Origin of the sequence: Bacteroides sp. MSK.20.12, assembly GCF_019052435.1 — a bacterium.
Classification (GTDB): domain Bacteria; phylum Bacteroidota; class Bacteroidia; order Bacteroidales; family Bacteroidaceae; genus Bacteroides; species Bacteroides xylanisolvens.
The window spans coordinates 1-48,429 of sequence record NZ_JAHQVH010000048.1; the positions used below are offsets into that span (position 1 = coordinate 1).

Sequence of the window (48,429 nt, forward strand, 5' to 3'; positions counted from 1 at the left end):
ACTCGTTTCCACTCACAAAGATAGTCGCGGTCTTGCTTTTCATAGAGGAAATATACAAGATAAATTTCAGACTATCACACAAAGGACTAAATATGTATCCCATATTGATGCTTCACTTCTGCCATCACAAATGTACTTTCCAGTGATCCCAAACTATCAATTGTCCCCAACACATTCAGAATAAACTCCTGATAGTATTTCATGTTGGGAGCATGAATCTTCAACAGGTAATCATAACTTCCTGATATGTTATAACATTCGGTTACTTCAGGAATATCCTGTATGATCCGTGTAAACTCTGCCGCTATATCCCTATTCAGACGTCTAAGCTTCACACTGCAGAACACGACAAATCCCTGATTCAGTTTTTCCGCATCCAATACGGCAATATACTTTTTTATATAGCCTCCATTCTCCAACCGTTTAAGACGTTCAAAAACAGGAGTTGAAGAAAGACTCACCCGCGCGGCCAACTCTTTCGTTGTCAATCGGGCATTCTCTTGCAAAGTACGGAGTATTTGCAAATCTACTTTATCCAACTTATCAAAAGTATCCATAAGAAAAATATTCTTCTAAAAGGTGATTTTCAGGAACAACGCAGTTACATTATTCCATATAAAGGCACAAAAATAGCATTATTTTCTATATTTCATCTATATCTTGTTCGATATATCTACATCTCATAACTTTGCAAGAAAATAAAGAAAGAATATAAACTTAAAAAACATACGATTATGGCAACAAAGAAATTACACTTCGAGACTTTACAGATTCATGTAGGACAAGAACAAGCAGACCCGGCAACAGATGCCCGCGCAGTACCTATTTACCAGACCACCTCTTATGTATTTCACAACTCCGCCCATGCAGCCGCACGCTTCGGCCTGCAGGACCCGGGAAACATCTACGGCCGTCTGACCAACTCCACTCAAGGAGTCTTTGAACAACGCGTAGCCGCTCTTGAAGGAGGAGTAGCAGGGCTGGCAGTCGCTTCGGGTGCCGCTGCCATCACTTATGCTTTTGAGAATATCACTCGTGCAGGCGATCATATTGTAGCAGCCAAAACCATTTACGGAGGAAGTTATAACCTACTGGCACATACCTTGCCCAGCTATGGTATCACAACAACATTCGTTGACCCAAGCGATTTGTCGAACTTTGAAAAGGCTATTCAGGAAAATACAAAAGCCGTATTTATCGAAACCCTGGGAAATCCGAATTCAAATATCATTGATATAGAAGCAGTGGCAGAAATAGCCCATCGCCACAAAATACCTTTGATTATTGATAACACATTCGGAACTCCGTATTTAATCCGCCCCATCGAACACGGAGCAGATATCGTAGTACATTCCGCAACAAAGTTCATTGGCGGACACGGTTCCTCATTGGGAGGAGTCATTGTAGATTCAGGCAAATTCGACTGGGTAGCTTCCGGCAAATTCCCACAACTGACCGAACCCGATCCATGCTATCATGGCGTACGCTTCGTCGATGCAGCCGGTCCGGCTGCCTATGCAATCCGCATCCGTGCCATTTTGCTGCGCGACACAGGAGCTACCATCAGCCCATTCAACGCTTTTATCCTGCTGCAAGGCCTGGAAACTCTTTCCTTACGTGTAGAGCGTCATGTAGAAAATGCATTGAAGGTAGTGAATTTCTTAAACAATCATCCAAAAGTGAAGAAAGTGAATCACCCGTCATTATCCAACCATCCCGACCATGCACTGTATCAACGTTATTTCCCGAACGGTGCCGGTTCTATCTTTACTTTCGAGGTAAAAGGCGGACAAGAAGAGGCACACCGTTTCATCGACAGTCTGGAGATTTTCTCCCTGCTAGCCAATGTGGCTGACGTGAAATCATTGGTGATCCACCCGGCGAGCACTACCCATTCGCAGCTCAATGCACAGGAGCTAGCCGAACAGGAAATTTATCCGGGCACCGTACGTCTATCCATTGGAACAGAACATATCGATGACCTAATTGCTGATTTGGATCAGGCACTTGCCAAAATCTAACATTCAATCATTGAACTTTCCATGACTGCAAGATGTTATACCTATATAACATTAAAAACATTGCAGTCATGGAAAAATATTTAATACACAGCAACGAACTGCATCTGATAGACGCAGAGAAAATCCATCAAGCTGTAGAAAAGATGGTGGAATCACTCGATTTAGCCGCTGGCTCAACTACGAACTTCGATCTCTATCAGGTTGTGGAAAACTACTTTAAAGATCTTGAGAAAAGAAGGAAAATCAATCATGTACTGGGGATCAAAGAAGATAGATATGAACTAGCCGAAGATTTCGGCATTAAATAAAAGAAAGAAATTTATTCAATCACACCAGACAAGTTTATCCAAAAACGAGGGAGTTACACTCAATGTGAAACTCCCTCGTTTTTTTGGAATAATCAGCGTATAATGATTAATTTCCCTGATGTACTGTAAGTTGCGGGAAAGGGAAGTTGATACCTTTTTCATTGAAGGTTTCATAAATCGCTTTATTTATATCGAAATAAACACCCCAGTAATCTCCGCTATTTACCCATACACGTGCCACTACATTCACACTGCTGGCGTCCAGCGCATGAAGAGCCACAAAGGGAGCAGGTTCTTTCAGGATACGTTGATCAGCAGCAAGAATATCATAAACGATTTTCTGCACTTTCTCATAATCTTCTCCATAATCTACCCCAACAATCCATTCCACGCGACGAGTCACCTGATTACTATAGTTAGTTACCACTCCACTACTCATTGCACCATTCGGCACGTAAATCACTTTATTATCTGCAGTAGTCAAAATAGTATGAAAAATCTGTATTTCTTTCACTGTACCAGAAACTCCCTGACTTTCTATCCAATCTCCCACTTTATATGGCTTAAACAACAATACAATCAAACCTCCCGCAAAATTCTGTAAATTACCGGATAAAGCCATACCGACAGCAACACCGGCAGAAGCCAACAAAGCAGCAAACGAAGTTGTTTCAACTCCAAGAGCACCTACTACAGAAATGATTAACAGTACAGTCAACGTAATATTCACCAAGCTTTTTACAAAAGTCTTGATACTTATATCTACTTTTCTTTTATCCATCAAACGCCCGACAAACTTATTAAGCATAGAGATAAGGAAACGTCCGACGATAAAGACAATGACCGCAATCAGTATACGTTCTCCGGCACGAATACCAAAGTCTATCAGTTGTTGAGTAATCAACGAGAGTTTGTCCAATCCGTCAGCATTGGCAATCGCTTCTTTCATTAATTCATCTGCGGCCACTTGCACAGAATCCGCAGCTTGTGTTGCTTGTAATAATAGTAGCATAATTAAAATGTATATTAAATGAGTAAACAGTTATATTGCTATTTTAACAAAATACAAAGTTATATTGTTTTTAGTGAATCTAAAAGTTTTTTTTGCTTTCCTCCTGCAAAAGCAGTATTTTTGTAACCGATTCACTGGTAGGGGTGCCTTAACATGACGGGCTGAGAACATACCCATAGAATCTGATCCGGGTAATGCCGGCGTAGAGAACTAATTAGTAAGCAAGATGAAAAAAATTGTATGGATGGCCATCGCCTTATCGGGCGTAGGCATCACTGTTCATGCACAGACGAGTGTAAAGGATAGTATGAGAGTAGTAAACCTGCAAGAAGTGCAGGTAGTATCCACGCGTGCCACCGCCAAAACTCCCGTGGCATTCACCAATATAGGCAAAGCGGAATTGAAGAAGGTTAACTTCGGACAGGACATCCCTTATCTGTTAAGCATGACTCCTTCTACGCTGACTACATCGGATGCAGGAGCAGGTATCGGCTACACGACTCTTCGCGTGCGCGGAACCGACGGTACACGTATCAACATCACGGTAAACGGCATACCGATGAACGATGCTGAAAGCCATAATCTGTTCTGGGTAAATATGCCCGACTTTTCTTCCTCCGTAAAAGATATGCAAGTGCAACGAGGCGCAGGTACGTCTACCAATGGGGCAGGTGCCTTCGGAGCCAGCGTTAATATGCAGACTGAAGGTGCATCCATGAAGCCGTATGCCGAATTCAACGGTTCATACGGTTCATTCAACACGCACAAAGAAACGGTAAAAGTGGGAACCGGTTTGCTCAATAATCATTGGACGTTTGACGCCCGCCTTTCCAATATCGGTACAGACGGATACATAGACCGCGCTTCGGTAGACCTGAATTCTTACTACCTGCAAGGAGGCTACTTTGCAGAAAACACTTCTGTGAAGCTGATTGCATTTGCCGGGAAAGAAAAGACATATCACGCCTGGGGATACGCAACCAAAAAGGAAATGGAGGACTTCGGCAGACGCTACAACCCCTGTGGCGAGATGTACACCGATGCCAACGGCAACAAGCATTTTTATGACGACCAAACGGATAATTATCTGCAAAAGAATTATCAACTTCTCTTCAATCATACTTTCTCAACAGCCTGGAATCTGAATGTTGCCTTGCATTATACCAAAGGCGACGGCTATTACGAAGAGTACAAAGACGGAAGATCCCTTATAGAATATGGCCTGAAACCATTCACAATTGATGGAACCGAAATAACCAAAAGTGATTTAGTCCGTCAGAAGAAGATGGACAACAAATTCGGTGGCGGCGTTTTTTCTCTCAATTATACGGTCAACAGGCTGAATGCGTCTCTAGGAGGTGGTTTGAATCAATACCGGGGCAATAACTTCGGAAGAGTTCCCTGGGTGAAGAATTATGTGGGCACTCTATCTCCCGACCATGAATATTACCGCAATAAATCCCAAAAGACCGATGGCAATATTTATCTGAAAGCAAACTACGATCTTACTAGAGGATTAAGCGCGTATGCCGATCTTCAGTATCGACACATCGACTATACCATCGACGGCAACAATGATAAATATGACTGGAGCAAGAATGCCCTGCGTCCACTGGCAGTAGACAAGAAGTTTGATTTCTTTAACCCGAAAGTCGGATTAAACTGGAACATCACGTCCAACCATCGCGTTTATGCCTCTTTCTCGGTTGCTCAAAAGGAACCGACCAGAAACAATTATACGGATGGCGATCCGGATTCGTATCCCAAAGCAGAAAAATTACTCGACTATGAAGCGGGATATACTTTCGCCAACCAATGGCTGACAGCAGGTGCAAACTTCTACTACATGGATTATACCGACCAACTGGTTCTGACCGGAGCTTTAAATGACATCGGTGAAGCACTGACCGAAAACGTGCCGGACAGTTATCGTATGGGAGTCGAGCTAATACTGGGAATCAAACCGTGTAAATGGTTTCAATGGGATATAAACGCTACATGGAGCAAAAACCGCATCCAGGATTTTGTAGAAAGCCTGCCGGGCTACCATTATAATGAAGACGGCAGTTCTACTTCCCTCCCGACTGTTCAGATCAAGCATAAAGACACTCACATCGCTTTCTCACCCGACTTTCTATTTAATAACCGCTTCTCATTCATTTATAAGGGATTTGAAGCAGCTCTGCAATCGCAGTTCGTAAGCAAACAGTATATGACAAATGCGGAAGTAGAAGAATTGACTCTTGATAAATATTTTGTCAGTAACCTCAATCTGGCATACTCTTTCCGTCCCAAGAAAGTGTTGAAAGAAGTCACGGTAGGGTTCACTGTGTACAATCTGTTTAATGAAAAATATGAGAACAACGGCTGGGCATCGAGCGACTACACCGATACGGTGGAGAATCGGGGAAACTATGCCGGATATGCAGCGCAGGCAGGAACAAACGTTATGGGACATGTTTCTTTCCGCTTTTAATACCACAGGGCTATGGAATTGAATTTTCTGGAAATATTCGGTACGATTGTCGGGCTAGTCTACCTTTGGTTGGAGTACCGGGCAAGTATCTACCTTTGGATAGCAGGTATCGTGATGCCTGCCATCTATATCTTCGTATATTACAAAGCAGGACTGTATGCCGATTTCGGTATCAATATCTACTATCTGATAGCCGCCATCTACGGTTGGTTCTTTTGGATGTGGGGACACAGAAAGAAGAAAGGTCAACAGTCGGCAGATGCTTCAACCGGTGACAAACCCAAAGATCTTCCTATCGTGCATACTCCATGGAAATGTTACTTACCTCTTTTTCTGGTATTTATTGTTGCATTCATCGGCATTGCGTGGATACTAATCGAATATACGGACAGCAACGTGCCCTGGCTGGATAGTTTTACCACGGCATTGAGCATTGTCGGCATGTGGATGCTGGCGCGTAAATATGTCGAGCAATGGTTTGCCTGGATTCTTGTGGATATTGTCTGCTGCGGACTTTATATCTATAAAGACCTTTATTTTACTTCTGCTTTATACGGACTTTACTCCATTATAGCTATCTTTGGCTACTTTAAATGGAAAAAATTAATGAGCATACAATGATAAACGAACACTATACTCCCGAAGCCGTGGTACTTGCCAACGGTGAATATCCTACGCATACGCTTCCCCTGAAAATGCTGGAAGAAGCTAAATTCGTGATTTGCTGCGACGGAGCAGCAAACGAATACATCTTACGCGGACATACTCCCGATATTATTATTGGCGACGGAGACTCTCTTTCGCCGGAAAACAAAACACATTTCTCGGACATTATTCACCATATAGCCGATCAGGAAACAAACGACCAAACCAAGGCTGTCCATTTTCTACAAGAAAAAGGCTACCGGAAAATAGCCATCGTCGGTGCTACCGGAAAACGGGAAGACCACACATTAGGAAATATCAGTTTATTGCTGGACTATATGAAAAGCGGTATGGAAGTACGAACTGTTACGGATTACGGGGTATTTATTCCCGCAAATGGCACGCAGACTTTCGTTTCCCACGCCGGGCAACAAGTATCCATTATCAATTTCGGAGCGAAAGGATTGAAAGGGGAAGGATTGGTTTATCCGCTTAGCGACTTTACGAATTGGTGGCAAGGAACTCTTAATGAAGCTACAAGCAATCGTTTTACCATTCAATGCACGGGAGAGTATTTAGTGTTTCTAGCTTCTATGTAAACCGATATTAATTCTCAAACATTCTCATCACTATGAGAAAAAATTCTCACTGCGATGAGAAAAAATACTCATAGTAATGAGAACTTTTTCTCATTGCGGTGAGAATCTTTCTTTCATTTCAATAGACTGACAACGCTTCATAGACCACTGTGTTACAGTCTATTAAGACTGACTATAATGAAAGTAAATAGCTCTTGAAATCTACAAATTCTTTCGTCATTTGCAGACTTTTCTTTTCGCCTTTCATAAATTCCTGCAATTTGGCAGGTATCTCTACTGATTCACCGATAATGCTTTCCACTGTTTCAAGGAACTTGGCCGGATGAGCCGTTTCAAGAAATACACCCGTTTCGCCTTCTTTCAAGCCTTCTACCAATGCACGGTATCCACAAGCTCCGTGAGGATCGAGGAGATAATGATGTTCTTTCCAAGTTTCTTTCACCATTTCACGGATCTGTTCATCGGTATAAGTTGTTCCTGAAATTTCGGCAGAGATAGCAGCGTGCGAACCATTATACAAATCAAGTACACGGGCAAAGTTGCTAGGATCTCCCACGTCCATAGCGTTAGCAATTGTTGCAATAGACGGACGGGGATTGTATTTACCTGTTTGCAGATATTGATAGAAAATATCGTTGCGGTTGTTGGCAGCAATGAAACGCTTCACAGGCAATCCCATTTTCTTTCCGAATAATCCTGCGGTGATATTTCCGAAGTTTCCGCTAGGTACGCAGATGACGGCGTTATCTGCTTTTCCGGCACGCTTCAGTTGAGCATATGCATAGAAATAATAAAATGCTTGCGGCAGGAAACGGGCTACATTGATGGAATTGGCAGAAGTCAATGATAGATGTTCATTCAGTTCCTTATCCATGAAAGCAGCTTTTACCAATGCCTGGCAATCATCAAACGTTCCGTCCACTTCGAGCGCAGTGATGTTCTGTCCCAGTGTAGTGAATTGCTTTTCCTGTATTTCGCTGACTTTTCCTTTCGGATAGAGCACATATACATGAATACCGTCCACACCCAGAAAACCGTTAGCCACAGCACTTCCCGTATCACCGGAAGTGGCTACCAGTACATTTACATTCTTTTGTCCTTCCTTCTTAATGAAGTATCCCAGCAGACGCGCCATGAAACGACCGCCTACATCTTTGAAGGCTAGTGTCGGTCCGTGGAAAAGTTCGAGCGAGTAGATGTTATCCGCTACTTTCACCAAAGGTACATCAAAACTTAAGGTATCATATACAATCTGTTTCAGGGTGTCGGCAGGAATATCCTCACCGAAGAAAGCATCGGCTACACGATAAGCTATTTCCTGAAAAGACAACGTATCAATTGTATCGTAAAACTCTTGTGGAAGAGGCTTGATAGACATAGGCATAAACAACCCTTTATCGGCTGCAAGACCTTTTACAACTGCTTCCTGTAAAGAAGCCACCGGCGCTTGTTTATTCGTACTATAATATTTCATGGAATGATATTTTTAGTGCTCACCACAGATTATACAGATTTACACAGATATTTTCTCTATTATTACATAATACAAAAGTCTCTTATCACTTTAAATCTGTGCGAATCTGTGTAATCTGTGGTGAACATTATTTCATAAATTCTTTAATAAACTCGTCTTCTTTCAACACACCATAACTACCATTGCAGGCAGATACTTCGTCGTAAGTTTGCACCTCGTCCGGCTCAATTCCCGGATACCAGATAAGGAACGGGATAGGATCGGAAGTGTGCGTACGAAGTTCGCAGGGAGTAGGATGGTCAGGCAATACGGCTATTGCTACCGGTTCATCCCAATCTTTCACTGCTTCGTAGATAGGTCCTACGGCACGTTTATCCAGATTCTCGATAGTGAGAAGTTTCAAGTCGATGTCTCCTTCGTGTCCGGCCTCATCGCTGGCTTCGATATGAAGATAGACAAAGTCATCGGTTTTCAAGGCTTCCAATGCAGCAGCCACTTTATTTTCATAATTCGTATTATACAGGCCGGTTGCCCCTTCTACCACAATACGACGTAATCCGGCATAATAACCGATTCCATTTATCAGATCGACAGCCGAAATCACCGCACCTTTTTTCACTTGCGGGAAAGTTTCGGAAAAAGTAGTCATCTGCGGACGATAACCGGGGCTCCAGGGCCAAATACTATTGGCGGGGTCTTTGCCTTCAGCTATACGTTTCAGGTTCAACGGATGATTCTTCAACAGTTCCTGTGATTTTAGAATCAGGTCGTTAATCAGGTCTGCCGTTTCTTGTGCTTCCGGGGTCAATGGTTTCACCATCAATGGGCGGAAAGGTTTCAAAGGAACATCGTGCGGAGGAGTACAGTCCAATTCTTTATTTCCTCCCTTGATAACCAACAGATGACGGTACTGGACTCCTGTGTGGAACCGTACGCGGTCATTGCCTAGTTTCTCTTGCAGGTATTGAATCAATACATCCGCTTCTTCTGTAGATATGTGTCCGGAGGAGTGATTCTTCAGAATTTCTCCTTCCACACAAATCAAGTTACAACGCATTGCCATCTCGCCCGGTTTCAGATCCACGCCGATACTGGCAGCTTCCAGCGGTCCACGACCTTCGTACACTTTCGGAAGATTATATCCCAACACAGACATGTTGGCTACTTCACTACCCGGATGAAAACCTTCCGCCACAGTAATCAGGCGGCCGTTACGTCCCATTCGGGCTAACTGATCCATATATGGCGTCTTTGCATATTGCAGGAGCGTCTTGTCCCCTAATGACTTCACTGGCCAGTCGGCCATTCCGTCTCCCAATATAATGATATGCTTCATTTCTTTTGAAAATTAAGAATGAAGAATGATGAATGAAGAATTGGCTGCACCATTACGCTGCATAGTAATTCTTCATTCTTCATTTTTAGTTCTTCATTTAATTAAACGTTTGCGATGCTCATGATGTCGGCAAATACTCCGGCAGCCGTTACTCCGGCGCCGGCGCCGTATCCCTGAATCATCATCGGATATTCTTTATAGCGTTCTGTAGTAAGCAGGATAATGTTGTTGCTGCCTTCCAAGCCGTAGAACGGGTGGTTGGCGCCTACTTCCTGTAAGCCGACAGAGGCTTTTCCGTTCTCCAGTTTGGCAACGAAACGCCAGTGTTTATTTTCTTTCTCCAATACTTGGCGGCGGGCTTCAAAGTCTGCATCGAGACTTGGAACACGTTTCCAGAAATCTTCCAGAGAACCTTCGAAGAAGTCATTGGGGACAAAGAGGTTCTTTTCAACATCTTCCTGTTCCAGACGGTATCCGGCTTCACGTGCCAGAATCACCAGTTTACGGATGACGTCTTTTCCACTCAAGTCGATACGCGGGTCCGGTTCGGAGTAGCGTTCTTCCTGTGCCATTTTGATGGTACGGCTGAAAGGAATATCGGCGCTGATCTTATTAAAGATGTAGTTCAGTGTGCCTGAAAGCACTGCTTCAATCTTCAGAATCTTGTCGCCGCTATGAATCAGGTCGTTGATCGTATTAATAATCGGAAGACCTGCACCTACGTTTGTTTCGAACAGATATTTCACACCACGTTGGCGGGCAATCGTTTTCAGTTCGCGATAGTTTTCGTAAGCGGAAGAAGCAGCAATCTTGTTGGCTGCTACCACAGAGATATTGTGTTGCAAGAAATCTTTGTAAAGCGATGCGATATCGGCGCTGGCCGTACAGTCTACAAAGACGGAATTAAAGATGTTCATTCCGATAATCTCGTCGCGGATGGTTTGCAGACTACTGTCTTTACCCTTTTCCAACAGTTCCTGACGGAAATTAGAAAGGTCGAAACCTTCACGGCTGAACATTGCTTTGGCAGCATCAATGATACCTACCACATGGAGTTTCAATCCGTTTTCCATCATGAGTTTCTGCTGTTGGCAACGAATCTGTTCTACGAGGCTGCCGCCTACTGTACCGACACCGCAGATAAAGAGGTTCAGTACCTGATATTCGGAGAGGAAGAAAGAGTCGTGAATAACGTTCAGGGATTTACGCAGAGATTTGGAATCGACCACAAAAGAGATGTTTGTTTCCGAAGCTCCCTGTGCACAGGCAATTACGTTGATACCGTTGCGTCCCAGCGTACCGAAAAGTTTACCGGCGATACCCGGGGTATGTTTCATATTCTCGCCTACGATAGCAACAGTAGCTAAATCTCTTTCCGCAAGAATCGGAGAAATCTCGCCCATCTCTATTTCTTTCGCAAATTCCTCGTTCAGCACTTCACAAGCCAGGTCGGCATCGGCATTACGCACACCGATAGAAGTACTGTTTTCCGATGAAGCCTGCGACACGAGGAATACGCTGATTCCGTTCTTAGCCAATGCTTTAAAGATGCGGTAGTTTACACCGATCACCCCTACCATACCGAGTCCCTGAACAGTTATCAGGCTGGTGTCGTTGATGGAGGAAATACCTTTGATAGCCTTGCTCTGCGGGTTGGAAACTTCTTGTTTGATAACCGTTCCCACTCCGTCCGGATTGAAGGTATTCTTTATTATAATAGGAATATTCTTGTGACATACGGGATAGATAGTCGGCGGATAAACCACCTTTGCACCGAAGTTACAAAGTTCGGTCGCTTCTACATAACTCAATTCCGTAATGGTATAAGCAGTTGAAATGACACGCGGGTCAGCCGTCATAAACCCGTCTACATCCGTCCAGATTTCCAGACTTGCCGCATCCAGAGCCGCAGCAATAATGGCAGCTGTATAGTCCGATCCACCACGTCCGAGGTTCGTCACATCTCCTGTCGTTTTATCCGAAGAGATGAATCCCGGCACCAGTGACACTTTAGGGATAGACTGGAAAGCCTCTTTCACCAACTTATTAGTCAGGTCGGTATCCAGCGTATGTTTACTATGTTTTCTTTCGGTCTTGATAAAAGTGCGCGAATCGAACCATTTAGCTCCGTCAATCAGTTCGGTAACGATGATGGATGAAAGGCGTTCACCATAGCTGACGATTGTATCCGAAGTCTTCGCGGAAAGGTCTCTAATCAGATAAATTCCCTGAAAGATGTCCTTCAACTCGTTCAGCAATTCGCCAATCTGACGTTGCAACGACACTTGCTTTTCTCCGGCAGGAATCACCTCCTTAATCATCTCCACATGACGGTAAACGATTTCGCGGAACTCGCCCTCGTATGCTGAATCTCCTGCTGCCGCCATCTTTGATGTATTTATCAATTTGTCAGTGATGCCTCCCAATGCGGAAACAACTACAATTACCGGCTCACTTGCCGACTCTACAATTCTCTTTACGCTTAAAATGCTGTTCACGGAACCTACGGACGTCCCGCCGAATTTCATTACTTTCATGAAGATACTTATTTAAATGCAATGCCCTGCAGTTTACTTTTTACAGAACGATTGGTTGTTTACGAATAAAATTGAAATTGAATTTTGCCTGCTTATACAAGCGTGAATCACGTAGATACACAAAAACTATCCATTAACCCCTAAGGGTCATGGTACACATGGATGTGACTGTATGTGGATAGTACTTCATCATAGTCCTTGTTTCTACTCTTGTTTTTGATAAGTGTCGCAAAAGTAATAATAAAAACGTTCAATCTATCACTTTTTTCGGTTTTTTTCTGATAAAAAGAATCTTCCGTCTTCTATTCGTCCTGTCATTCGCCTTTACTTTTATGACATTTTGCTACTTATATATCAAATATATTATTATATTTGCGAAAACAATCGCACAAAATCAGCTTATGAATCCATTAAATACTTCCGTATTGCTAATATACACCGGTGGAACAATTGGCATGATCGAGAATGCCGCGACGGGTGCTCTGGAGAACTTTAACTTCGAGCAACTGCAAAAGTATATCCCCGAACTGCAAAAGTTCAACTTCCCGATTGACACCTATCAGTTTGATCCTCCAATGGATTCGTCGGACATGGAACCGGATATGTGGCGGAAGCTGGTACGCATCATTCATGAAAATTACGACCGCTACCACGGCTTCGTCATCCTGCACGGAACGGATACGATGGCTTACACTGCTTCCGCATTAAGTTTTATGCTCGAAGGGCTCGATAAACCTGTTATCCTCACAGGTTCACAACTTCCCATAGGTGTACTCCGCACGGACGGAAAGGAAAACCTGATGACCAGCATCGAGATTGCCGTCGCACAAAACAAGGAAGGGAGGGCGCTCGTACCGGAAGTGTGCATCTTCTTTGAAAATCATCTGATGCGGGGAAACCGCACGACCAAGATGAATGCGGAAAACTTCAACGCGTTCCGTTCTTTCAATTACCCGGTATTGGCGGAAGCCGGAATCCATATCAAATATAATAATGTGCAGATTCACGTAAATGGTGAAGAGCGGGAATTGAAGCCTCATTATCTGCTAGATACCAATGTTGTGGTACTGAAACTCTTCCCGGGCATCCAGGAAAATGTGATTGCCGCCATTCTGGGGATTGACGGATTGAAGGCTGTCGTGCTCGAAACATACGGTTCGGGAAATGCTCCCCGGAAGGAATGGTTTATACGCCGACTTTGTCAGGCCAGCGAACGTGGCATTGTGATTGTCAACGTGACGCAATGCAGCGCAGGAATGGTAGAGATGGAACGTTATGAAACGGGCTACCAGTTGTTGCAGGCAGGTGTTGTCTCCGGATATGACAGTACGACGGAATCTGCTGTGACGAAATTAATGTTCTTACTGGGACATGAATATACAGCGGACGAGGTGCGCGACCGGATGAACCGTTCGATGGCAGGAGAGATAACTCTGTAAATTCCCTGTTTGTTTTACGCATTGAACAGATTTTATCTGAATTTGTTTTGCGCGTTGAACAAATTATGCCTATTTTTGTATTCCATAGAAAACAAATAAAGATATGGATACACTAATCAGAAGATACAAAAGGTTATTAACAGCTACTTCCACGACCTATATCAGAAGCCTGATGAATACAATCAATTGGGATAACCGTCTGATTGCTATCCGAGGAGCTCGCGGAGTTGGGAAAACAACTTTAATGCTTCAATACTTAAAACTTCATTATGCCAATGATAGCCAAAGTGCCTTATATACAAGTTTAGATAGTCTGTATTTCACACAGCATTCTCTTAGCGAACTCGCCGAACAGTTTTACCTGAAAGGAGGTAAATGCCTGTTCTTGGATGAAGTGCACAAATATCCGTCATGGAGCAAGGAAATTAAAAATATATATGATGAGTTTCCTGAACTGAAAATAGTATTCACCGGGTCATCCTTACTCCAACTGCTGAATGCAGAGGCCGACTTGTCTCGTCGATGCATATCATATAATATGCAAGGGCTATCCTACCGTGAATATCTGAATTTATACCATCAGATTGACATCCGCCCTTACACGCTGGAAGAGATATTGGACAATAGTGATGGAATTTGTAATGAAGTGAATTCCCAATGCCGTCCCCTCGCCTATTTTGAAGACTATTTGAAACATGGATACTATCCTTTTTATTTGGAAGGAAATGCGGAATACTACACACGTATCGAAAATATAGCCAACCTGATACTCGAAATCGAACTTCCCCAGCAATGCGGAGTGGACATCAGTAACGTGCGAAAACTAAAAAGTCTGCTGGGAATCCTCTCCTCCGAAGTGCCTTTTATGGTGGACATCACTAAACTCTCTGCTATGGCAGAACTTTCACGTACTACTATTTTGGCCTATTTACAGTATCTGGACAGAGCTAAATTAATCCACCTTCTTTATTCGGATAATGACTCTATCAAAAAGTTACAAAAACCGGATAAGATTTATATGGAAAATACTAACCTGCTTTATGCATTGACCTTTAAAGATGTAAACAAAGGAACATTGAGAGAGGTGTTCATGGTAAACCAACTCGCCTATCAACATCGTGTGGAATATTGCACGCGTAGTGCAGACTATACGATAGACAGTAAATATACAATAGAAGTTGGCGGAAAAAGCAAAGACGGGAAACAGATAGCTAACACTAAACAGGCATTTATTGCCGCAGATGATATTGAATATTCGGCCGGAAATAAGATTCCACTCTGGGCATTCGGATTTTTATATTAAAGAAAGAGAATATGGCAAAAGAGAAAACCGTATATGTATGCAGTAATTGCGGACAGGATTCACCGAAATGGGTGGGTAAATGTCCGTCGTGTGGAGAATGGAATACGTATGTTGAGGAAATCGTACGGAAAGAACCTACCAACCGCCGTCCGGTGTCGGGCATTGAAACACAGAAACCCAAACCACTGGCACTTAGCGATATTGAAGCGGACGACGAGCCACGCATCAATATGCACGATGATGAATTGAATCGCGTATTGGGTGGCGGACTTGTGCCGGGTTCTCTTGTCCTGATAGGCGGTGAGCCGGGAATCGGTAAATCCACGCTCGTCATGCAGACCGTACTGCACATGCCGGAAAAGAAAATCCTTTATGTGTCCGGTGAAGAAAGTGCACGACAGCTTAAACTCCGTGCCGATCGTCTCTCTGATACTTCCAGCGATTGCCTGATTGTTTGTGAGACTTCGCTCGAACAAATTTATGTGCATATCAAGAATACGAATCCCGATTTAGTGATTATTGACTCTATACAGACTATTTCCACCGAGAGTATCGAATCATCTCCCGGAAGTATTGCGCAAGTCAGAGAGTGTTCGGCATCTATTCTTCGTTTCGCGAAAGAAACGCATACCCCTGTGTTGCTGATCGGTCATATTAATAAAGAAGGAAGTATTGCAGGACCTAAAGTGCTGGAACATATCGTAGATACCGTTCTTCAATTTGAAGGCGACCAGCATTATATGTATCGTATTCTGCGCAGCATCAAGAATCGTTTCGGCAGTACGGCAGAGTTAGGGATTTATGAAATGCGTCAGGATGGGTTGCGCCAGGTGAATAATCCTTCCGAGCTTTTGCTTAGTCAGGACCATGAGGGAATGAGTGGAGTAGCTATTGCTTCCGCTATCGAAGGAATCCGCCCGTTCTTGATCGAGACACAGGCTTTGGTCAGTTCTGCTGTTTATGGAAATCCTCAACGTTCGGCAACCGGTTTCGATTTAAGAAGAATGAATATGCTGCTGGCTGTTCTCGAAAAGCGTGTCGGATTCAAGTTGGCACAGAAAGATGTGTTCCTGAATATTGCCGGAGGACTGAAGGTGAATGACCCGGCTATCGACTTGCCGGTTATCAGTGCCATCCTTTCTTCCAATATGGACGCAGCCATTGAGCCGGAAGTTTGCATGGCGGGAGAAATCGGACTGTCGGGAGAGATACGTCCTGTAAATCGAATAGAGCAACGTATCGGTGAAGCCGAGAAATTGGGTTTTAAACGGTTCTTGTTGCCAAAATATAATTTGCAAGGGATTGACACTAAGAAATTGAAGATCGAGTTAGTTCCGGTGAGAAAGGTAGAAGAAGCATTCAGAGCTCTATTCGGATAGGGCACTGATAAATAGTCACTGATAAATAAATGATCCGCTTTATCAATTTTATAGTCAAAAATAATATCAACAATAACTAAATGATACAAGAATACCAACTCCGCATCCTTCCCGAAATCGCAGCAAACGAACAGAAACTAAAGGAATATCTTTCTAAAGAAAAAGGTTTGAACCTGCGTGACATCACTGCTACCCGGATCTTGAAACGGAGCATCGATGCACGGCAGCGGACTATCTTTGTCAATCTGAAGGTACGAGCTTATATCCGTGAAATGCCTAAGGATGACGAATACGAACATACTATATATAATAAGGTAGAAGGAAAGCCGCAAGTGATTGTCGTGGGCGCAGGTCCCGGCGGACTATTTGCAGCCCTGCGCCTCATCGAACTGGGGTTACGTCCCGTTGTTATCGAACGCGGAAAAGACGTACGCGAGCGGAAAAAAGATTTAGCACAAATCAGCAGGGAACACACAGTTGACCCGGAATCGAATTACAGTTTTGGCGAAGGGGGTGCAGGAGCTTATTCGGATGGAAAACTCTACACCCGGAGCAAAAAGAGAGGGAATATAGATAAGATATTGAATGTATTCTGCCAGCATGGGGCTTCTACGGCGATATTAGTAGATGCGCATCCGCATATCGGGACAGACAAGTTGCCACGTGTCATTGAAAATATGCGGAATACCATCATCGAGTGTGGCGGAGAAGTACATTTCCAAACACGAATGGAGGCACTGATTATCGAGAATGACGAAGTAAAGGGTATCGAAACAAATACAGGAAAGACTTTTCTCGGACCTGTGATACTGGCAACCGGACATTCGGCGAGAGATGTATATCGTTGGCTGGCTGCGAATCATGTGGCGATTGAAGCGAAAGGCATTGCAGTCGGTGTCCGTTTGGAGCATCCGGCAATGTTGATCGATCAGATACAATATCATAACAAGGAGGGACGAGGCAAGTATCTGCCTGCCGCAGAATATAGCTTCGTCACACAGGTTGAAGGCAGAGGAGTGTATAGCTTCTGTATGTGCCCCGGCGGTTTCATTGTTCCTGCTGCCAGCGGACCGGAGCAAGTGGTAGTGAACGGAATGTCTCCTTCTAATCGTGGCTCGCGATGGAGTAATTCGGGCATGGTGGTGGAAGTGCAACCGGAAGATTTAATAAATGGAGAGTGGAGAGTGGAGAATGAAGAGTTAGCTGCGCAACGAAATGAACAGCTGCTGGCTCTTAACCCATCTCTAAATAACTCTCAACTCTCAACTCTCAACTCTCAACTTCTTCCCCTTTACTTTCAGGAAGAACAGGAACGCCAATGCTGGTTACAAGGAGGCAGAAGGCAGACAGCACCGGCACAGCGTATGCAGGACTTCACCCGCAAAAAATTGAGTTACGACTTACCCGAATCTTCTTACAGCCCGGGATTGATTTCTTCTCCGCTTCATTTCTGGATGCCGGAGTTTATCAGCAAAAGATTATCTCTCGGTTTCCAGCAATTCGGACGTTACAGTCATGGCTTCCTCACTAATGAAGCGGTGATGATCGGCGTAGAGACACGTACTTCTTCGCCTGTCCGCATCGTACGCGATAAAGAGACATTGCAACATACAACCGTTCGCGGATTATTCCCTTGTGGAGAAGGTGCAGGCTATGCCGGAGGGATTGTTTCTGCCGGAGTGGATGGAGAACGGTGTGCGGAAGCCGTAGCCAATTATTTCAATCGTTAACTAAAACTACATGAAAATGAATCATCAACCCGAAATAGCCATTGTAGAAGCAAACACCCTGACCAGTCTCGGCCTGAAAGGAATCCTGGAGGAAATGATTCCTATGGCAACCATACGTACCTTCCATCAATTCAGTGAACTGATGGACGATACGCCGGATATGTATGCCCATTATTTCATTTCCGCACAGATTTATGTGGAGCACAATGCTTTCTTTCTCCCCCGGAAACGAAAAACAATTGTATTGGCAAGCGACAGTCCGCAATTCCAACTGTCCGGCGTGCCTGTACTCAACATCCATGAATCCGAGGAAGAGTTGGTGAAAAACATATTGAAACTCCACCAACACGCCCACCACAACGGTTATCCGGTGAAAGACATGCCATCCATGCCTCCGACGCAGCCTCATCAGGAAATTCTATCTTCCCGTGAAATAGAAGTGCTCGTACTGATAACCAAAGGATTAATCAACAAAGAAATAGCAGATAAACTGAATATCAGCCTGACCACCGTTATCACTCACCGGAAAAATATCACAGAGAAATTAGGTATCAAGTCCGTCTCCGGACTGACTATTTATGCGGTAATGAACGGGTATATAGAAGCGGATCGAATCTGATTCACCACAGAGGATACAGAGGATAAAAAGGATAAAGAAGGTAAAGAGAAAAACTTTCCACACTTTTTCCCAAAAACACTCAAACAGTCTGTATCAGAGAATGAGTGAAGATGTTACCTTCACTATACCCTCTGTGTCCTCTGCGGTGAAAACTGTGGTGAAACAAATCCTAATAAATGAGGATTGACCATTGTCTATATTTGCCGTTACTTTGCAGCAGATAAATGAACAGCAGATGAAGAGAAAGAATTTTATGATTGCCCTTACGCTCCTGACGACAGGTACAGCATGGGCGGAAGATTTCCCGAAAGACTCACTAAAAATAGTAGACATCGAAGAAGTGGTAGTGATTGCCACTCCGAAAGAGAATCGTAAGTTGCGTGAATTACCGGTGGCAGCCACTGTTTTATCGCAAGATAATATGCGTGCCAATCAGGTGAACTCTGTGAAAAACCTGACAGGCATCGTCCCTAATCTGTTTATCCCCGATTATGGTTCCAAACTGACCACTTCCATTTATATCCGTGGAATCGGCTCACGTATCAACACTCCGTCCGTAGGACTTTACGTAGACAACATCCCTTATATCGACAAATCCGCTTTCGACTTCAACTATGCTGATATCGAACGTATTGATATTCTCCGCGGACCACAAGGCACTCTCTACGGGCGTAACACGATGGGAGGACTTATCAAAGTGCACACAAAATCGCCTTTCACTTATCAAGGTACTGATATCCGCATGGGAGCAGCGACCTACAATAATTATAATGTGTCACTCACCCACTATCACCGGACATCCGACCGCTTCGCTTTTTCTACCGGAGGTTTCTACGAACACACAGGTGGCTTCTTTGAAAATTCGGCAAGAAACAACGAAAAGGTAGACAAGAGCAATGCCGGTGGCGGACGTTTCCGTGGTATTTACCTGCCTAGTTCGAACCTGAAAATAGATATGGCCCTTAGCTATGAATATAGCGATCAGGGCGGATATCCGTATTACTATACCGGGATTACCCCCAGTGCGATAGCTAAAGCGAAAGAAAATGGTAAAGAAATGACAGAAGACCGGGCAGATTATATCGGTAAGATTTCATATAACGACCGCAGCAGTTACCGCCGTGGATTGCTCAACTCCGGTGTTAACATCGAATATCAAGCCAACAACTTTATATTAAGTGCCGTGACAGGTTATCAGAACCTGAACGACCGCATGTTTCTCGATCAGGATTTCACAGAAAGAGATATTTTCAATATTGAGCAAAAGCAACGTGCAAACACCATTTCCGAAGAGATTGTGTTGAAAGCCAAACCCGGAAAAAGATGGCAGTGGGCTACGGGAGCTTTCGGATTCTATCAATGGCTGCATACTACAGGTCCTGTTCTGTTTAAAGAAGAAGGAGTAAAGTCGGTCATTGAAAACAACGCCAATGCAGCTTTTGAAGAAGTATCTGCCAAACCCGGAGCTCCCACCATGGGAATGACTGTGCACAACCCGACCTTAAGCGTAGGAGGAACTTTCGACACCCCGACTCTTAGCGGTGCACTTTATCATCAGTCTACTTTCAACAACTTGTTCATAGAAGGACTGTCCGTTACAGCCGGCCTCCGGCTCGATTACGAGAAAATCAGTATGAAGTATAATTCTCTTAGCACTCCTATCGACTTTGGTTTTGATTTTCACATGGTAAAGGGTCCCATGCAAATCAACCTGTCCGATCAGAATATGAAAGCCCCGGCCTCTTTTGTAGGCAAGCTCTCTACTGATTATGTACAGCTTCTACCCAAATTTGCTATTCAATATGAATGGAAGAATCAAAATAACGTTTATGCCACCGTCACCCGGGGATATCGTTCGGGAGGATATAACATCCAAATGTTCTCTGACTTATCACAAACAGAATTGAAAAATTCGATGATGAATGCCATCAAAGAAAGTCCGACAATAGGGCAAGATGCCACCTGGGGAAAAACCATCATTAATATGATGAACCAAATGGTACCTACAAAAGAGATTGATGTAAAAGCGTCCACCACTTACAAACCCGAATATTCGTGGAACTACGAAGTAGGTAGTCACCTTACTCTATGGGAAGGAAGACTTTGGGCTGACGTCGCAGCATTCTATATGGATACCCGCGACCAACAACTCTCCCAATTTGCAGAAAGTGGTCTGGGACGTATCACGATCAATGCAGGAAAAAGCCGTAGCTATGGTGCAGAAGCAGCCCTTCGTGCCAGTGTGACAAAAGAACTTAGCCTGAATGTCAGTTACGGATATACGTATGCCACCTTTACGGATTATGTAATCACCGAAGAGCAAAAAGACGGCACTTTTAAAGTAACCGCAGATTATAATGGCAAATATGTTCCCTTTGTCCCCAAACATACCTTAAATATCGGAGGAGAATACGCCATCACCTGCAGTCCGCGCTCTATCTTCGACCGGATTGTATTCCAAGCTAATTATAACGCTGCCGGACGTATCTACTGGACTGAACAAAACGATGTCAGCCAATCTTTCTATGGCACACTCAACTGGAGAACGAATCTGGAAATCGGTGACGCAATGATTAGTTTCTGGGCACGCAACTTCTTGAATAAAGAATATGCCGCCTTCTATTTCGAAACAATGAACAAAGGTTTTATGCAAAAAGGACGCCCAATGCAATTTGGAGTAGATCTCCGCTGCCGGTTCTAATCATTTTCACTCATAGAGATATTATTTAGTCATTTTATTGTCAGCTAAAGATTTTATCCATATAAAACAATGATTATCAATCCATTGACACCTGACAATAAGTGCTGACAATAACCCAAAAACAGGCTGACAATAAAAGATTCGGACTTTTATTGTCAGCCTGTCTCTTATAGATTGATGGCATGGAATACGTGATAGAAGAACGTATGCCTCTATGAAGTATGCATTATAAAGTCGTTATACTTAATTAATCCAATAGGCATTGTTCTCTTAACCCTACGCTATCTTTACCTTTCCATGGCTGTGGTAGCTTCTCTTCACGGCCGTGGAGAGATCTCGTCACGGCTGTGAGAAGAAGTCACCACGGCCGTGGGAAGGTAAAGATAGCGGTACCTTCACACAACTATACCGGCATCTTAACGGAACTATACCGGTGTCCTGGCATTACTTTACCTACAGTTTCCTATTGGTTTGCTTATATCTAAGATTATCTTGTCTACATCTAATACACTTCAACTACACTCCACCACGATTAAGCAAGTTTCTCTGTTCCATCAGACACACGCGTCATTTGATAAGCGATACGCTCTGTACCGTTCTTTACATAAATGATACCACAACGTTGAAAGCCATACTTCGTCAATATATGCTGCATGACTTTATTGTCCCGATGAGTATCTACCCGGAGATTGGGCCAACGTTCGAAACACCAGTTCAAGCAGGTTTCCGATACCCCCTTCTGTTTTCCGTTCGTTGCCAGCCGATGAATCACTCCATAAGGTTCATTATTGAGCCATGTTCCTTCATAAATCTGTTGATAAGTAGGGTCGTCTCCCAAGATAAAACAAAAAGTCCCCAAAATTTCTCCCTGTTCATCTATGCAGACAAAGCTATGTCCATCTTCAATTTCCTGACGAATCAATACTTCAGAAGGATAACCGTCAATCCATTGAGTAGTATTTCCGGTTGCACGCATAAAGGCACGGGCATAGTCATAAATCTCCATCACTAAAGGGAGATCTTTTATTTCGGTAGATCTGATTTCCATCATTTGAAAAGTTATTCAAGAATAAAACAGATAATAAAATTACTCATTGATAGCTCCACAATGGGGGCATACACCTTTTTGCTTCAACTTTTCCCCACAACGCCCACAACGATACTTATACCCAATGTTCCGATGGACTTTCTTCGCAAAAACCAGCATAAAAAAGGCAAGGAACAGATAACCGATATAAATATGTGTCATCAGGATAAAGAAGAAATAGCAGAAAATACAGCAAGACATCAACCCCAGCAGATAAAAGATAGCTGCAGCGGGAGTCAACTGTCGGAACAAATCATCCAGCACCGCCAAAGCGACTATCAAAAACAGCCAAATACTCAACAAGAAGACAGAGAGAATAAAAGGAACTTTGAACGGCGACAAAGTAGGATTGAAATAAAAATGCTCCCACGTTTCCGGCACAAAGACCTGCATCGATTCGTAAATCGTTGCACTGAAGGCCATCAACAAACAGAGAAATAACGGATAAACACTATCTATATCATTAAAATAGACCATCTGCAACTGCTTTCGACGAAAAGCGCGAAACAGATATACACCGACGAATAAAGCGAAGATGATAATGAAATAAGAAGCATGCGTATCACTGAAAAGATGAATGGCCTGCGAAATACTATCAGTCGGCACAAATGACTTCTTGAGTTCTTTTTCACGTATCCAGCCCTGTTCATCCTGTGTGTGAGCCAGCTTCACCCAAACACTGTCTACACTATCGGCAGGGTGAACCGCAAACTCTGCCACCACTACCCTATCCCCTTTATTCAACTGAATAAAAGTATCTTTTATCGGAAGACATTCCAAAGAGATGGAATCATCGACTACTTCCAAGTTTGTATTCCATGTATAATGCCGTTCGTACAAGTAAGTCAACGAGTCTTTCGTCTTCTTCGACAGTTCTTCCGAATCCAAAGCCGGTGCTTTATAATAACAAGATGAGAGCAAAAGTAAACATAGTAGGAGGTTCATCACTGTTTTCATCACTATTTTCACCACAGAGGACGCAGAGGACACAGAGGATAAAAAGGATAAAGAGGGTAAAAAGGGGAAAGAAGGTAAAGAGAAAAACTTTCTACACTTTTTCCAAAAAACACTCAAACAGTCTGTATCAGAAGAATGAGTGAAGATGTTACCTCCACTATATCCTCTGTGTCCTCTGCGTCCTCTGTGGTGAAAACTGTGGTGAAAATTGTGAATAATGATTCTCATTGAGCCGCTTTTACTTTCATTTGACAATTCTTACAATCAAATTCCAGACGAAAACGTTTGCCGTCATTTGACACCAGGTAATAGGGTTCTTTATAAGGTGAACGTACCCGTTGATGGATGGGACACCATCCCATACTGTAACGCAAACAATGTTTGCAGAACATCAGTACCGCATCTTCCACCGCTTCTTTTTCGTAAGCCGCTGCTACCTGTTGAACCCCATGCTCCTGATAGAAAGAGGCTGCACGAGTATTCATGACATTTCCCAGATAGGTTAGCGTCGTTTGTGGAAAAGCATGATTGGTTGACTTCCATACCGACAATTCCTGACGGTAATTGATTCGACGGGCAGTTATTAACCGGTCGATTGCCTGCCGGCGGAAATCGGCTAATACCGAAGCCGGCAGAAACCAGTTGTCGGTAAAAGAGATTTCTATTTCTTTTGCTTCGAAAGGCGTATTCCCCAATTTGGACAGTTGCGTTTTCAGGTTGTCCGTCTGCGGAGTCCGGGCCGGCTCTTTTTCACGTGGAAGGGTGATTGTGACTCTATTATCATCTTCGTCAGTCAATGTCAAAGAGAAACCGGAATGATGGTCGGCAAGCAACATTCGCACTGCGATTTTCCTTTCGGCAGACTTACGGGAAAGCACTCGTTCAAATTCCTGGTCGAAATTACGATATAATGTGGTACGAGGCTTGATGCGAGGCATTTCCTGTGGATATAGTTTGTTGCTGTCCACCCGGTTGATGCGGAATCCCTGTAAACGTCCCTGTTCGTCGATATAACAAACACCGTCTCCATTGTTAAAGGATTTAAGTCCCGCAACCGTCAGATAATTGCCGCGAATCTCCTTCACAGTCCCCATCTCCTCGCCCAACGACTTGGGAGTGTCGAAAGAGAAAATCTCTTTGTCACGTCCATGCAGGAAATAATGTGTGAATCCACGGCTGAAACTCTTATCCAGTTGCGGCTTAAACTCGAAATTGCACGTACCCGAAGAAGCCCTTACATATTCCGGACGACGGGCAAAGATGGCATCCAGCTTTTGACGATAAGCGGCCGTTACATTCTTCACGTAAGAAACGTCTTTCAGCCGCCCTTCTATCTTGAACGAGGAAGCTCCGGCATCCAGCAATTGCTCCAGTTCGTCACTTTGATTCATATCTTTCAGGGAAAGCAGATGTTTGTCTTTGACAATCACTTTCCCGTCCGCGTCTACCAGACTAAAAGGTAACCGGCAGAATTGCGCACATTCTCCCCGGTTGGCACTACGACCGAAACAGGCTTGGCTGACATAGCACTGCCCGCTATAGCTGACACAAAGTGCCCCATGTACGAATACCTCTAAAGGCACTTCCGGACAATTTTCGTGTATCTTTTTTATTTCACGCAACGATAGTTCCCGCGCCAGGACTACTTGCCGGAAACCCGCCTTCCAAAGGAATTTTACTTTTTCCGGTGTACGGTTGTCCATTTGTGTACTGGCATGAAGCGGTATCGGAGGAAGATTCAACTTCGTGATCCCCATGTCCTGCACAATCAGCGCGTCTACGCCAATCCGATAAAGTGCATGAATCATCTCCTCCGTCTCTTTCAACTCTTCTTCTTTCAGAATCGTATTGACCGTGACATAAATACGTGCATGATACAAATGGGCATGTTGCACCAATGCTTCAATATCTTCCAATGAGTTCACAGCCGCCGCACGGGCACCGAACTTCGGAGCACCGATATATACTGCATCTGCCCCATGATTGATAGCTTCAATGCCACATTCCAGGTTTTTCGCCGGAGCGAGAAGTTCTATTTTACGCTGCTTTATCATTGAATATCGTTGATGTTGTAAGGTGTTTCCTGATAAACGAAGTAGTTCAGCCAATTGGAGAACAACAAATTAGCATGAGCACGCCAACGTACCAACGGGCCTTTTTCAGGATCATTGTCTATATAATAATTGCGGGGCATCTCTATCGGCAAGCCTTTATCGAGATCGCGACGGTATTCCGTGTCCAGTGTCAGCGGAGAATATTCGGAGTGTCCCGTGACAAAGAATTCACGACCGCCCCGTGCCATTGCCATATAGACACCGGCATCTTCCGATTCGGAAAGCAACGTCAATTCCGGAACTTTCAGAATGTCTTCCCTGCGTACTTCTGTATGACGGCTATGCGGCACATAGAAACAATCATCAAAACCACGGAAGATGGAGTGGAAAGGTTCCAATACCCGATGTTCAAAGATACCGAACATCTTCTCTTTCAACGGATATTTAGGAACTCCATAATGATGATACAATCCGGCCTGCGCAGCCCAGCATATATATAAGGTAGAAGTGACATGCGTACGTGCCCAATCAAAGATTTCCGTAATCTCATCCCAATAGGTCACCTCCTCGAAGTCCATCTGTTCTACAGGAGCTCCGGTGATAATCATACCATCATACTTCTCGTGACGCATCTGGTCGAAATCCGTATAGAACGTTTTCATGTGTTCTATCGGCGTATTCTTTGACGTGTGGCTCTTGATCTTCATAAATGAAATCTCCACCTGAAGAGGTGTATTGGAGAGTAAGCGCACCAAGTCTGTTTCCGTTGTAATTTTCAACGGCATCAGATTCAGAATCACAATCCGTAGCGGACGAATATCCTGTTGCGTAGCGCGGGAAGTGTCGATCACAAAAATATTCTCTTCCTTCAAAAGCTCTATCGCAGGTAGTTTATCGGGTAAATTTAAAGGCATAATCGCTATATATTAGTAATTTGAGTGCAAAAATACGAAAAATATAGCAGATTATAGGGAGGTAGCTTATTTAGAAGACGTACAAATTAAGTCAATTTAAACATAGAAGCATAACAACCAATCAATAAAAGCCTTATTTTTGCCGGAGAAATTAGTACTAATAATTTAAATCTTAGAAAAATGGCATACGTAATTAGTGACGATTGTATTGCTTGCGGAACTTGCATTGACGAGTGTCCGGTAGAAGCTATCTCTGAAGGTGATATCTATTCTATCAACCCAGATGTATGTACTGACTGTGGTACTTGTGCAGACGTTTGTCCGTCTGAAGCAATTCACCCGGCTGAATAATACAAGTTACAAAAAGAGTATAGGCTGCTTTCTATGGAAGGCAGCCTTTTTTATTGCTCTTTCTTCACCACAGATTACACAGATTAACACAGATTAATTCACAATCAAACGGATAGAAAAATACAAAGAAGTTCCTTAAACAAAAAATCACCCTTACTGCATACTGTAGTAAGGATGATTTTATTAATCTAATATTTTTCAAACAGACAATCTCTTTTCAATCTGTGTCAATCTGTGTAATCTGTGGTGAACTCTTATTTCAACTTAGCCAATGCTTCTTTGATACGACGGATAGCCTCTACGATATTTTCATCGCTTGTAGCATAACTCATACGGATACATTCAGGAGCACCGAAAGAGGCACCACCTACACAAGCCACGTGAGCTTCTTCAAGCAAGTACATTGCCAAATCATCCGAATCTGCAATCTTACGTTCGCCGTTACTCTTTCCAAAGAAAGCATCGCATTTCGGGAACAGATAGAAAGCACCTTGCGGAACGTTTACCTCAAATCCCGGAACTTCCTTAGCCAACTTCACAATCAGGTCACGACGGCGTTGGAATGCTTTCTGCATTTCTTTTACCGGTTCTTGTGTTCCTGTATATGCCACTTCAGCAGCTTTTTGAGAAACAGAACAAGGACCTGAAGTGTACTGACCTTGCAACTTGTTGCAAGCTTTTACAATCCATTCCGGACCGGCAATGAAACCGATTCTCCATCCTGTCATAGCGTAAGCCTTGGATACACCGTTTACAATCACTGTACGTTCCTTCATTTCTGGGAATTGAGCGATACTCTGATGTGCACCAATATAATTGATATGTTCATAAATCTCGTCAGCGATTACTATCACCTGCGGATGTTTAGCCAATACTGCTGACAATCCGGCCAATTCTTCTTTTGTATATACAGAACCTGTCGGATTAGACGGAGAACAAAGAATCAATGCTTTGGTCTTCGGAGTAATAGCTGCTTCCAGCTGTTCCGGAGTAATCTTGAAATCTTGTTCGATACCTGCCGAAACAATTACGGGAGTACCTTCTGCCATTTTCACCATTTCCGGGTAGCTTACCCAGTAAGGAGCCGGCACGATAACTTCGTCACCCGGATTTACCAATACAAGGATGGTATTACAAACAGATTGTTTGGCACCATTGGCACACGAAATTTGAGCGGCTGTATATTCCAGACCGTTTTCTTTTTTCAGTTTCTCAACAATAGCATTGCGCAAAGCCGGATAACCCGGTACCGGAGAGTAACGAGAAAAGTTATCATCTATGGCTTTTTTCGCAGCTTCTTTGATGTGGTCAGGAGTATTAAAATCCGGTTCTCCTACACTTAAGTTAATAACATCAACACCCTGTGCCTTGAGCTCGTTGCTCTTTTGCGACATGGCAAGCGTCGCCGATGGCGACAAGCTGTTCAAACGATCTGATAATTGATTCATTTTGTATCTATTTTATTGTTGTTGAGTGAAAATCGTTGCAAAATAAGCGATAATATTTGATATATGAAAACAAATTGGCAATTTACTTATTAAAATGTAAAGTATGCCCCATTCTTTCTTTCTTTGTTCTCAAGTATCGTTCATTATACGGATTAGGAACTGTTTCAACAGGTACATTTTCTACTATCTCCAATCCGTATGCTTCCAAACCAACACGTTTCACCGGATTATTTGTCAAAAGTCTCATTTTGTGTACTCCCAGTTCACGAAGGATTTGTGCGCCTACTCCGTAATCACGCTCATCGGCAAGGTGTCCCAAACAAATATTCGCGTCAACGGTATCCATACCGTCTTCCTGCAGCTTATATGCTTTCATCTTTTCCATCAGACCGATGCCACGTCCTTCCTGATTGAGGTAAACCACCACGCCTTTTCCTTCTTTTTCGATCATTTCCATCGCTTTATGCAGTTGCTCGCCACAGTCACAACGTTGTGAGCCAAGGATATCTCCAGTAGCACAAGAGGAATGGACACGTACCAAGATCGGTTCGTCTTCACTCCATGTTCCTTTAAATATAGCCATGTGCTCCAATCCGTTTGATTTCTGGCGGAAAGGAATCAGACGGAACTTTCCGTGTTCGGTAGGCATATTTACTTCTACTCCTTTTTCTACAATGGATTCCTGTTTCAGGCGATAAACGATCAGGTCATGGATAGAAATCAGTTTCAGCCCGTGTTCGTCTGCCATCTGACGGAGTTCGGGCAAACGTGCCATTGTTCCGTCTTCACTCATGATTTCCATCAAGGCACCTGCGGGGTAAAGTCCTGCCAGACGAGCCATATCAATCGTAGCTTCTGTATGTCCGGCACGGCGAAGTACTCCTTTTTCTTGCGCGTACAACGGATTGATGTGTCCGGGACGCCCGAAAGTAGCCGGTGTAGAAGTCGGATCGGCCAACGCCTGAATAGTAGCGGCACGGTCGGAAGCGGAAACACCTGTTGTACAGCCTTCCAGTTTGTCAATGGTAACCGTAAAAGGAGTTCCCAACACGGAAGTATTGTCACTTACCTGATGCGGTAAATCCAACTCCTTGCAACGAGACACTGTGACAGGTGCACAAAGTACGCCACGTGCATGTTTCAACATGAAATTTACTTTTTCGGGAGTTATCTTTTCAGCTGCAATAATCAAGTCGCCTTCGTTTTCGCGGTCTTCATCATCCACTACTATGACAAACTTGCCTTCTTTGAAGTCGGCAATCGCATCTTCTATTCTATCCATTTTAATAGTCTCTTTCATAACACTTATTTATTGATTTTCTGTATGATGAATTGAATTTGTTCATTGTTCTTTATAATCCGTTCCATATCCTTAGCCAGACGAACGCGGAACGCCCAGATGCGGAAATAGAAAAATAAACCGATAGGGAAAATGACTCCGGCTACCAGATTCAACCAATATATATGGAACGGGCGCACATGAGCAGAAACGGAAATAACCGGATAATTGTTTAATGCACCGATCAAAGTGGCAGATTTCGTATTGGACATTTCTTCAACCAACGCTTCCAGCTTTTCATTGATTGCCATCACCTCGTTATCATCCTCACTCGCCATCCACAACTTAAAGTAATTCGGTGCTTTTTCCAATCGTTTCCTGGCGGCATACGCTTTACACTCTGCCGAAAGTTGTTCCAAATCACCCGTCAGACGTACGTAATCAGGATCATGAATAATCACTTCTTTCTTAAATATATGGCGCACACTACGAATTCCCACAATCTTTTTAAACCAGTTGATATAGGCATCTGCATTAAGCACCACAGAGTCTTTATTCGATTTATAAGTAAGGAAGATTCCTAACGGGGCAAGGACTGCGCTACTTGTCCACATCCCCATCCAAACAATCCACTTACCGTCGCGGGCCATTTTATATCCTGTATTATCAATGATATAATAAATGATAAACACCAACACTGATACGATGACCGGCATTCCCAGACCTCCTTTACGGATAATACCGCCCAACGGAGCTCCGATAAAGAAGAACAGCAGACAAGAAAGTGAAATCGTTATCTTCTTATGCCATTCCGTCTTATGTTTTCGAATACTATAATCATTGTTCTCCATCGTGAATTTCTTGAACCCAAGATCGTTAGCCACGTTCTCCGCACGACTGACAGCAGAAGAAATCACCTTCTGTTTCTGCGTTAAAGAGGCTACTTCGTAAAGGCTGTCTACATTATATTCATGAATATCCGCCTTTTCTATTTTGACCGTATCTTCTTTTGTCAATCCATAAGAAGGACGGAAATTTCCTTCTGCCACTTCCCTGTAATACTGTCGTCCGATACTATCTCCCACAACCGTCATCGAGTCAATGGAACTCTGCAACTGCGCCATGTCCTTAGCACTGGACTGCTTACCCATAATCTCACCATCAACCATATTGAAATCGGAATTAAACTCAATAATGGTATGTTTTTCCCTGAATTCCTCGCGTCGATAAGGTACATTCTCCGATTTCATACTTTGAGCTTTCAGATTCTCAAATAAATCTCCGCTATACAAATGCAGCCAAAGATGCTGTTTATCCGCGGTCATCTCCAAACGCCCGGAATCAGCATATATAATACGTGCTTTCTCAAAGCCATCTTTCATACTATAAATCAGCACATCATATAGCATACCGGTCTTCCGGTTCTTCTTAGCTACCTTTAAATTATAGTCCTTGATTTCAGAATAGAATACTCCTTCCGGAATGTCCAACTCCGGAGATTTTTGTTTCATCGAAAGGATCAGGGTTCCCAATTTAGCCTGGGCGATAGGACCTACTACATTTTGGAAATAGAATGAGACACCGACAAGTCCGCAAACGAAGAAAGCAAGCGGACGCATGATTTTAAGGAGAGAAATACCTGCGGCTTTCATCGCAAGCAATTCATAACGCTCGCCAAAGTTACCGAAAGTAATCAAAGAAGCCAGTAGCACTGCCAATGGCAACGATACCGGCACTAATGTTAACGCGGAATAAAAGAAGAATTGAGCCATTACGCTCATCTCCAATCCCTTTCCGACCAATTCGTCTACATATCTCCACAGGAACTGCATCATGAATATGAACAGACAGATGAAGAATGTACCAATAAAGAGCATCAAAAAACTCTTTACGATGAATATATCTAATTTCTTTATGCGTAGCATCTTAATAGGTTCGTGCAATTAGGATGCAAAATTAGCACAAAAAAAGGAGCATCGAAAATTTTTAGTTGAAAGTTAACTAAAAACCACAAGTTCTTCTTAATTTAGCTACTTGTGACTCCCACAATTCTTTCATATCATCCACTTCATCCGGCTCTGCGAAATCAGTAATTTCCAGCACATAATCACTAGTCAGCTCATTATAAGTCATCTTGATTTCAAAATAATCGCGTTCGTTTTCATCATCCTGCCAACGGAAGCGGATAAAAGAGAAAGAGCGAATGGCAATAATCTCTGCTTTCCTCTGTTCTGTCTTCCCCCAATGAAACTCTACTATTTTATCGTCAGAAATAACTTTGTCGGCAAACCAGTCCTCCAACCCGGTCGGTGTACTAATAGCTCCCCAAAGAATATTTTTAGACGTTGCATTCAACAAATACTCCAAATGAATCTTTTCCTTTTTCATAGCAATTTCGAATTGTTTTTACGTGTGCCAAGATAAATACTTTTTTCTAAATACATCGCATAAATCAGACACTTTATTTAATTATTCTTTCATTATCGGACCTCAAACTCCCTGTTTATAGGGAAAATCAAAACCCTTCTTAAAGAAAAAACACAAAAAAGTTATGAATTGTTTTGGAGATTATAAAAAATCATCTATCTTTGCACCCGCAATCGAGAAACGATGGCGGGATAGCTCAGCTGGTTAGAGCGCATGATTCATAATCATGAGGTCCCCGGTTCAATCCCGGGTCCCGCTACTTGATAAGAATAAGGCATTTGGGAGGCTTCCACTTCTGGGTGCCTTTTTCTTTTTTAGCTCCGGTTTGCGCTATGGTTTGCGCCAGCGTCAAATTCAATGTAACATGGTTCAACAAATTTTATCTCTACAAAGATACTATTTTACTTTCAAATTTTAATTGAAAAGATTAATAATACAATTGCACGACATTGCTATTCTATAAAAAACAGCAAATGAATTTCTTCAAATAGTGATAACCATGTTAGTTACCACCATACCAAAGAGATATTAATTCAAAATGTCAAAGTTACATTTATAGGATAATTACCAATCATCATTACTTGTTTGCAATGGCTTCTTTAGAACTGTATCAATTTTGTCTACAAGGATTTTATAACATGATAGTGAATAAACAAAAGCTCGTGATGAGGTCACTTTAGGATGTTGTCTGTTTTCTGTAAATGGAAAGCAATCAGAAAGTGCCCATATTTGGGTATCTTTAGTAACGCCATTACCTGTTACACCAAAACCACCACCAAACATTATGACATATCCACTATCGTCATTTATCTTCAATACCTCATAGTTCTGTAAAGTATATGTCATTCGAATACGTTCTTCTTTAAAATCAAATTTAATAAGTGGTCGAATACTTACTCTATATGAGTTATCTCCCATAGTCCGTTTTGCAATATTAGGCAGATAACAACGTGCCATGATTGTTCCTTCTTCCTCATTTGAAACCTGTATAGCTGACTTTGCATCAGAAGACATAGATATGACCCAATCTATAATTTTGCGATATAATTGAGATTTGGACTGACCTTTATACTCTTTTATAACCGATAATGATAGTTCACCCAATTCATTCAGCTTATATTCATTAGATAGCTCCTTAGCCTTAGCTGACCAAGACATATCCCCTATATTAGTATATTCTTCTAATTCTTGTTTAGTTACAATTTGGGCATTAATTGTATTACAGACTAATCCTAATAACATTATAAAAATAATCTTTTTCATGTTGACTTGAAGCTTACTATTAGTATGATGTATTTTTGTGTTCAAATGTACAAAAAACAAATTAATTAATCAGATTTTATTATATATATTTTCTAACAAGCCTTGTTGTAAAAGATGTGTTGTAATTATTGATAGAACAATAAAAAAAACAGCAAATGAATTTCTTCAAATGCTGTTTTACTCAATATTTACAAATAATTCATTTGTTTAATTATTAATACGGTATCTAATATAATGAATGCCACAACATCTTGTATATCCCAAACACAAGGTCCTTTTAGTATTATCTCGCATGCCTTATCAAACATAGTAATTATAATAGCTATGAGCATTTGGGTAATAATTATCTTTTTCATAGAAGATAGTGTAAACCAATTAAACACACTAATTAGCCATTGAGGCATTTTAAGTAATATAATTCCCATTATTTCTTATTTAATAATTCTACCTTCATATTATTCTTCTGATGCAATATTATTTATGCCTTTTAGTTTTTTCAATTCTTGAATATACTCCAGTTCACCTTTGGCATATTCCTTATTTGCATCTTCATTCAGCATTTCCTTAAATGCTTCCTCTGCATCATCCAACCGTCCCATATCAACAAAAGTATATGCTCTTCTCCTACGTAGGAAATTGTGATAAAATATAATGCCATCCGTAATCTCACTTTCTTTTAACTGCGCCAATTGATTAAGTTCATTATGGATTGTATTAATTGCTCTTATATCTCTACTATTTGCCAAACAATTTATGTATTCTATGTTGTATCTAATGTTATTTAAGGGACGAACTATTTCCAGAAAGAAAAGGGCTTTCTCATATAAACCCATTTCTGCATAGCAATATCCAATGAGATAACAGGTTTGATAAAACATTCTTTTATCATCATCTGTAATGCTACCCCTTAGCCAACTTTCTCTCAAAGCATGATATACATTTTCCAAATACACAATTGCATCCCAATATCTATTTTCTTTCAAAACTTCATTACCCCAATAAAAATCCTTTCCAATGGCAAGCGTCATTTGAGACATAATACAATATTCATAAAAATCCAATTCTTCTCTATTGTTGAATTTTTCAATTGCTTTGTCATGAATAGCCTTATATTCCTCTATCCTTTGCTGTGGGCTTGTATGGTCATAGGCAAACAAAACACTCAGTGTTTGAGGTTGATTCGCATTTCTGGCATATGTCTTATCTCCTTCATGGCTGAATGTTGGTAACATGATAGATGCACGGATAAACCATGTTTCCTTTCCACCTCCACATCCTCTTAGGTGTACAATGATATTGTCGTTCACTCTGCTAATGGACTTATCATCATCTTCTTGTTTGACATATCCCTTCCTATAGGAAATAGACAAAATGACATTTTCACTAAATCTATAGCCCATATCTCCATTGTCCTGTTTGATAAGGACTGCATTGCATAAATCAAAACTCCAGATTTCATTGCTGTCTACAACAAGTATCCCTTTTTTCTCATGAATGTTGTCTGTGACAATATATAAATCAGAAACCTCTTCTTGCCTTATGTCAAAAGTTCTATTAAGTAGTACTCCTAAAGTTACTTTCTCATTAGGAGTGGCTCGTAATTGATACTTTTCATTTTGGTGTTGAAATCTAAATTCATTTGATAGATACGTTTCATTTTCCAATCTATCAATCAAATCATCCTCTTTATCTTTAGAGATGTTCTTTACTTGAGGATGAGCATTAAATATGGAACTAAAAAACTTCTTCATGATATTATTAATTAAATCCTTTAACGACTACCCGTGGGCTTTCATGTTTTTCTTGTTTAAAATTAAGACGTATAAACTGTTCTTTTAGTAAGTCATGAGCTTTGAAGCAATCATCCAGTACAATTTTCAAATAATCTCCTATATTTATTATGGAAGGAACAAATAGAATTACTGCCTTGCAATGTACTCCCATTTGCTTATTATCTTCATCTATGGAATAAACAGTGGAAACAATATTTCTTATGTTATTCAGATTTATTGCTTCCTTCAAATGCTCAACATTGGCATTATCCAAATCGACACATAGCCACCAAGTATCCCAAAGAGTGACAAACAGATAGTCATTATCTGCATCTATAAAAAACTCCTCACCTTGGTATTTAAAACAGATTCTATCCTTATCATCAACTTCTGGTTGACAACCAATCTCTTTTAATGTATTGATAACTAAATTCCGTGTCTTGTTATCTTCTGCATTAATCGCCTTATCTATAGTTTCATTTGTTTTTGCATATTCTGACCGTTCTTTGTCTTCCTCAACAGCGAACCCTATTCTACCAAAGAGATATGCGATAACTATCAATATTAATCCTAACACTATCCAACCTTCCATATTTGTACTTAAAATAATATTTGACAAATGTATTATTGGTTATTTCTCATATCATTCCTAACATCAATTTCAACTAAAGAAATAAACTGCAATTTTATTATTCTCTTGGTAGATTATATAAGTGAATATTGTTGTCAACTATTTCTTCTGCTTGCTTTTTAACAGACCTCGTATACTCCAACTTCACTGTTACAATAATCTCACGCTCATAAGCCTTCTTACAAATAGCTTTACTGTAAAAATATCTATCACCCTTAGTATTGCCTTCAATAGTATAACTATGGTCTGTAATATCTTTCTTGACAATTCTATTACCTTGTTCTACTTCTGAATCAATCTACTAGTACAAGATAGAAACAGTATTAATAATACATAGATTAAATCTGTGTTCATAGTAAACAGTATATTATTCTTTCATACTTTTAGAATCCCATTTTACGAAAAAATTAGGAGAGTGCAGTAATTCATCGTAACTGCAAGTATCAGATAACAAACATAAATAAACATCATTAGACATTGCCCCATATCCTTCAAAAGCATTTTTTAGCTGAATCAAATGGTAGCGTTGTAACCGATAAGTTGCATTATCATACACAGACTTTATTCTACCTTGCAATCTTCTCGAAGTGCTTTTTCTTACTTTCATAAGGTTATTCCATGCTTTCTGTTCATTTGAAAGACATGCTTTAGCTTTTTCTCTTGAACCTATATCCAAATAATCATAGTAATTTTTGTTATTTATGGCGTGAAATATTGTATTATATTCCTGTATGATTATACTATTTGAGATTGGCTTATAAACTTTATCAGGCTTATAATTCTCTGCTTGTAATGCAAAGTATAAATCCAAAGTTCCTTTAAGATGTATAGCATACATTTCATCACACAATTGGCTATATGCCATAGAAGAAGCTGAACCACCACCATATCCAATAGAATCAAAATAACTAATTTGAGCTTCCAATAGTTTATCAAATGCTTCTTGTTCTGTTTGCAATGGTAATGAAATACTCTTTTTCTTCAACAGTTCTTCTAACAGTTTCTCATAATGATAACGTAAATATTCTGTCCAAATTTCACTAATATTGAAACTTGCATTTATTTGCATTTGATTACCACAGTCCTTTTCTAGTTCTGCATCTGGAATAAGATTATTAGTAATGATACTATCTATACACCTATACCTATCCACGGGATTTTGAGGTAGTTGAATTTGTTTCGCTTCAATATAAGCTTGAAGTAATGCAGTAACTGCAATATCATGAGAATCTTTATTAATAACAGACTGTTGTGTACAAGAATCTTCAATCGTATAATCTAACCAAACAGCACAAACCGTATCAATTAAATCATTCTCTAATGGATATAGCTTCTTAAAAATAGGGAATGTTACATATTCTTCCTGTTCTTCCAAATTAGAGGGAGCCAAGAAAGTGCTATATAGAAACTTTGCACATTTCATAAAGTTAGCTGCTACTAACGAATCTTTCATGTCCTGTTCACTTGATTGTCTTTTCCTATCACAAGATAGAATAGAACATAAGAACATTAGCAATATACAATATAAAATTTTCCTCATTATTTTATTAGGATTATACTGGTAAAGAACTCCCAATACAAGAAACATTAATAATTAATGTATTATTCTTATATTGGGAATTTACTGCACAAACATAATCACCATTCCTTTAGTGGTGTGGTATTATATACTGAATTTTCAAAGTTAGAATACGAATTAGGAAGATTATACCTATTTTCAATGACAGATAGCACAGAATTAAAATCCTCTATTTCCTGCACAGTTGGTATTTGACTATAATTTAGTATGGCATATAATAACTTCCTAAATTCAATTTGATACTCTTTATCTAAATTGCTTAACTGTTGAAAGTTAGCAAATCCATTTGACATAGTAGGAGATAAACATTCCTGCATTTCAATAATAGAAAGATGAAGAAAAGACTGTCCCCACCTTATTAAACAATATTTATGATTATTACTCAATTCTCTTTTGTTATGAATAGCAATATCAAAAATTGTTCTAAATACAGCTTTCCGTTGTTCTAATGTTGGCATACGTATTTTATTTAAATTTACAACCAAATAGCAATATCAATACCTGTTTGGGTTTTCAAAACTCTAGCTTCATTATTTAATCTTGCTTCAAATAGTCGAAATGGAATTTCACTTCCATCATACCATTTTACAGCAATAGAGTTATATAGATTCCAGTCAGTTCTTCCATTTGGTTTTAACAATCGTTCCAATGTTCTAACCTCATTTTGTAACGCTGAAGCAATACCTTTTACCATAGGTGTAGCTTGACCACTAGAAGAAGCATATTCTTGTTCTATTTGTCCTAAACCTGTACTTATTTTTAATGCACAAGATTGAATCTCTGCTTTACTATTATTTCCAAAATTAAAGAATCCCATATCTAATTATTTTTCTGTTAGTAAATCAAAATATAAACTGCTCAAAAAATGAATTGGCTACTTAAAAGATAGTAGCTAAAATTTGTACTGACTGTCTGATCCGTAGTTATATATCGTTTTATGTACCCTGTTTCCTTCAGATACTATTAAAAATTAAAAGGCGTGGAAACTATTGAATATTACCATATTGAGGCTCTGGACTGCCCAAGGTTGAATAATAAACAATAGCCCACGCCAAACGATATATAGACTATCTTAACAAGATAGGTATATAACATTGACGTGAGCGTTCTTGCCTATTATCTTCAACCTTCGAAATTGTCCAGATTCCAATATGAGATAATATCTTAAACGCTCTTCGTTAACTAATATGTCCTTTCAGCCCCAACACATTAGGTATCTGAAATTGCCACAAAGTTACGAAAAGCGTTCGTAATAGCAAGAACTATTGTTTATTAAAAGTTGAGAGCTATCCCTTCTTTATAAATCCATGGTAGTGGAAAAATTCAAGACCACCCATATAAAAACTAAATCTCTGAATTTTTCCACCCCACCGATATTTCATGCTTATGGCTTTATAAACTGATTTTTTATCCGTTGAACGGTGGAAATACCAATACTTTGTAGCTTAGCTATATTTCTGATTGAATAGCCTTTTCTTAGTAAAGCAATGACTTCTTTATATTCCTCTTTTTTCTTATCATCCGTTTTGGTTGAACCTGTCTTTCTGCCAAGTTTACCACCTTTGGCAATATAATTTGCCCTACCACTATTCAAACGGTATTGAATATTGCTTCTTTCGATATTTGCCATTTCTGCAAGTACTGTCACCATGATAGAAGCTATTGGATTAACTTCCCCATTTGGTTGCAAAGTATATAAGCCCAAGTTCTGTATGTAAACCGACACTTTCGATTCATGCAATATATCCAAAGAGCGAAGAACCTGTAATGTACTTCTTCCTAGTCTTGACAATTCAGACAAAAGTAGGATATTCACAGATTCACGTTTACAGTATTCTAAACATTCCCCTAAAATCTGTCTTTCCTCTATTTTCTTTGCACCTGAAATATGCTCCTGGAATATATTCACAATTTCTATATCCTGTGAGATAGCATATTTCTTTAAATCCTCTATTTGTCTGCTCGTGTCCTGTCTGTCATTACTTGACGAAACACGAGCGTATATTACGGCTGTTTTCATTTTATTCTTTGATTAAATTGATAACATGAAAGAATGTGTTCAAAGCAACTTTGCAGATTTATTTGAACACATTCCAGTTTTGAACACTAACGAGGTTTATTCGCTTCCTCAATATCCCATAAACCAACTAAAAGAACAAGCAAGATTAACGGAACACAACCTGTTATAAAAGACAATACCACCCAAAAGAGCCAAACAAGTATCCTATAATAAAACATGATTCTTTATTTTAAATAGATTAATAATTGAACGGTTTATTTCCATATTGATAATCTGTTATTGATAAACAGATTCTATCAAAGAAAGAATGTCCCTTATCTGAATAGAAATACTTTCTATAAATCTCATCATTGGAATTATCCAATAAGACATCTAATTTCAGCAACCAATATTTCAATGCTTGTAACCTCTTTATATATTGGAGATTATTCTCACAATGACAAATTGTTTCTTTCAGATATTCAATCTTACTAACCATAGTTTCTTTCTTTTTATCCATTGCAATACAATTAATAAAATAGGAGAATACCCATTTCTGAATATTCCCCTGTTTAATCAATCAATAAACCACTTATATTTAGTGTCTCCATGCAAAGCGGCATTTATTCCCGTTGCTATTTCGGTTGCGTTTACCGCTCTATCCAAGAATGAATCTATATAACTGCTCTTGTTTGCTCCTGTCAATAGATTGTACAATTTCCACATACTAATATCATTCCCCAAGCTCCCAAAGTTCTTATCATTGATATATGCTTTTGCAACTGTATTTATTTGTGAATCAGTGATAAGCATTTTAGGAATATCTTTTTGATAACCTTGTGGTAATGATTGACCAAGTCTCATTCTTCCAAGTAATTGGCAAAATTGATGTTCTGTGAGATATGAGTTACCAAGTGTTTGCATTAAGTGTAGATGTTTTGCAGGTTGGTAACTCTGAAACATTTCCAATACTGCTTGATATAAATCTTTAGTATTAGTAACTTCCAAACAACTAAGAAAACCATCTGTTGATACACACAAGTTTGTACAAACTTTACAAGTAAAGCCAATAAACACTTTAAAGCGTTCTGCTCCTTTCTTTGAATAAAGATTAGTGTGATTATAAGCACGAACACCACCAATAGTTAATATTAACTTATTCCCGTTCACCGTTTCGTAAATCGTAGGAATCTGAATAATAAAAGCACATCTTTCGTAGTAGATAGTCTTATCACTTTCAAGAAGTTGATTTGCAGGTTTGTGTATTGCTTCGGGTATTCTCCCCTTGATAATGTGACTTACACGAATATCGGGCTTATCAATACTTTCACCACTGAAAAACGTATTTGCAGCGTCATAAACAGTATCAATAAATGCAGGGTGAGGAATTGTAAGCTCATTATCTTTGGCGAATACGGGTGTAATACAATCTTCTTTTAAATGTTGCATTGTTACCTCTAGTGTATTAGCTTCCAAGAAATGAGGATTCTCTTTTTTAACTTTTGGTTGTTCTTCGATTATTGTTGCTTCTTCTGCATATTCACCAAAGTTACTTTCTCTTCTTACCTGTGGCACATTGCCAATAATTTGTAGATTTCTCATAACAAATAAAATTTTAAATGATTTATAAATTGATTACGTGGAGAATAGATATTTCACTTTTCTTCCAACTACCCTAGGGGGTTGTTAGAACTACTCTTCACGTGTTCATGTAACTTTCAATTCTGTAAATCATAGGAGAAGTAAGCTGATATATATTTAAGCTCCTATTTTTATAGGTAGGGGGTATTATATATAAGTACCTATACTTTATTGCACGCATATCTTTCTACTCTCCACAAATGGAACTACTTTAGACCATTACAGAATGTGGCATAACCATACAACCAATGTTTGAAAAATGAGTATCATTCATTTTTTAGCTTCCCCAATTATTCGTAAATTTGTGTATCCCATGAAGGAAGGATTACCGTATTGCATTGAGGGCTTTTTATCTCCATTTCCCAATTACTATCAATGTGGTAAATTCATTTCTTCGCAGTCTTTCATAGATAAAGCCATGTCTGATAGATTTTATTGCAGTCGCCTATATACTAGTATTAGACGACCTTTTTCATTTTTGTAGCATAACCATAAAAAGTAGGGCAATTTGACGTCTGCCCTACCGCTTGTGGTTATGAAAATTTCTTTATATTACCTACCATGTCAGAAGTATATACCTATCAAGAATTACGTGAATTAGCCTTAAAATACGGAATCAGAGATAATAAAGTCCATATCGGTGTATGGATACAGACACAAGGCTATCAGAAACAAAGAATACAGATTAACCACATTAGAAAAACATTTTATTTAAAATCCCATGATTGAGACAAGAATCCCAATAGCACCTGACACAAGTACCACCCTTACAGATGAAACAACAGAGCACATCATTCATCGCAAAGTAACAATCAAAATAGACAGAGATTATTTAAGAAAGAAATACCCCGAACTATTCGAACGACTAGCAAAAGTTGCAGAAAAATATCCTTATACTCCGAAAAAACAACTTGTAAAAAAACAGGGGCACGCTCATGTAAAAAAACAGGGTGGACTATACTACTAACCATTGGAAAATAACTAATAAGCATTGCCTTCTTTCAGAAGTCAAAAGCACATTCTAAATCTTATTTTTTTCATGTATGTAAATCAACTAACCAATGAAACTTATATAGACAGAAAGGAAGCCAAAATAAGTCTCGGAACTTCCAATTTCAACAGATTATTAAAAAAGAAGATTATTTATTTTATCAACGGACAACCATTTGCCAACTATGGGATACAGAATAATACCGGCAAGCCTAGCCATAGGGCTTACAACAAATGAAGCATATACTTATTTTTGTTTATTAGCGAAATCAGATTACAACACTTATATTTCACACGTAAAGCTTGAAACGCTATCCCAATTGACAGGAATAAGCAAGACCGAATATATATCCAAGCATATCGAGAAACTAATAAAGAAAGGGTTACTACGGAAAGATACACAACAGAACATTGGTAACAAAGGCGTGTTCAATACCTGTACGTATTATCTATACAAACCGCAAATTGACTGGATTAGAATTGACTTGGATTTATTGGAAGAAAACATTCCTAACAAACTCAAAGCTTTCCTCATCTTATTAAAATGTATCTGCCTAAACAACACCAATTACACAGGATACAACAAAAGTGAAATCTGCAAGAAACTAAATATATCCCGCCCGACCTTAGATTCTTATCTCAATCAGTGTATCGACAAAGAACTGATAAAAGAAGAGCAAAACGGATACACACTTACAAACGCACATTTATTCAAAATAGATATTGCCAAAGGAAAGGATGATGACGAAGTTTATACAAAGGTATATATACCAATGGCTGATTTTTTCGCATCACAAAACATTACAATACCACCATATAATAAAAAAATAGTAGGAAAAATCATCGACCATTATAGCGCATTACCATTTTTAGCAGCAGCACTAAAAAAACGAAAAATACCGGAAGGAACTGTTTGTACTTGGAAGTATTTAGCTAAAGTCTTGAAGGTAAATATCGTGGAAAAACCTCGTCCCATACCACCAAAGGTTACTCTTATCATGTAAAAATTAACCTTTGCAAAAAAGGAGATTCACTCATCACGGAGCGAATCTCCTTTTTGCTACCAAATTATTCTTTTAGTCGATTATTTCAAAGTAAGGGACATTTTTCGAACAGGGTCTATAAAAGTACTTTTCTTAAAAAAATGTCCTTCGCATTATAATATTTCCTCAATCAGCAAATAACATCTTTCACCTCTGACTTTGCATTCGGACACCATAAAAAAATCGCTTATAGTCTTACTTGTTATGGCTTTAGGGGGATGTATATTCAATAGAGCATAAATTCTCTTTATTTCTTCTTTGATATATTTACGAGTGTATTTTTGACCAACAGTAAATGAGTTCTTTATTAAGCGGATTACCTCTGTTCCGGTTGCCTTCTCACTGTATTGCTTCTGTATCATGGCTTCCGTGATTTTCTTTTTGGAATATTTGAGTTGTTCAATCACTTCTTTACCTACCGTATCATAAGCTTCAACAATAAATGAATCAGCCGCAATCAAATCCCGCTTGTATTCCAATTCCATTTCAGTAGCACAATTTCCCAACATCTCCAACTGGCGGACTATCTCTTTACGCTTGTCTTTAATGGATTGAGATTTATTTTCCCTCTTTAACCGCTCAAAGTCACCTATCGAATAGTAAAATCCATGTTGATAAGAAATAAATGAATAACAATTATCGTATGCCTCGTTTAGAGAGCCTTTATCGTAATAATAATTTTTCATCAATTCCTCATCTATGTAGTTGTCTATTGCAAACCAATTCTCTCTCCCGTTCCTATCAAGCATCTTATTAAAAGGAAGACTTTCCAGTGCAGCACGGTAAGCATCACGGGAAGCCCTGTCTGCTGCACAATCATAAAAGTTCTTCATTGTTCGATATATCTCCTTGCTGCAAACAATATATCCTTTTATTTCTTCTTTCGTTCTTTGTGGTATACCTTCTTTAACGTTACTAATATGTGTAATTGATGATACACCATTTCTGAATCGTCCAACCATTTGGATAGCATCAGTATAAGGGTCTATCATTGTATGTTCTGCAAAGTAAACATCGGTTAACATTATTACATGAGGTTTCTGTTCTAACTCAATATCCACAGCATTGAAAAAACGGCTAGTGAAAAAATTGTACCGTTTCATTTTATCAATGCTGCACTGTTCATAGGCATTGGTAAATTTATTCCTTCCCAACTTATCAACACTCTTTGGGGCACAAAAGACTGCGGAATCTTCCAATAAATCTAGTTGCTTCATCAATGAATATATAATATCAGTTGAATTGATAAACACACAAATCGGAAGTGGTGCAGCTTCCTCATTGTTTAGCTTGGATAGTGTATCTTTAAATGCTTGCAGCGTATTATTCGTATGATGAAGCCAAATCTCCTTTTTATAATCGAAAGTCGGCTGTATTTCTATCGTCTGAAAGTTCTGCTCCTTAAATCGAGGGTCATTCAATTCTATCGGTGTGGCAGAAACCAATGCTTTTTGGTCAAACTTAAAGAAATCATCTATCGGTAGTGTTATGTCACTCCGGTAATCCGCATCCTTCACTAGCTTATGACATTCATCAAACAGAAGAAAACAAGAACAATGCGCACTCATTTCCAGTTCTTCAAATGCGTCCTTTACTTTCTGAAAACTTTCGGGAGTAGTAAGTATCTTATAATACTTCTTCTTGCTCTTCTCCAAGTAGTTTACAATATCGTCAGTATATACACCTTCATATACTCCGAACAGATTATCATCTTTATGCTTAGGGTCATTGCACTTACCAATTATAACAGGAACATTCGGCTCAATGATAATCGAGTTACGTTTTGCTGTGATTTCTCCATAGGTAGCACCAAGTCCGGTCAACTTCTTATAAAGAATAGTATTCGTAGGAATTTCGGGAAGAACTTCGGTAAGGTATTGCACCTTACCGAGCTCACTAAGATTAATTTCTATTGTCATCTTCCTCATTAACGTCTATCACATCCATTCCTTCATTTTCGTATTCTTCCTGCTTGATTGCATCAAAATCAGGTGCATCTTGCAACAAATTTCCAGGAGTATTAGCTTCATTAATGAACTGGGACAACTCTTCTACTGGCTTTACATTTAACTTTTTCATAATTTTAAATTTTAATAGATTTATAAATATAGGGAAGGAATTGCGCCTTCCCCCGTTAATAATTCAATTATGCTATCAATTCTTTTTCCAATAAATAATCATATAACTCTTCTGTCCTTTCCAACCGGAAGAAAATCTTTCCTTTTCTGAAAAAAGCACTGGCAGTAATTTTCGCTCCATACTCACGAAACGTAGGAACAAATTGTAATGCTTTTCCCGCTAAAATCAGTTGCTTAAAAATTGATAGTTGAAAATCCTTATCTTCTCCTTCACTATAAGCCGTAACACTATTAGGATTAAAACCAAAATCTTCCGCTTGTCCTGTTTCCAAATAAGTACGTAACCAACTTAATCCTTCTTGATTCAATATCAAACAGAAACCTTGAATCTTTTTGGATTCAATCCAAGCACATGGATAGTTATCCTTGTTAGTGTAAAACTTAACATTCAATTGCTCACCTCTTTTCATCATTGCCTTTACAGTTTGCATTGCACCTTCATTGTCATAAGACTTAACTACTTTTTTTTCTCCAAATTCTAAATTCATAATCTTCATTTTAAAAAATTAAACATTAATGAATCTCAAACGAGGTGCGCACCTTTGTCTTTGATTACGCTGCAAAACTACGGAGAAATAGAAGCGTATGAAATGAAGAAAAAAACATAAAGAAATCCCTTTTTTTATGCTTAATTCTTTATGTAATCACAAATATCATAAATCACAATATATCAACAAATTATATGTATTTGCACAATAATCATCAATTAAATAAAGGCTATCATTTTTTATCTTTATATGTTTTACCAATATGATTTTAAATGTTCAACTGGATTATTGGGAGACATTTTGCACATGGGGATTTTCCACCAATTTGGACGAACTTCATATTTTTGTAAGTTCCTGATTGTAGCCCGCAAATTCAATATGTCATTTTTAGGACTGTCCTCATCAATCAGTTTGAGATATTTCAGTAACTCAAGAATAAAATTCCCCTCGTTATCTGTTAATCCTTTACCTTTGGCTGCAAATGATGAGTGGCGTAGTAGGTTATATATACTAAGAGTTATCGTATCAAGTATCGCATTTTCGCGCTTCCTCCCTCTTTTACCTATACTGGGATAATCTTTATCCAATTCCGTTTCCGCTTCTTCCAAAGTTGAAACTCCTAAATATTTATCAAGATATGGAGTTATCATATTGAGAAACCAACTATCATCATTCGTAAGCTCTATTTTCTGTTTGTTATATTCAATCGTGACAATATTACTCTTGGTCTTTTTCTTCTCATGAAACATCTTGTAAAGACGTAGCATATCCGGTCTGACAGAATAACTATACTTTAGTTGCGTTGGGTCAGCAATATAATCCTCAAAATCAAAATAGCCATTGGTCTGTGTGTATTTATAGTAGATACTTATAATAAGAAGAATAGCGTAAAATACATCTTGGTCTTGCTGTTCATAGGCTTCGTCCTCATTTTTATTGTATGTATTCCACAACGTTTCAATATACTCGGCTTTAAAATTACCACTTTCAAGGACTAAATTCTGTCCCACAGTCATGCTAAATTCATATTTGTCCTCATCTGTCCCACAATTTGGATAGGGAATCTCCTGCTCTTCCTTCTTTATTGACAAGTACAAATCCTGTATTTCTATTGGGAACTTATTACCCAAAAGATACACATCAGATATATAGTCCAGTTCATTATGAAACATTGAACGGCTGAATCCCACTTCACTATTCAGCCATGATTCGATTCGTTTTATCGTATTGATTGGTATTATTTGATATTCCATATTTTCAAACTTTGTCACAAAAATAAAAAATGTCGCTTCACCATAAAAGCAAAGCGACATTTTATTTTAAAGAAGATTCTTCATTGCTTCATCTATCTGCTCATTTTCAAAGCTATCAAGATAATACTGTGTCGTTGACAAACTTGTATGTCCCAATGATTCACTTATCAATGCGATGTTTACACCAGAACGTTTTAATACCGTTGCAAATGAATGACGTGCAACATAGGTTGTCAGCGGAATACTAATATCCAAATGAGCCCCTATCTTTTTAAGAGCTTTATTCATGCCTTTTATCACTTTTCTAATCCTGTCATATTGCTGTTGTTCAGTAATATGAAAATTACGGTCTAATATTGGGAAAACATAATCATTCAGTTGTGAGTTTGGTTTCCTATATTTATCTACAATTTGTACAGCTTGAGGTAAAAGTTGAAATGTAATAGGCTGCTTTGTCTTATGTCGTACAAAGCATATTCGATTATTCACAATATCTGAATACTTCAAATATGCTATATCAATCATATTCATACCACAACCAAGATAACTAAAAGAAAATAAGTCTTTAGTCAAATAAAGTAATGGACTATAATAAGTTGTTATCTCCATTAAATCAACATTCATTATTTTATGTATTTCAGCCTTAGTAATTGCCCTCTTACATTTACCCTTGCGATAATGAGATATTTTGAATTTTACAAAAGGATAATACTTCTCGTTCACCACATTATCTTCTATTGCTTTATTATAAACAGCACGTAATTCTCTCATTCGTATTCCAATCGTATTATCAGAATTACCACGTTTACGAAGATAAAGTTCATAACGCTTTAACCAATTTACATCAATATCCGTGAAAGGTATATCCAAGTTACCTGCGAATCTCAATACAGAATTATAACAACTAATGTAAGCTTTGGCATTACCTAACCGTTTCTCGGCAGTCATATACTGTATGATGTATTGAATATAATCTCCCACATTCTGTTTATTACAACTTCGTTCCACGTATTCAGCCAAAGATTGTGGAGTAAAGTCTTTACCAAGTGTTTTCAGTTCAAACATCATATTGACATATTCTTGTCTCGTTTGATTCATGATATTCAATAACTGTTCACGATTGGGATAGTTTCTTTTAGGTTCTTCCTTATCAAAATTCCAACAAGAAGCTTTGATTGAAATTCCCAAAGATTTAAAGTAACGTAACTTACCTTGGCTAATTCTCAACATTAACGGATGTTCTCCATTAGCTAAAACTTTTGATTTAAAACAAATAATGCCTATATTAGCATCCATAACGTAACATATTATTGTCACATTTTGGTTTGCGCTACGGTTTACACCGCTAAGCAAATAGGAGATATTTTAGAAGTCAGATATAAGATTTAGCAAAAGCCAAAATCTTCATAAATGACTTATATTCAGTAGCTCTGCTGGTAGCTTTCAAAGGCTTAGCCTTTGGAAGACGCAGGTTCATAATCATGAGGTCCCCGGTTCAATCCCGGGTCCCGCTACTTGATAAGAATAAGGCATTTG

General features: G+C 39.8%; 41 protein-coding genes, 1 tRNA gene, 1 pseudogene and 1 riboswitch. Of the genes and pseudogenes, 15 read left to right on the forward strand and 28 right to left on the reverse strand.

Annotated elements, in window-relative coordinates:
• Positions 1-86 precede the first annotated feature (86 nt).
• Positions 87-557 carry an Lrp/AsnC family transcriptional regulator gene (locus KTR06_RS19970; protein WP_004315247.1) on the reverse strand — a complete coding sequence of 157 codons (471 nt, stop codon included), beginning with the start codon at positions 555-557 and terminating at the stop codon, positions 87-89.
• Between the two features lie 177 nt (positions 558-734).
• On the opposite strand from KTR06_RS19970, the gene KTR06_RS19975 reads away from it, so the two are divergent.
• Both KTR06_RS19975 and KTR06_RS19980 read left to right on the forward strand, forming a co-directional pair.
• On the forward strand, positions 735-2,021 hold the full coding sequence (locus KTR06_RS19975; protein WP_008640740.1) for an O-acetylhomoserine aminocarboxypropyltransferase/cysteine synthase family protein: 1,287 nt from the start codon (positions 735-737) through the stop codon (positions 2,019-2,021).
• Positions 2,022-2,089: 68 nt separating this feature from the next.
• The gene (locus tag KTR06_RS19980) at positions 2,090-2,329 is read left to right on the forward strand and encodes a hypothetical protein (protein WP_004306417.1); all 240 of its coding nucleotides are present in this window, start codon (positions 2,090-2,092) and stop codon (positions 2,327-2,329) included.
• A 106-nt stretch (positions 2,330-2,435) separates the two neighbouring features.
• Here KTR06_RS19980 and KTR06_RS19985 read toward each other — a convergent pair whose 3' ends face one another.
• The gene (locus KTR06_RS19985) at positions 2,436-3,341 is read right to left on the reverse strand and encodes a mechanosensitive ion channel family protein (protein WP_117684874.1); all 906 of its coding nucleotides are present in this window, start codon (positions 3,339-3,341) and stop codon (positions 2,436-2,438) included.
• Positions 3,342-3,470: 129 nt separating this feature from the next.
• Positions 3,471-3,567: riboswitch (TPP riboswitch) on the forward strand.
• On the opposite strand from KTR06_RS19985, the gene KTR06_RS19990 reads away from it, so the two are divergent.
• From KTR06_RS19990 to KTR06_RS20000, 3 genes are read left to right on the forward strand one after another with little or no spacing between them, the layout of a single operon-like run.
• Positions 3,568-5,817 carry a TonB-dependent receptor gene (locus KTR06_RS19990; protein ID WP_120070765.1) on the forward strand — a complete coding sequence of 750 codons (2,250 nt, stop codon included), beginning with the start codon at positions 3,568-3,570 and terminating at the stop codon, positions 5,815-5,817.
• Between the two features lie 12 nt (positions 5,818-5,829).
• Positions 5,830-6,438, forward strand: coding sequence for a nicotinamide riboside transporter PnuC (pnuC, locus tag KTR06_RS19995; protein ID WP_120070762.1), 609 nt, complete (start codon positions 5,830-5,832; stop codon positions 6,436-6,438).
• A complete protein-coding gene (locus tag KTR06_RS20000) occupies positions 6,435-7,061 on the forward strand; it encodes a thiamine diphosphokinase (protein WP_120070758.1) in 627 nt (208 codons plus the stop codon). Before pnuC ends, KTR06_RS20000 begins: the two co-directional genes overlap by 4 nt.
• A 172-nt stretch (positions 7,062-7,233) precedes the next feature.
• Here the strand turns inward: KTR06_RS20000 and thrC are convergent, their stop codons facing one another.
• The 3 genes from thrC to thrA all read right to left on the reverse strand — a co-directional run bounded on the left by thrC (position 7,234) and on the right by thrA (position 12,408).
• Positions 7,234-8,535, reverse strand: coding sequence for a threonine synthase (gene thrC, locus KTR06_RS20005; RefSeq protein WP_120070755.1), 1,302 nt, complete (start codon positions 8,533-8,535; stop codon positions 7,234-7,236).
• A 127-nt stretch (positions 8,536-8,662) separates the two neighbouring features.
• A complete protein-coding gene (locus KTR06_RS20010) occupies positions 8,663-9,871 on the reverse strand; it encodes a cofactor-independent phosphoglycerate mutase (protein ID WP_004315262.1) in 1,209 nt (402 codons plus the stop codon).
• A gap of 101 nt (positions 9,872-9,972) precedes the next feature.
• Entirely contained in the window at positions 9,973-12,408 is a 2,436-nt protein-coding gene (gene thrA / locus KTR06_RS20015) for a bifunctional aspartate kinase/homoserine dehydrogenase I (protein ID WP_004315263.1), read from the reverse strand.
• A gap of 401 nt (positions 12,409-12,809) precedes the next feature.
• Here thrA and KTR06_RS20020 point away from each other — a divergent pair, with 401 nt between their 5' ends.
• The 6 genes from KTR06_RS20020 to KTR06_RS20045 all read left to right on the forward strand — a co-directional run bounded on the left by KTR06_RS20020 (position 12,810) and on the right by KTR06_RS20045 (position 21,579).
• Positions 12,810-13,847, forward strand: coding sequence for an asparaginase (locus tag KTR06_RS20020; protein WP_217290755.1), 1,038 nt, complete (start codon positions 12,810-12,812; stop codon positions 13,845-13,847).
• A gap of 103 nt (positions 13,848-13,950) precedes the next feature.
• Entirely contained in the window at positions 13,951-15,150 is a 1,200-nt protein-coding gene (locus KTR06_RS20025) for an ATP-binding protein (protein ID WP_008999047.1), read from the forward strand.
• Between the two features lie 11 nt (positions 15,151-15,161).
• Positions 15,162-16,529 (forward strand): DNA repair protein RadA, encoded by a 1,368-nt coding sequence (radA, locus tag KTR06_RS20030; RefSeq protein ID WP_004315266.1) that lies wholly within the window; start codon positions 15,162-15,164, stop codon positions 16,527-16,529.
• An 80-nt stretch (positions 16,530-16,609) separates the two neighbouring features.
• On the forward strand, positions 16,610-18,259 hold the full coding sequence (locus KTR06_RS20035) for an NAD(P)/FAD-dependent oxidoreductase (RefSeq protein WP_087319003.1): 1,650 nt from the start codon (positions 16,610-16,612) through the stop codon (positions 18,257-18,259).
• A 16-nt stretch (positions 18,260-18,275) separates the two neighbouring features.
• A complete protein-coding gene (locus tag KTR06_RS20040) occupies positions 18,276-18,878 on the forward strand; it encodes a response regulator transcription factor (RefSeq protein ID WP_143260005.1) in 603 nt (200 codons plus the stop codon).
• A 235-nt stretch (positions 18,879-19,113) separates the two neighbouring features.
• Positions 19,114-21,579 carry a TonB-dependent receptor gene (locus KTR06_RS20045; protein WP_217290756.1) on the forward strand — a complete coding sequence of 822 codons (2,466 nt, stop codon included), beginning with the start codon at positions 19,114-19,116 and terminating at the stop codon, positions 21,577-21,579.
• Positions 21,580-22,111: 532 nt separating this feature from the next.
• Here KTR06_RS20045 and KTR06_RS20050 read toward each other — a convergent pair.
• Genes KTR06_RS20050 through metA form a run of 4 tightly spaced genes read right to left on the reverse strand, consistent with a single transcriptional unit; the run spans position 22,112 to position 26,591 of the window.
• Positions 22,112-22,630: a GNAT family N-acetyltransferase gene (locus KTR06_RS20050; RefSeq protein WP_004314570.1), complete on the reverse strand. Its 519-nt coding sequence runs from the start codon at positions 22,628-22,630 to the stop codon at positions 22,112-22,114.
• A gap of 36 nt (positions 22,631-22,666) precedes the next feature.
• Positions 22,667-23,851, reverse strand: a complete 1,185-nt coding sequence (locus KTR06_RS20055) for a hypothetical protein (protein WP_008025284.1) — start codon at positions 23,849-23,851, stop codon at positions 22,667-22,669.
• Complete coding sequence (locus tag KTR06_RS20060; protein ID WP_008025286.1) at positions 23,848-25,677, reverse strand: U32 family peptidase; 1,830 nt, start codon at positions 25,675-25,677, stop codon at positions 23,848-23,850. The genes KTR06_RS20055 and KTR06_RS20060 overlap by 4 nt, the downstream gene beginning before the upstream one ends.
• Positions 25,674-26,591, reverse strand: coding sequence for a homoserine O-succinyltransferase (gene metA, locus KTR06_RS20065; RefSeq protein ID WP_004314573.1), 918 nt, complete (start codon positions 26,589-26,591; stop codon positions 25,674-25,676). The genes KTR06_RS20060 and metA overlap by 4 nt, the downstream gene beginning before the upstream one ends.
• Positions 26,592-26,771: 180 nt before the next feature.
• Between metA and KTR06_RS20070 the strand changes: the two genes are divergently transcribed.
• The gene (locus KTR06_RS20070; protein WP_002559159.1) at positions 26,772-26,942 is read left to right on the forward strand and encodes a DUF362 domain-containing protein; all 171 of its coding nucleotides are present in this window, start codon (positions 26,772-26,774) and stop codon (positions 26,940-26,942) included.
• A gap of 254 nt (positions 26,943-27,196) precedes the next feature.
• Here the strand turns inward: KTR06_RS20070 and KTR06_RS20075 are convergent, their stop codons facing one another.
• The 4 genes from KTR06_RS20075 to KTR06_RS20090 form a co-directional block, all read right to left on the reverse strand.
• On the reverse strand, positions 27,197-28,390 hold the full coding sequence (locus KTR06_RS20075; RefSeq protein WP_004306402.1) for a pyridoxal phosphate-dependent aminotransferase: 1,194 nt from the start codon (positions 28,388-28,390) through the stop codon (positions 27,197-27,199).
• Between the two features lie 82 nt (positions 28,391-28,472).
• Positions 28,473-29,690: a bifunctional 3,4-dihydroxy-2-butanone-4-phosphate synthase/GTP cyclohydrolase II gene (locus tag KTR06_RS20080; protein ID WP_004309056.1), complete on the reverse strand. Its 1,218-nt coding sequence runs from the start codon at positions 29,688-29,690 to the stop codon at positions 28,473-28,475.
• Between the two features lie 5 nt (positions 29,691-29,695).
• Positions 29,696-31,594 (reverse strand): LptF/LptG family permease, encoded by a 1,899-nt coding sequence (locus KTR06_RS20085; protein ID WP_217290757.1) that lies wholly within the window; start codon positions 31,592-31,594, stop codon positions 29,696-29,698.
• A gap of 76 nt (positions 31,595-31,670) precedes the next feature.
• Positions 31,671-32,057 (reverse strand): START-like domain-containing protein, encoded by a 387-nt coding sequence (locus KTR06_RS20090; protein WP_004299081.1) that lies wholly within the window; start codon positions 32,055-32,057, stop codon positions 31,671-31,673.
• Positions 32,058-32,281: 224 nt separating this feature from the next.
• Between KTR06_RS20090 and KTR06_RS20095 the strand changes: the two genes are divergently transcribed.
• Positions 32,282-32,355: transfer RNA gene (locus tag KTR06_RS20095), tRNA-Met, on the forward strand.
• A gap of 305 nt (positions 32,356-32,660) precedes the next feature.
• On the opposite strand, the gene KTR06_RS20100 is transcribed toward KTR06_RS20095, so the two are convergent.
• The 10 genes and pseudogenes from KTR06_RS20100 to KTR06_RS20140 form a co-directional block, all read right to left on the reverse strand.
• A complete protein-coding gene (locus KTR06_RS20100; RefSeq protein ID WP_015531316.1) occupies positions 32,661-33,359 on the reverse strand; it encodes a DUF4468 domain-containing protein in 699 nt (232 codons plus the stop codon).
• 455 nt (positions 33,360-33,814) lie between these two features.
• Positions 33,815-35,110 carry a hypothetical protein gene (locus KTR06_RS20105; protein ID WP_015531315.1) on the reverse strand — a complete coding sequence of 432 codons (1,296 nt, stop codon included), beginning with the start codon at positions 35,108-35,110 and terminating at the stop codon, positions 33,815-33,817.
• A 7-nt stretch (positions 35,111-35,117) separates the two neighbouring features.
• Entirely contained in the window at positions 35,118-35,723 is a 606-nt protein-coding gene (locus KTR06_RS20110) for a hypothetical protein (RefSeq protein WP_015531314.1), read from the reverse strand.
• Between the two features lie 97 nt (positions 35,724-35,820).
• Positions 35,821-36,060: pseudogene (locus KTR06_RS24800) on the reverse strand (hypothetical protein); the annotation flags it as partial.
• 69 nt (positions 36,061-36,129) lie between these two features.
• Positions 36,130-37,302, reverse strand: coding sequence for a hypothetical protein (locus KTR06_RS20115; protein ID WP_151928296.1), 1,173 nt, complete (start codon positions 37,300-37,302; stop codon positions 36,130-36,132).
• Positions 37,303-37,400: 98 nt separating this feature from the next.
• Positions 37,401-37,799 (reverse strand): hypothetical protein, encoded by a 399-nt coding sequence (locus KTR06_RS20120; RefSeq protein ID WP_141758160.1) that lies wholly within the window; start codon positions 37,797-37,799, stop codon positions 37,401-37,403.
• Positions 37,800-37,816: 17 nt separating this feature from the next.
• Positions 37,817-38,158, reverse strand: a complete 342-nt coding sequence (locus tag KTR06_RS20125) for a hypothetical protein (RefSeq protein WP_070612491.1) — start codon at positions 38,156-38,158, stop codon at positions 37,817-37,819.
• Between the two features lie 567 nt (positions 38,159-38,725).
• Positions 38,726-39,361 carry a recombinase family protein gene (locus tag KTR06_RS20130; RefSeq protein WP_007754395.1) on the reverse strand — a complete coding sequence of 212 codons (636 nt, stop codon included), beginning with the start codon at positions 39,359-39,361 and terminating at the stop codon, positions 38,726-38,728.
• 238 nt (positions 39,362-39,599) lie between these two features.
• Entirely contained in the window at positions 39,600-39,860 is a 261-nt protein-coding gene (locus tag KTR06_RS20135) for a hypothetical protein (RefSeq protein ID WP_008777325.1), read from the reverse strand.
• 56 nt (positions 39,861-39,916) lie between these two features.
• Entirely contained in the window at positions 39,917-40,942 is a 1,026-nt protein-coding gene (locus KTR06_RS20140) for a DUF3871 family protein (protein WP_087306495.1), read from the reverse strand.
• A gap of 760 nt (positions 40,943-41,702) precedes the next feature.
• Between KTR06_RS20140 and KTR06_RS20145 the strand changes: the two genes are divergently transcribed.
• Complete coding sequence (locus KTR06_RS20145) at positions 41,703-41,948, forward strand: hypothetical protein (RefSeq protein ID WP_015531309.1); 246 nt, start codon at positions 41,703-41,705, stop codon at positions 41,946-41,948.
• A gap of 208 nt (positions 41,949-42,156) precedes the next feature.
• A complete protein-coding gene (locus KTR06_RS20150) occupies positions 42,157-42,975 on the forward strand; it encodes a helix-turn-helix domain-containing protein (RefSeq protein ID WP_015531308.1) in 819 nt (272 codons plus the stop codon).
• A 152-nt stretch (positions 42,976-43,127) separates the two neighbouring features.
• Here the strand turns inward: KTR06_RS20150 and KTR06_RS20155 are convergent, their stop codons facing one another.
• From KTR06_RS20155 to KTR06_RS20175, 5 genes are all read right to left on the reverse strand, one after another.
• The gene (locus KTR06_RS20155; RefSeq protein WP_081030975.1) at positions 43,128-44,933 is read right to left on the reverse strand and encodes a DEAD/DEAH box helicase family protein; all 1,806 of its coding nucleotides are present in this window, start codon (positions 44,931-44,933) and stop codon (positions 43,128-43,130) included.
• Positions 44,917-45,093 carry a hypothetical protein gene (locus KTR06_RS20160; protein ID WP_015531307.1) on the reverse strand — a complete coding sequence of 59 codons (177 nt, stop codon included), beginning with the start codon at positions 45,091-45,093 and terminating at the stop codon, positions 44,917-44,919. Before KTR06_RS20160 ends, KTR06_RS20155 begins: the two co-directional genes overlap by 17 nt.
• A 67-nt stretch (positions 45,094-45,160) precedes the next feature.
• Entirely contained in the window at positions 45,161-45,649 is a 489-nt protein-coding gene (locus KTR06_RS20165; RefSeq protein ID WP_015531306.1) for a hypothetical protein, read from the reverse strand.
• Between the two features lie 245 nt (positions 45,650-45,894).
• Positions 45,895-46,893 carry a hypothetical protein gene (locus tag KTR06_RS20170; protein ID WP_229098082.1) on the reverse strand — a complete coding sequence of 333 codons (999 nt, stop codon included), beginning with the start codon at positions 46,891-46,893 and terminating at the stop codon, positions 45,895-45,897.
• A gap of 66 nt (positions 46,894-46,959) precedes the next feature.
• On the reverse strand, positions 46,960-48,189 hold the full coding sequence (locus KTR06_RS20175) for a site-specific integrase (protein WP_015531304.1): 1,230 nt from the start codon (positions 48,187-48,189) through the stop codon (positions 46,960-46,962).
• Between the last annotated feature and the right edge of the window lie 240 nt (positions 48,190-48,429).

Bases quoted from the DNA above. Each gene is read 5' to 3' on its own strand.
- KTR06_RS19970 (WP_004315247.1), bottom strand. From the start codon at position 557: ATGGATACTTTTGATAAGTTGGATAAAGTAGATTTGCAAATACTCCGT.
- KTR06_RS19975 (WP_008640740.1), top strand. From the start codon at position 735: ATGGCAACAAAGAAATTACACTTCGAGACTTTACAGATTCATGTAGGA.
- KTR06_RS19980 (WP_004306417.1), top strand. From the start codon at position 2,090: ATGGAAAAATATTTAATACACAGCAACGAACTGCATCTGATAGACGCA.
- KTR06_RS19985 (WP_117684874.1), bottom strand. From the start codon at position 3,341: ATGCTACTATTATTACAAGCAACACAAGCTGCGGATTCTGTGCAAGTG.
- KTR06_RS19990 (WP_120070765.1), top strand. From the start codon at position 3,568: ATGAAAAAAATTGTATGGATGGCCATCGCCTTATCGGGCGTAGGCATC.
- pnuC (WP_120070762.1), top strand. From the start codon at position 5,830: ATGGAATTGAATTTTCTGGAAATATTCGGTACGATTGTCGGGCTAGTC.
- KTR06_RS20000 (WP_120070758.1), top strand. From the start codon at position 6,435: ATGATAAACGAACACTATACTCCCGAAGCCGTGGTACTTGCCAACGGT.
- thrC (WP_120070755.1), bottom strand. From the start codon at position 8,535: ATGAAATATTATAGTACGAATAAACAAGCGCCGGTGGCTTCTTTACAG.
- KTR06_RS20010 (WP_004315262.1), bottom strand. From the start codon at position 9,871: ATGAAGCATATCATTATATTGGGAGACGGAATGGCCGACTGGCCAGTG.
- thrA (WP_004315263.1), bottom strand. From the start codon at position 12,408: ATGAAAGTAATGAAATTCGGCGGGACGTCCGTAGGTTCCGTGAACAGC.
- KTR06_RS20020 (WP_217290755.1), top strand. From the start codon at position 12,810: ATGAATCCATTAAATACTTCCGTATTGCTAATATACACCGGTGGAACA.
- KTR06_RS20025 (WP_008999047.1), top strand. From the start codon at position 13,951: ATGGATACACTAATCAGAAGATACAAAAGGTTATTAACAGCTACTTCC.
- radA (WP_004315266.1), top strand. From the start codon at position 15,162: ATGGCAAAAGAGAAAACCGTATATGTATGCAGTAATTGCGGACAGGAT.
- KTR06_RS20035 (WP_087319003.1), top strand. From the start codon at position 16,610: ATGATACAAGAATACCAACTCCGCATCCTTCCCGAAATCGCAGCAAAC.
- KTR06_RS20040 (WP_143260005.1), top strand. From the start codon at position 18,276: ATGAATCATCAACCCGAAATAGCCATTGTAGAAGCAAACACCCTGACC.
- KTR06_RS20045 (WP_217290756.1), top strand. From the start codon at position 19,114: ATGAAGAGAAAGAATTTTATGATTGCCCTTACGCTCCTGACGACAGGT.
- KTR06_RS20050 (WP_004314570.1), bottom strand. From the start codon at position 22,630: ATGATGGAAATCAGATCTACCGAAATAAAAGATCTCCCTTTAGTGATG.
- KTR06_RS20055 (WP_008025284.1), bottom strand. From the start codon at position 23,851: ATGAGAATCATTATTCACAATTTTCACCACAGTTTTCACCACAGAGGA.
- KTR06_RS20060 (WP_008025286.1), bottom strand. From the start codon at position 25,677: ATGATAAAGCAGCGTAAAATAGAACTTCTCGCTCCGGCGAAAAACCTG.
- metA (WP_004314573.1), bottom strand. From the start codon at position 26,591: ATGCCTTTAAATTTACCCGATAAACTACCTGCGATAGAGCTTTTGAAG.
- KTR06_RS20070 (WP_002559159.1), top strand. From the start codon at position 26,772: ATGGCATACGTAATTAGTGACGATTGTATTGCTTGCGGAACTTGCATT.
- KTR06_RS20075 (WP_004306402.1), bottom strand. From the start codon at position 28,390: ATGAATCAATTATCAGATCGTTTGAACAGCTTGTCGCCATCGGCGACG.
- KTR06_RS20080 (WP_004309056.1), bottom strand. From the start codon at position 29,690: ATGAAAGAGACTATTAAAATGGATAGAATAGAAGATGCGATTGCCGAC.
- KTR06_RS20085 (WP_217290757.1), bottom strand. From the start codon at position 31,594: ATGCTACGCATAAAGAAATTAGATATATTCATCGTAAAGAGTTTTTTG.
- KTR06_RS20090 (WP_004299081.1), bottom strand. From the start codon at position 32,057: ATGAAAAAGGAAAAGATTCATTTGGAGTATTTGTTGAATGCAACGTCT.
- KTR06_RS20100 (WP_015531316.1), bottom strand. From the start codon at position 33,359: ATGAAAAAGATTATTTTTATAATGTTATTAGGATTAGTCTGTAATACA.
- KTR06_RS20105 (WP_015531315.1), bottom strand. From the start codon at position 35,110: ATGAAGAAGTTTTTTAGTTCCATATTTAATGCTCATCCTCAAGTAAAG.
- KTR06_RS20110 (WP_015531314.1), bottom strand. From the start codon at position 35,723: ATGGAAGGTTGGATAGTGTTAGGATTAATATTGATAGTTATCGCATAT.
- KTR06_RS20115 (WP_151928296.1), bottom strand. From the start codon at position 37,302: ATGAGGAAAATTTTATATTGTATATTGCTAATGTTCTTATGTTCTATT.
- KTR06_RS20120 (WP_141758160.1), bottom strand. From the start codon at position 37,799: ATGCCAACATTAGAACAACGGAAAGCTGTATTTAGAACAATTTTTGAT.
- KTR06_RS20125 (WP_070612491.1), bottom strand. From the start codon at position 38,158: ATGGGATTCTTTAATTTTGGAAATAATAGTAAAGCAGAGATTCAATCT.
- KTR06_RS20130 (WP_007754395.1), bottom strand. From the start codon at position 39,361: ATGAAAACAGCCGTAATATACGCTCGTGTTTCGTCAAGTAATGACAGA.
- KTR06_RS20135 (WP_008777325.1), bottom strand. From the start codon at position 39,860: ATGGATAAAAAGAAAGAAACTATGGTTAGTAAGATTGAATATCTGAAA.
- KTR06_RS20140 (WP_087306495.1), bottom strand. From the start codon at position 40,942: ATGAGAAATCTACAAATTATTGGCAATGTGCCACAGGTAAGAAGAGAA.
- KTR06_RS20145 (WP_015531309.1), top strand. From the start codon at position 41,703: ATGATTGAGACAAGAATCCCAATAGCACCTGACACAAGTACCACCCTT.
- KTR06_RS20150 (WP_015531308.1), top strand. From the start codon at position 42,157: ATGGGATACAGAATAATACCGGCAAGCCTAGCCATAGGGCTTACAACA.
- KTR06_RS20155 (WP_081030975.1), bottom strand. From the start codon at position 44,933: ATGACAATAGAAATTAATCTTAGTGAGCTCGGTAAGGTGCAATACCTT.
- KTR06_RS20160 (WP_015531307.1), bottom strand. From the start codon at position 45,093: ATGAAAAAGTTAAATGTAAAGCCAGTAGAAGAGTTGTCCCAGTTCATT.
- KTR06_RS20165 (WP_015531306.1), bottom strand. From the start codon at position 45,649: ATGAAGATTATGAATTTAGAATTTGGAGAAAAAAAAGTAGTTAAGTCT.
- KTR06_RS20170 (WP_229098082.1), bottom strand. From the start codon at position 46,893: ATGGAATATCAAATAATACCAATCAATACGATAAAACGAATCGAATCA.
- KTR06_RS20175 (WP_015531304.1), bottom strand. From the start codon at position 48,189: ATGGATGCTAATATAGGCATTATTTGTTTTAAATCAAAAGTTTTAGCT.